General features: G+C 56.2%; 41 protein-coding genes. 30 read left to right on the forward strand and 11 right to left on the reverse strand.

The window, feature by feature from the left end; all coding sequences use genetic code 11:
* The first annotated feature begins 2 nt into the window (after positions 1-2).
* From ACR0LN_RS11700 to ACR0LN_RS11720, 5 genes are all read left to right on the forward strand, one after another.
* Positions 3-929: an electron transfer flavoprotein subunit alpha/FixB family protein gene (locus ACR0LN_RS11700; RefSeq protein WP_480429891.1), complete on the forward strand. Its 927-nt coding sequence runs from the start codon at positions 3-5 to the stop codon at positions 927-929.
* 106 nt (positions 930-1,035) lie between these two features.
* Positions 1,036-2,607, forward strand: coding sequence for a Re/Si-specific NAD(P)(+) transhydrogenase subunit alpha (locus ACR0LN_RS11705; RefSeq protein ID WP_480429892.1), 1,572 nt, complete (start codon positions 1,036-1,038; stop codon positions 2,605-2,607).
* 13 nt (positions 2,608-2,620) lie between these two features.
* Positions 2,621-4,075, forward strand: a complete 1,455-nt coding sequence (locus tag ACR0LN_RS11710) for an NAD(P)(+) transhydrogenase (Re/Si-specific) subunit beta (RefSeq protein WP_480429893.1) — start codon at positions 2,621-2,623, stop codon at positions 4,073-4,075.
* Position 4,076: 1 nt separating this feature from the next.
* A complete protein-coding gene (locus ACR0LN_RS11715; RefSeq protein ID WP_480429894.1) occupies positions 4,077-5,723 on the forward strand; it encodes an electron transfer flavoprotein-ubiquinone oxidoreductase in 1,647 nt (548 codons plus the stop codon).
* Between the two features lie 21 nt (positions 5,724-5,744).
* Entirely contained in the window at positions 5,745-6,200 is a 456-nt protein-coding gene (locus ACR0LN_RS11720) for a MaoC family dehydratase (RefSeq protein ID WP_480429895.1), read from the forward strand.
* 898 nt (positions 6,201-7,098) lie between these two features.
* On the opposite strand, the gene ACR0LN_RS11725 is transcribed toward ACR0LN_RS11720, so the two are convergent.
* A complete protein-coding gene (locus tag ACR0LN_RS11725; RefSeq protein WP_480429896.1) occupies positions 7,099-8,322 on the reverse strand; it encodes a phosphopentomutase in 1,224 nt (407 codons plus the stop codon).
* A 469-nt stretch (positions 8,323-8,791) separates the two neighbouring features.
* Here ACR0LN_RS11725 and ACR0LN_RS11730 point away from each other — a divergent pair, with 469 nt between their 5' ends.
* Positions 8,792-8,971: a hypothetical protein gene (locus ACR0LN_RS11730; RefSeq protein WP_480429897.1), complete on the forward strand. Its 180-nt coding sequence runs from the start codon at positions 8,792-8,794 to the stop codon at positions 8,969-8,971.
* A 66-nt stretch (positions 8,972-9,037) separates the two neighbouring features.
* The gene (locus ACR0LN_RS11735; protein ID WP_480429898.1) at positions 9,038-10,618 is read left to right on the forward strand and encodes a bifunctional metallophosphatase/5'-nucleotidase; all 1,581 of its coding nucleotides are present in this window, start codon (positions 9,038-9,040) and stop codon (positions 10,616-10,618) included.
* Between the two features lie 126 nt (positions 10,619-10,744).
* Here ACR0LN_RS11735 and ACR0LN_RS11740 read toward each other — a convergent pair whose 3' ends face one another.
* On the reverse strand, positions 10,745-11,128 hold the full coding sequence (locus ACR0LN_RS11740) for a RidA family protein (protein WP_480429899.1): 384 nt from the start codon (positions 11,126-11,128) through the stop codon (positions 10,745-10,747).
* 181 nt (positions 11,129-11,309) lie between these two features.
* Here ACR0LN_RS11740 and ACR0LN_RS11745 point away from each other — a divergent pair, with 181 nt between their 5' ends.
* Positions 11,310-11,990 (forward strand): IS6 family transposase, encoded by a 681-nt coding sequence (locus tag ACR0LN_RS11745; protein WP_480429900.1) that lies wholly within the window; start codon positions 11,310-11,312, stop codon positions 11,988-11,990.
* A 263-nt stretch (positions 11,991-12,253) separates the two neighbouring features.
* On the opposite strand, the gene ACR0LN_RS11750 is transcribed toward ACR0LN_RS11745, so the two are convergent.
* Positions 12,254-13,486 (reverse strand): type II toxin-antitoxin system HipA family toxin, encoded by a 1,233-nt coding sequence (locus ACR0LN_RS11750; protein ID WP_480429901.1) that lies wholly within the window; start codon positions 13,484-13,486, stop codon positions 12,254-12,256.
* Positions 13,486-13,797, reverse strand: coding sequence for a helix-turn-helix domain-containing protein (locus ACR0LN_RS11755; RefSeq protein WP_480429902.1), 312 nt, complete (start codon positions 13,795-13,797; stop codon positions 13,486-13,488). The genes ACR0LN_RS11750 and ACR0LN_RS11755 overlap by 1 nt, the downstream gene beginning before the upstream one ends.
* A 379-nt stretch (positions 13,798-14,176) precedes the next feature.
* On the opposite strand from ACR0LN_RS11755, the gene repA reads away from it, so the two are divergent.
* From repA to ACR0LN_RS11785, 6 genes are all read left to right on the forward strand, one after another.
* Positions 14,177-15,352 carry a plasmid partitioning protein RepA gene (gene repA / locus ACR0LN_RS11760; RefSeq protein WP_480429903.1) on the forward strand — a complete coding sequence of 392 codons (1,176 nt, stop codon included), beginning with the start codon at positions 14,177-14,179 and terminating at the stop codon, positions 15,350-15,352.
* Positions 15,352-16,314 (forward strand): plasmid partitioning protein RepB, encoded by a 963-nt coding sequence (gene repB / locus ACR0LN_RS11765; protein WP_480429904.1) that lies wholly within the window; start codon positions 15,352-15,354, stop codon positions 16,312-16,314. Before repA ends, repB begins: the two co-directional genes overlap by 1 nt.
* Before the next feature lie 177 nt (positions 16,315-16,491).
* Positions 16,492-17,607: a plasmid replication protein RepC gene (gene repC / locus ACR0LN_RS11770; protein WP_480429905.1), complete on the forward strand. Its 1,116-nt coding sequence runs from the start codon at positions 16,492-16,494 to the stop codon at positions 17,605-17,607.
* A gap of 337 nt (positions 17,608-17,944) precedes the next feature.
* Positions 17,945-23,695 (forward strand): DUF3320 domain-containing protein, encoded by a 5,751-nt coding sequence (locus ACR0LN_RS11775; protein ID WP_480429906.1) that lies wholly within the window; start codon positions 17,945-17,947, stop codon positions 23,693-23,695.
* Positions 23,673-24,896, forward strand: coding sequence for a metallophosphoesterase family protein (locus ACR0LN_RS11780; RefSeq protein WP_480429907.1), 1,224 nt, complete (start codon positions 23,673-23,675; stop codon positions 24,894-24,896). The genes ACR0LN_RS11775 and ACR0LN_RS11780 overlap by 23 nt, the downstream gene beginning before the upstream one ends.
* On the forward strand, positions 24,896-28,330 hold the full coding sequence (locus ACR0LN_RS11785) for an AAA family ATPase (protein WP_480429908.1): 3,435 nt from the start codon (positions 24,896-24,898) through the stop codon (positions 28,328-28,330). Before ACR0LN_RS11780 ends, ACR0LN_RS11785 begins: the two co-directional genes overlap by 1 nt.
* Positions 28,331-28,378: 48 nt before the next feature.
* On the opposite strand, the gene ACR0LN_RS11790 is transcribed toward ACR0LN_RS11785, so the two are convergent.
* Positions 28,379-33,991, reverse strand: a complete 5,613-nt coding sequence (locus tag ACR0LN_RS11790) for a RecQ family ATP-dependent DNA helicase (protein ID WP_480429909.1) — start codon at positions 33,989-33,991, stop codon at positions 28,379-28,381.
* A 636-nt stretch (positions 33,992-34,627) separates the two neighbouring features.
* Between ACR0LN_RS11790 and ACR0LN_RS11795 the strand changes: the two genes are divergently transcribed.
* Positions 34,628-35,986, forward strand: a complete 1,359-nt coding sequence (locus ACR0LN_RS11795; protein ID WP_480429910.1) for a hypothetical protein — start codon at positions 34,628-34,630, stop codon at positions 35,984-35,986.
* Positions 35,987-36,108: 122 nt separating this feature from the next.
* Here ACR0LN_RS11795 and ACR0LN_RS11800 read toward each other — a convergent pair whose 3' ends face one another.
* Positions 36,109-37,383, reverse strand: a complete 1,275-nt coding sequence (locus ACR0LN_RS11800) for a hypothetical protein (protein ID WP_480429911.1) — start codon at positions 37,381-37,383, stop codon at positions 36,109-36,111.
* Positions 37,376-37,780, reverse strand: a complete 405-nt coding sequence (locus tag ACR0LN_RS11805) for a hypothetical protein (protein WP_171724958.1) — start codon at positions 37,778-37,780, stop codon at positions 37,376-37,378. Before ACR0LN_RS11805 ends, ACR0LN_RS11800 begins: the two co-directional genes overlap by 8 nt.
* Before the next feature lie 648 nt (positions 37,781-38,428).
* Between ACR0LN_RS11805 and ACR0LN_RS11810 the strand changes: the two genes are divergently transcribed.
* From ACR0LN_RS11810 to ACR0LN_RS11850, 9 genes are all read left to right on the forward strand, one after another.
* On the forward strand, positions 38,429-38,923 hold the full coding sequence (locus ACR0LN_RS11810; RefSeq protein ID WP_480429912.1) for a DUF3768 domain-containing protein: 495 nt from the start codon (positions 38,429-38,431) through the stop codon (positions 38,921-38,923).
* 251 nt (positions 38,924-39,174) lie between these two features.
* On the forward strand, positions 39,175-41,037 hold the full coding sequence (locus ACR0LN_RS11815; RefSeq protein ID WP_480429913.1) for a ParB/RepB/Spo0J family partition protein: 1,863 nt from the start codon (positions 39,175-39,177) through the stop codon (positions 41,035-41,037).
* Positions 41,038-41,211: 174 nt separating this feature from the next.
* Positions 41,212-41,469, forward strand: a complete 258-nt coding sequence (locus ACR0LN_RS11820) for an antitoxin (RefSeq protein WP_480429914.1) — start codon at positions 41,212-41,214, stop codon at positions 41,467-41,469.
* On the forward strand, positions 41,466-41,858 hold the full coding sequence (locus ACR0LN_RS11825) for a PIN domain-containing protein (RefSeq protein WP_480429915.1): 393 nt from the start codon (positions 41,466-41,468) through the stop codon (positions 41,856-41,858). The genes ACR0LN_RS11820 and ACR0LN_RS11825 overlap by 4 nt, the downstream gene beginning before the upstream one ends.
* Complete coding sequence (locus tag ACR0LN_RS11830; RefSeq protein WP_480429916.1) at positions 41,855-42,397, forward strand: hypothetical protein; 543 nt, start codon at positions 41,855-41,857, stop codon at positions 42,395-42,397. The genes ACR0LN_RS11825 and ACR0LN_RS11830 overlap by 4 nt, the downstream gene beginning before the upstream one ends.
* 506 nt (positions 42,398-42,903) lie before the next feature.
* Positions 42,904-43,266, forward strand: coding sequence for a hypothetical protein (locus tag ACR0LN_RS11835; protein ID WP_480429917.1), 363 nt, complete (start codon positions 42,904-42,906; stop codon positions 43,264-43,266).
* A gap of 867 nt (positions 43,267-44,133) precedes the next feature.
* Positions 44,134-45,000, forward strand: coding sequence for a DUF932 domain-containing protein (locus ACR0LN_RS11840; RefSeq protein ID WP_480429918.1), 867 nt, complete (start codon positions 44,134-44,136; stop codon positions 44,998-45,000).
* Positions 44,997-45,200, forward strand: a complete 204-nt coding sequence (locus ACR0LN_RS11845) for a hypothetical protein (RefSeq protein ID WP_480429919.1) — start codon at positions 44,997-44,999, stop codon at positions 45,198-45,200. Before ACR0LN_RS11840 ends, ACR0LN_RS11845 begins: the two co-directional genes overlap by 4 nt.
* Entirely contained in the window at positions 45,197-46,006 is an 810-nt protein-coding gene (locus ACR0LN_RS11850; RefSeq protein ID WP_480429920.1) for an N-6 DNA methylase, read from the forward strand. Before ACR0LN_RS11845 ends, ACR0LN_RS11850 begins: the two co-directional genes overlap by 4 nt.
* A 215-nt stretch (positions 46,007-46,221) precedes the next feature.
* Here the strand turns inward: ACR0LN_RS11850 and ACR0LN_RS11855 are convergent, their stop codons facing one another.
* Genes ACR0LN_RS11855 through ACR0LN_RS11865 form a run of 3 tightly spaced genes read right to left on the reverse strand, consistent with a single transcriptional unit; the run spans position 46,222 to position 47,733 of the window.
* Positions 46,222-46,467: a hypothetical protein gene (locus ACR0LN_RS11855; RefSeq protein WP_480429921.1), complete on the reverse strand. Its 246-nt coding sequence runs from the start codon at positions 46,465-46,467 to the stop codon at positions 46,222-46,224.
* Positions 46,464-46,916 (reverse strand): hypothetical protein, encoded by a 453-nt coding sequence (locus ACR0LN_RS11860; RefSeq protein ID WP_480429922.1) that lies wholly within the window; start codon positions 46,914-46,916, stop codon positions 46,464-46,466. The genes ACR0LN_RS11855 and ACR0LN_RS11860 overlap by 4 nt, the downstream gene beginning before the upstream one ends.
* Entirely contained in the window at positions 46,903-47,733 is an 831-nt protein-coding gene (locus ACR0LN_RS11865) for an AAA family ATPase (protein WP_480429923.1), read from the reverse strand. The genes ACR0LN_RS11860 and ACR0LN_RS11865 overlap by 14 nt, the downstream gene beginning before the upstream one ends.
* A gap of 458 nt (positions 47,734-48,191) precedes the next feature.
* Between ACR0LN_RS11865 and ACR0LN_RS11870 the strand changes: the two genes are divergently transcribed.
* The 5 genes from ACR0LN_RS11870 (at position 48,192) to ACR0LN_RS11890 (ending at position 56,328) form a co-directional block, all read left to right on the forward strand.
* On the forward strand, positions 48,192-48,638 hold the full coding sequence (locus ACR0LN_RS11870; protein ID WP_480429924.1) for a MobC family plasmid mobilization relaxosome protein: 447 nt from the start codon (positions 48,192-48,194) through the stop codon (positions 48,636-48,638).
* Entirely contained in the window at positions 48,635-51,415 is a 2,781-nt protein-coding gene (locus ACR0LN_RS11875; protein WP_480429925.1) for a relaxase/mobilization nuclease domain-containing protein, read from the forward strand. Before ACR0LN_RS11870 ends, ACR0LN_RS11875 begins: the two co-directional genes overlap by 4 nt.
* The gene (locus ACR0LN_RS11880) at positions 51,412-52,389 is read left to right on the forward strand and encodes an ATPase, T2SS/T4P/T4SS family (protein ID WP_480429926.1); all 978 of its coding nucleotides are present in this window, start codon (positions 51,412-51,414) and stop codon (positions 52,387-52,389) included. Before ACR0LN_RS11875 ends, ACR0LN_RS11880 begins: the two co-directional genes overlap by 4 nt.
* A gap of 251 nt (positions 52,390-52,640) precedes the next feature.
* Positions 52,641-54,380 (forward strand): sigma-54-dependent Fis family transcriptional regulator, encoded by a 1,740-nt coding sequence (locus tag ACR0LN_RS11885; protein WP_480429927.1) that lies wholly within the window; start codon positions 52,641-52,643, stop codon positions 54,378-54,380.
* Between the two features lie 148 nt (positions 54,381-54,528).
* Complete coding sequence (locus ACR0LN_RS11890; RefSeq protein WP_480429928.1) at positions 54,529-56,328, forward strand: NAD(P)-binding domain-containing protein; 1,800 nt, start codon at positions 54,529-54,531, stop codon at positions 56,326-56,328.
* Positions 56,329-56,567: 239 nt separating this feature from the next.
* Here ACR0LN_RS11890 and ACR0LN_RS11895 read toward each other — a convergent pair whose 3' ends face one another.
* Positions 56,568-57,278 (reverse strand): IS6 family transposase, encoded by a 711-nt coding sequence (locus ACR0LN_RS11895; protein WP_480429929.1) that lies wholly within the window; start codon positions 57,276-57,278, stop codon positions 56,568-56,570.
* A 42-nt stretch (positions 57,279-57,320) separates the two neighbouring features.
* Here ACR0LN_RS11895 and ACR0LN_RS11900 point away from each other — a divergent pair, with 42 nt between their 5' ends.
* Complete coding sequence (locus tag ACR0LN_RS11900; protein ID WP_480429930.1) at positions 57,321-57,479, forward strand: hypothetical protein; 159 nt, start codon at positions 57,321-57,323, stop codon at positions 57,477-57,479.
* The last annotated feature ends 192 nt before the right edge of the window (positions 57,480-57,671 follow it).

Raw genomic sequence — 57,671 nt, forward strand, 5'->3', positions numbered from 1 at the left:
TAATGGCTGTTCTTCTTCTCGCAGAGGTTAACAATGGTGAGCTGTCGGTTGACGCCACAGCCAAGACCGTTGCCGCCGTCAAATCGCTGGGTGACATCACCGTTCTGGCCGCAGGTGGTTCTGCCGCTGCTGCTGGTGAGGCCGCTGCCAAGATCGATGGCGTATCCAAGGTTCTGGTTGCCGAAGACGCCTCGCTGGGTCATCGCCTGGCGGAATCGACCGCAGCCCTGATCGTGGGTCTGGCCGATGGGTACGAGCATATCGTTGCCCCTGCCACCACCGACGCCAAGAACGTGATGCCGCGCGTTGCAGCCCTGCTGGACGTGATGGTGATCTCGGACGCGTCCGGCGTGGTCGATGCCACCACTTTCGAGCGTCCGATCTATGCGGGTAACGCGATCCAGACCGTGAAATCGAACGACGCCAAGAAAGTCGTGACCATCCGGACCGCCAGCTTCGATGCGGCGGGCGAAGGTGGTTCGGCGGCGGTCGAGACCATCTCGGTCGGCGAAAACCCCGGCCTGTCGTCGTGGGTCGAGGACAAGGTTGCTGAAAGCGACCGTCCTGAACTAACTTCGGCTGGTGTTGTTGTTTCGGGTGGCCGTGGTGTTGGCTCGGAAGACGACTTCAAACTGATCGAAGGCCTGGCCGATAAGCTGGGAGCCGCCGTTGGTGCCTCACGCGCCGCAGTTGACTCGGGCTACGCCCCGAACGACTGGCAGGTGGGTCAGACCGGCAAGGTTGTTGCCCCTGACCTTTACGTTGCAGTCGGCATCTCGGGTGCGATCCAGCACCTGGCGGGCATGAAGGACTCCAAGGTCATCGTTGCGATCAACAAGGACGAAGAAGCGCCGATCTTCCAGGTCGCAGACTTCGGCCTGGTCGCTGACCTGTTCGGCGCCGTCCCAGAACTGACCGAGAAAATCTGAAACCACGTACTGGTCTCCCCTCCAATTGCGTGACGTCTGACACATCTCTCCAGTGCTTTCAGGAGATTGGTCAGACGGGAAACCAGAAATTTGAGAGGGCGCGCGAATGAAATTAGGCACTCCGAAGGAAGTACTGGACGGTGAGAACCGGGTCGCGATGACTCCGGACTCGGCTTTGCAGTTGCAGAAACTGGGCTATGAGTGCCTGATCGAAAAGGGCGCAGGCGCTGCTGCGGGGTTTTCGGACGCCGCTTATGAAGCCGCAGGCGTTGAGGTCATGAAGACCGCCGCCTCGCTTTGGAAGGCGGCGGATATTATTGCCAAGGTGCGTCAGCCCGATGCCACCGAACTGAAGCGTCTGACCAAGGACAAGACCCTGATTTCCTTCTTTAACCCGGCTGGGAATGAAGATGGGATGGAGGCCGCCAAATCCAAGGGCGCGACCGTGATCGCGATGGAGATGGTCCCGCGTATCTCGCGGGCGCAGAAGATGGACGCGCTGTCTTCGATGGCCAATATCGCCGGGTACCGTGCTGTGATCGAGGCAGGCAACAACTTTGGCCGTTTCTTCACCGGTCAGGTGACGGCGGCCGGTAAGGTGCCGCCTGCTAAGGTGCTGATCGTGGGTGCCGGTGTTGCTGGTCTGGCGGCGATTGGTACGTCCACGTCGCTGGGTGCGATCACCTATGCGTTCGACGTACGCCCCGAAGTGGCCGAGCAGGTCGAATCCATGGGGGCCGAATTCGTCTATCTGGACTTTGAAGAAGACCAGCAGGACGGCGCGGCCACCGGTGGTTATGCCTCAGTTCAGTCGGATGAATTCCGCGAAGCGCAGTTGGCCAAGTTCCGTGAGTTGGCGCCCGAGATTGACATCGTGATCACCACCGCGCTGATCCCGAACCGCGAAGCGCCCGAGCTGTGGACCAAGGATATGGTCGAAGCGATGAAACCGGGCTCGGTCATCGTCGATTTGGCGGCGGAGAAGGGCGGCAACTGTAAGCTGACCGTCGCGGATGAGAAGATCGTGACCGACAATGGCGTGACCATCATCGGCTATACCGATTTCCCCAGCCGGATGGCGGCGCAGGCGTCGTCTCTCTACGCGACCAACATTCGTCATATGATGGCAGACCTGACGCCCGAGAAGGACGGTCAGATCAATCACGATATGGAAGATGACGTGATCCGCGGTGCAACCGTGACCCATGAGGGTGAGATCACCTTCCCGCCGCCACCGCCCAAGGTGCAGGCGATTGCGGCGCAGAAGAAACCCGAGGTCAAGGAACTGACCCCGGAAGAGAAAAAGGCGCAGGAAATTGCGGCCTTCAAGGCACAGACCAAGCAGCAGTTCACCCTGCTGGGTATCGGTGGCGCGCTGATGTTGCTGGTGGGGCTGATCGCTCCGGCAAGCTTCATGCAGCACTTTATCGTCTTTGTGTTGGCGATTTTTGTGGGCTTCCAGGTGATCTGGGGCGTTGCGCACAGCTTACACACACCGCTTATGGCGATCACCAACGCGATCTCGTCGATCATTATCGTCGGGGCTTTGATGCAGATCGGGTCCGGGTCGTTCCTGGTTATTCTGCTGGCGGCACTGTCCGTGTTCATGGCCGGGATCAATATCTTCGGCGGCTTCCTCGTAACCCGGCGCATGCTCGCCATGTTCCAGAAATCCTAAGGAGGTCGGGCATATGATTGGCTTCACTTCTGCCGCTTATGTTGTTGCGGCTGTCCTATTCATCCTGTCGCTCGGCGGCCTTTCGAACCAGGAAAGCGCCAAACGCGCTGTCTGGTACGGTATCGTCGGTATGGCGCTGGCGGTCTTTGCCACGCTGGTCGGCCCGGGTTCCGGCCTATGGCTGCTGTCGTTGCTGCTGATCATCGGCGGCGGTCTGATCGGTCAATACGTGGCGCAGCGCGTCCAGATGACTGAGATGCCTCAGCTAGTTGCCGCAATGCACTCGCTGGTTGGCCTGGCGGCTGTGTTCGTCGGCTTCAACGCGCATTTTGAGATCGGAAACGTGGCTCAGGTCATGGCAATCAAGGACAGCGCGGGTCAGGCGGATCTGTCCGACCTTGGTGCGTTCGCCAAGTTGATTGCCAAGAAGACCCCGGCGGAACTGGCGATCCTGCATGTTGAGCTGTTTCTGGGTATCTTCATCGGTGCGATCACTTTTACCGGATCGGTTGTGGCCTATGGCAAGCTGGCGGGCAAAGTGACCTCGGCGGCGACCAAGCTGCCTGGTGGTCATATGCTGAACGCGGCGGCGGCGGGTCTCTCGCTGATCTGTTTGATCTGGTACACCAGCTCGGGCGGTTTCTTCCCGCTGTTCCTGATGACGCTGGCAGCGCTGTTCATCGGTTATCACCTGATCATGGGCATCGGCGGGGCCGACATGCCGGTGGTTGTGTCGATGCTGAACAGCTATTCGGGTTGGGCGGCTGCGGCCATCGGCTTCTCGCTAGGCAACGACCTGCTGATCGTGGTTGGTGCATTGGTGGGCTCGTCTGGTGCAATCCTGTCCTACATCATGTGTAAGGCGATGAACCGTCACTTTGTCAGCGTAATTCTGGGCGGCTTTGGTGGCCCGCAGGGCGAACAGATGGCTGTTGAGGGTGAACAGATCGCCATCGAGGCAGATGGTGTCGCGGCGGCGCTGAATGACGCCGACAGCATTGTCATCATTCCGGGGTACGGCATGGCTGTGGCGCAAGCGCAGCAGTCTGTCTCCGAACTGGTTCGCAAGCTGCGCGCTAAAGGCAAAGAGGTGCGCTTTGCGATCCACCCCGTTGCCGGTCGTCTGCCGGGCCACATGAACGTGCTGCTGGCCGAGGCGAAGGTGCCGTATGACATTGTTCTGGAGATGGACGAGATCAACGACGACTTCCCGGATACGGATGTGGCCATCGTGATTGGCTCGAACGATATCGTGAACCCAGCGGCGCAGGAAGACCCGAACAGCCCCATCGCCGGGATGCCGGTTTTGGAATGCTGGAAGGCCAAGCAGGTGTTCGTGTCGAAGCGCGGTCAGGGCACCGGCTATTCGGGTATCGAGAACCCGCTGTTCTTCAAAGAAAACACCCGGATGTTCTATGGCGACGCAAAGCAGTCGCTCGACAAGCTCATACCAATGATCGAGGGATAAGATGGCCGAGATTGAACGCGAAGCGATGGAATATGACGTGGTGATCGTGGGTGCTGGCCCTGCGGGACTGTCGGCGGCCATCCGTCTGAAACAGCTGGATGCCGACCTGAACGTCGTGGTTCTAGAGAAGGGTTCAGAAGTGGGTGCGCATATCCTGTCGGGTGCGGTGCTGGACCCTTGTGGTCTGGATGCTCTGATCCCCGATTGGAAGGAAAAGGGTGCCCCGCTGAACGTGCCAGTGCATGAAGACAATTTCTACATGCTGGGCGAGGCTGGCAAGATTCGCATCCCCAATTTCCCGATGCCGCCGCTGATGAACAACCACGGCAACTACATCGTCTCGATGGGCAATGTCTGCCGCTGGATGGCAGAGCAGGCCGAAGAGCTGGGCGTTGAAATCTTCCCCGGCATGGCCTGTTCCGAGCTGGTCTACGGTGAGAACGGTGAAGTCAAAGGCGTTGTAGCCGGTGTATTTGGTCTGGAGCCAGACGGATCCTACGGCCCCAACACCGAGCCGGGCATGGAACTGCAAGGCAAATATGTCTTCCTGTCGGAAGGCGTGCGCGGCTCACTGTCCAAGGAAGTCATCGCCAAATACGACCTGTCTGCCGGTAAAGAGCCGCAGAAATACGGCGTTGGCATGAAAGAGATCTGGGAGATTGATCCAGCCAAGCACAAAGAAGGCTCGGTCACGCACACCATGGGCTGGCCGCTGGGCAGCAATGCGGGTGGTGGGTCTTTCATATATCAACTTGAAAACAATCAGGTCTATGTCGGTTTTGTGGTCCACCTTAACTACAAGAACCCGCACCTGTACCCCTACATGGAATTCCAGCGCTTCAAGCACCACCCGATGGTGGCCGAGCTGCTGAAAGGCGGTAAGCGTGTGGCTTACGGCGCCCGTGCGATCACCGAGGGTGGCTACCAGTCGATGCCGAAACTGGTCGCACCGGGTGTTGCGCTGTTGGGTTGCTCGGCGGGCATGGTCAACGTGCCGCGCATCAAGGGCAACCACAACGCGATGCTGTCAGGCAAGGCCGCGGCCGAGGCCGCCTATGATGCCATCAAGGCCGAGCGTTCGGGTGATGAGCTGACCGCTTATGAGGCCGACGTTCGCGATGGTGCAATCGGCTCGGATCTGAAGAAGGTGCGCAACGTCAAACCGCTGTGGTCGAAATACGGCCTGACCGCCAGCCTGGTACTGGGCGGTATGGACATGTGGACCAATACGCTGGGCTTCTCGCTGCTGGGCACGCTGGGCCACGGCAAGAACGACGCGGAATCGACCGAAGATGCCAGCAAGCATCAACCCATCGACTATCCGAAACCCGATGGCACACTGTCCTTTGACCGCCTGACGAACGTATCGTTTGCGGCCACCAACCACGAGGAAAGCCAGCCTTGCCATCTGAAACTGACCGACCCGGACATCCCGGTTAAGGTCAACCTGCCCAAATTCGACGAGCCGGCACAGCGTTACTGCCCCGCAGGCGTCTATGAGATGGTTGAGGATGAAGACGGGCCGCGATTCGTGATCAACTTCCAGAACTGTGTTCACTGCAAGACCTGTGACATCAAGGATCCCAGCCAGAACATCACCTGGACTACACCGCAGGGCGGCGACGGTCCAAACTATCCAAATATGTGATCTCGAATTGAGGAAATCCAAATGAATGAACTGAACGGATATGATTTCGAAGATCTCGAAGTTGGAATGAGCGCTTCGTTTGCCAAAACGATCACAGAAGCAGACATCATCCTTTTTGCCGGCGCATCTGGCGACAATAATGCAATTCATATCAACGATGAATTTGCGCAAACCACCATGTTCAAGGGTCGTATCGCGCATGGTTTTTTAACCGCGAGCACGATATCAGCAGCGATCGCAAATCGACCACCTGGCCCAGGAACTATTTACATATCCCAACACATGAATTTTGTCGGCCCGGTACGACCCGGCGATACAGTGCATGCCGAAGTAACAATTACGAAATTAGTAGAAGACCGAAACAGAGCAGTACTAAGAACTATTTGCCGGGTCGGCGATCAAATAGTTGTTGATGGTGAAGCAACAGTGAAAACTACATCCCGGTCATTGCGAACAAAAAAGTGGCCAAAAAATTAAGTGTTAGGGTAATAATTTGTCTACCAAAGAATCGGCTTCAGTAGTTTGAGTATGCCATCGAATCTGTAGTAATGTTTTGACCGTTGGCATTTTTGGTTTCAACGATTGTAGCGCGAGCAGCACTATCCAGCTAAACGTTGGTCTATGGCTCTTTCAAATTCCTGCGTGCGGGATATGGATGATCTCAACTCAACGAAACATCGCTCTAGCGCTGAAAGCGATAGATACATTTGTGTATTCTCGGACCAAATTTAGCAAAATTAGCAATACGTTGACCAGTCGCTACATTGCTGGTCTTCTGAGAACGCACTACATTACGGCGATCACCAATCATGAAGTAACAATGGCATGCGAACTACCTCGGCAGCGCCCGTCCCTACCACCGGTGGAAGTCCCCTATCAAGGTGTTCACGGTTTGGAAGATTGAAGAACTAGACCGACAGCCGTCTTTGGCGTGGCTATTAAGGCCCGAACAACCATATTGCTCTGCTAATCTGAGACAACTGCCGTTGTTGCTCTGTGGCCGACTAGTTCATAATAAAGTCGCGATCCTGCTGGCATGATCAATCTCAACAAACTCAATTCCCGCCGGGAAAAAAGTGTAACTGTTAAGCCATTCAAGCAGTTGCTTACTCTAGGACTCGTTGTTCAAAGCCTGTGAAAAAATGCAGTTGAGTGCCTATGCGGCTTGCTCTCTTCAGATGCGGCCGATGGTCGACAAACTGGCAGCTATCGAACGCCAGATCGTGAATGACATCAAAGCAACCCACGGCGTTTTCTTGCCATGTTGTTCGAGAATTGTGCCTTCTTCTCAATAGTAATTTGCGGACTTGCCTTCGACCGACGCTGGTGCAGAGTCGATAGTAAGCGTACTGCCTCGTAGTAGTTTCTGCACCATTTACTTAGCTTCTTTCTCTTTGATCGGCTGGCCGACAGCACCATACGGAACGTTCAGAAAGTCGGCAACGGTTGCTCCGACATCCGAAAAAGCATGAACCCCCTGATAGCCTCTGAGACCACCACCCCGGATCAGGATCGGCACCTGTTCGCGCGTGTGATCCGACCCGCGCCAGGTTGGGTCATTGCCGTGGTCTGCCGTCAGGATCAGAAGGTCGTCCTTGTTCAGCTTCGAGAATACCTCGGGCATACGGGCGTCGAACGCTTCAAGCGCGGCAGCATAGCCGGGCACATCGCGCTGATGGCCGAATTCACTGTCAAAATCGACAAAATTTGCGAACAGAAAGCCGCCGTCTGCCAGATCATCCATGGCCTCAAGCGTTTTGTCCATCAATGGCATATTGCCCGATGCTTTGCGCACTTCGTCCAGTCCGCGATGGCTGTAGATATCACCGATTTTGCCCATACCGATCGTGTTCCGCCCCGCTTTGCTCACATAGTCGAGTAAAGTTTCGCTAGAGGGTTCAACAGTAAAATCTCTGCGGTTCCCCGTGCGTTTGAACCCAGTATTTATGTTGCCGATAAAGGGCCGGGCAATCACCCGCCCCACACGCATTGGCGCGGTCAGTTCGTAGACCTGCGCGCACATATCATGGAGGCGTTGCAGGCCGAAATGCTCTTCATGCGCAGCAATCTGGAATACTGAGTCCGCGGAAGTGTAACAAATCGGTTTCCCTGTTTGGATATGCTCCTCAGCAAACTCGTCGATGACCGGAATCCCCGAAGCATGCTTATTGCCCAGCAGTCCCGGAACACCCGTTACACGGACGATCTCTTGCACAAGATCATCGGGAAAACTTGGGTGTGTATCAGGAAAATGGGTCCACGGACGGGTTACTGGAACGCCGGTTATCTCCCAATGCCCAGAAGGAGTATCCTTTCCGGCCGAAGTTTCCCGCCCTACGGCCCAGGCACCACCAGACATCCCGCCCAGGTCATCGACAGCACCAGGGACCGAGGCATTGGCTGCCTCTGCAAGTCCCAAAGCGGCCAGATTCGGAAGGACCAGTGGTCCTGACCGCAAACTTTCCCGATCCCCAAGTCCCCGAGAACAGGCTTGTGCAATATGCCCAAGCGTGTTGGAACCTTTGTCTCCGAAGAAGGCCGCGTCCGGCGCGCCACCTATGCCGACAGAGTCGAGTACAAATACAAACGCGCGCGGCATGGTATTATCCTTGATCGTTTATAAGATAACGGGTCATAAACTTTGACAGCTTTGCTACCCCAATCGGTGCAATAATCTTGGTTTTCTATGGTTCAGGGATTCATCGCTCATCCCAGCCTCCATGATTGTGATGGTTGAAGCCGCTGTAACGTGCAATCCCAAGAAGCGCGCTAAGTGGGACTATTTCGTACCCTTAATTCTCGGACATTCACAAGCTAGTGGCGGCATTCCTAGAGGGTGCGATCCGCACATCCTGCTAGTAGATGGCTGGTTCTTCGTCGTCGACAAACTTTAGATTCATGTGGGAGCTTCTCCATTTTCAATCGTGGCGCTTTCGTTCACGAGATGGCCTGGCACATGCTGAGTACTAGAAGAATGTCAGGGCATTCAGTATTTCCCTTTTTTACAAACGATCTTGCGTTTATTCGAATTATTGTTAGCTTACTAATGATAACCTACCGAGGATGTCATGGGTGAGCAACCAGAAAAACTCGCAGTTCGGAATATCGACCATTTTCAGACCGGAAAAATTGAAACCCCAGTTGCTGATGGCGGTTGTGTTGGCATGACAATCATCGACGGGGTTGTGCGCAGCATGCGCAGCCGCAATACGCCACCTGCAAAAGGATTGCCGGTAGTTGTCTCGTAATTGCACGCCAACTTATCTGTGACGAAATTGGCTGCACGCGTTTAGCCCAAATCAAAAGGAGTTTTCATGTATCTGCGATTTCTAGCCAGCGCGGCTGTGCTGGCAGTAACTGCTGGAATGGTATCTGCTGAATATACGCTGACCATTCTGCACACCAACGACATTCACAGTCGGATTGAATCGATCAACGAGTGGGATTCGACCTGCGACGCCGAAGGAGAAGCCGAAGGCAAGTGCTTTGGCGGTGTCGCACGGATCAAATCTGCGGTGGACGCAAAGCGAGCAGAGCTTGCGGATAGCAACTTTGTTGTGCTGGACGCGGGTGACCCGTTTCAGGGTTCGCTGTTCTATTCTACCTATAAAGGCGCAGCCGAGGCCGAGTTCATGGAAGCCATCGGCTATGACGTCATGGCCGTGGGCAACCACGAGTTTGACGACGGCCCGGAAGGTCTTGCAGCCTTTGTAGATGCAGTGTCCTTCCCGGTAATCTCTGGCAACCTTGATTTGACGGGCGAAGCATCACTGAAAGGAAAAATCCGCAATCATGTGGTATTGAATGTCGGCGGACAGAAGATTGGCATTATCTCGGCGCTGGCGACCGACACCGTTGATACCTCCTCTCCAGGCGACGATGTGGTGTTTCAGGATGAGATCGAAAGCCTAAAAGCTGATGTCGCCGCTCTGGAAGCTGAAGAGGTGAATAAGATCATCGCACTGACCCATGTGGGTCTGGTAAAAGACCTTGATATTGCGGCGAATGTGCCGGGGATTGATGTTGTAGTTGGCGGTCATTCGCACACGTTTCTGTCCAACACCAGCGACCGCGCGCAGGGTACCTATCCGACCATGGTTGGCAAAGTGCCTGTGGTACAGGCTTATGCCTATTCCAAGTATTTGGGCGAGCTTGTCGTAACCTTTGACGACGCAGGCGAGGTGATTTCCGCGATCGGCGAGCCGATTTTGCTTGACGCGTCTTTAACACCTGACGCCGAAATGGTCGCGCGTGTTGCGGAAATGGGCGCACCGATCGAAGATCTAAAACAGCGCGTTGTCGCAGAGACCACCGAAGTCGTCGAAGGTGCGCGAGAATTCTGCCGCGCTGTTGAATGTGCGATGGGCAACCTTGTTGCTGACGCGATGCTGGACCGCGTGAAAGATCAGGGGATCTCGATTGCGATCGTCAACGGTGGCAATCTTCGGGCTTCCATTGATGCGGGCCAAGTCACAATGGGCGAAATCCTGACAGTTCTGCCGTTCCAGAGCACACTATCGACCTTCTTTGTGTCCGGTCAAACCGTGATTGATGCGTTGGAAAATGGTGTGAGTCAGGTCGAAGAAGTAAAAGGTCGTTTCCCACAGGTTGCAGGTCTTCAGTACACTTGGGACGCGTCTGTTGTTGCTGGCGCAGGCCGCATTCAGGAGGTCCTGGTTATGGAAGGCGGCGACTGGGTTCCGATTGATCCGACCAAGACCTATGGCCTCGTGTCCAACAACTATGTGCGCGGCGGTGGCGATGGCTACAAAATGTTCCGGGATGCGGAAAATGCCTATGACTTCGGCCCAACAATTTCGGATGTGACTGCGGAGTATCTGGCGAAAATCGGTCCTTACACCCCATACACCGATGGGCGCATCAAACAAAAGTAAGCATTTCTATATCTGAGACTTATAGAACCCGGCAAAGAAATTTGCCGGGTTTTCATATGCTTGGGAAGAAAATGTTATCCCTGCATGGCAGACGCCACCGAAAGAGGAGAATACTGGAGTTCTGGCCTAGTTGATGTGAGCGTATGCCACAATCTCCACTTTGGCTTCCGGAGCGAGAAGGGCTGAAACCACAACCGTGGCACGGTTCGGAAGCACACCTTCAAAAAACTCTGCATAGGTTGCGCTCATTCCGGGGCCGTCATTCACGTCAACCAAATACAACATGCACTGCGTGATATCACCCATGGACCCACCGGCTGCTTCGACCGAGAATTTCACATTATTCATCATCTGACGCGTCTGCGCTTCGATTGTGTCGCCCACGATCTTTCCAGTTTCGTCAAACGCCAGATGAGACGTGTAGAACAGTTTTCCTGTCGCTGGGGCTGTCACGGCCCAGTTCAATGGCATTGGTGAATCGGCAAGGTTGGATAGTACTTTGGTCAGCATGTGGCAGTCGCCTTCAAGAGTGTCGCAATGATCTTTGATAGGTACCCACCATTCAAACTGATCTGTCTTGCCTGATCAACCTTCGGATTGTTAGCAGGATCTGTTGCAAACATTTTGCCATTGACGCTCAAGAACGCAGAGAGTGAATAGCGGCCGGTGTAATTCAGGCGAAAGTCAGTTCATGATTTCTTTCAACGGTGCGCAATATCCGAAGGATGTGATCCTATTCGCGGTGTTCTTTTATGTACGATATGGTGTTTCATACCGTGACCTGGAGGAAATCATCGGTGAGCGCGGTGTTTCGGTGGACCACACCACACTGAACCGCTGGGTGACAAGATACTCTAGCGCGATCGCCGAAGCCGCGCGTCGCCGCAAAAAATCTTGCGACCGTTCTTGGAGAACGGACGAGACCTACATCAAGGTGAAAGGGGCGTGGGCATATCTCTACCGAGCTGTCGACAAGCACGGTAAGACGCTTGATTTCATGCTTTCTCAGCGTCGAAACAAACCCGCCGCCACCAAGTTCTTTGCCCGGACACTGGAGGTCAACGGCCTTCCGAGAAAGATTGTCATCGACAAAAGCGGAGCTAACACGGCTGGCATCAAGGCCATAAACAAGATGTTGAAAGGCTTTGGTTGCCCAGTCCCAATCGAGATGGTCAGGCGGAGATACTTGAACAATGTCGTGGAACAGGACCACCGTTTCATCAAAAGACGAACCCGTCCGATGCTGGGGTTCAAAGCCTTCGCAGCAGCAGCGGCAACGCTGGACGGAATAGAAGTTGCTAACATGATCCGCAAAGGTCAAATCATGCCCGGAATCTGTCCGTTTCGCCAGTTCGCGGAACTTTCCTCATAAACCTGCTGCTACAGCGCGCGCTCTTCTTCCAACTGAAACTTCGCAACAGAACCTGCTGTACAGCGCCAAAACGCTTAAGAACCCCAAGAATTTAAAAGCCCCTTACCCGTTTGTGCGCATTATTTTAAGTTTTTGATCTTTACTTTAGCCACACAATAGAATCCCCATTATATTCGATAAGTATCCCTTATCATGTTTAATTGATTTTGCGAGGAAATGCGCGCAGAGCTGCAATCACACCAAAGAAGTCGGGGCCGCCTTGATCAACTTTTGCCGACCGAATTCAGTCTTTTTACTATCTCTCTACTTCGTTCTTCAGGAACTCCACTTACATCTGCAAAGACTGGCCACTGTTTCGCCGCATGGCGCACTTGCTCGATGATTTCAAGCACGCGTCGTTTTCGAATGCCGCACCCCTCTCCTGCTGCAACCAAATCTTCATGAGTCGGGTTCCTGCCGTTTCCATTCACACTCAGATGATGTTCGCCGCCAGGGCCGTCGGAAAAGCTCAGGTCATATGCGGGCGACAGGCGCCATGTTCCGTGATGGTCCATCAGGAAGGCGTGGTTCTTGATGTGGTCATCGCGGTTGTGGGTTAGAACGTTGAAGACCATACGCCGAAACATCTCTTCAACGTCACCCTGATGGTTGGTCATGAAATAGGTCAGTTTCAACAAGGTTTCATAGTCCACAACCGGTGCGGTGAAATCGGCGTTCAGAATACCCGCGACCGTGTGCATATGCAGCCGCCGACCCTCGGGTCGATCAAAGCGAAGGGTTGCGAACAGGTCTTCACCCGAACCGGTCGAAAGCAATCGTGTGTCCGACATGTTGATTCCGGCCGCGCGCGCCATTTCCGCATAGGCTTGTTCCTCACGCGCGGCGCTGGACGGGTCGGACGAGGATCGGAATTTTATGAGGTAATGGCTGAACCCCTCCCCTGCCCCGTTGCGATGATCCCGCAACATGCCGGTTTCTGTGTTCACCAAGGCGACAAATTTTGGCCGCGCCCCGGCCGAGCCGCCACTGCCTGCGCGAAGCCGGGACAGGTCCTCGACAGACAAGTCCTGTTCGATATGCTGGGCAGTTTTAGCGAACCAATCCAGGTCGATATCTTCCTGTTTGGTCAGTTCCTCTTCGGGATGATAGCAAAGCGCCCCCATGCCGTACTGGCCGACTATGGCCAGACGGTTTACTGGCGTCAGCTCATGAACCGCCCTGCCCCGCCGTGCCATCTCACGGTCAATCAGCAAGCGGCCCCAGCCATCAGGCAGTGAATCCGCCAGGACACCCGGCAGCCCATCAAACGGAGTATGGTCGCCAAAATGCAACCCCTGCCAGGATCGGATCGCATATGGCGAAATCGGCAACGGGTTTGCGACGAACTCCGGCGCCCATTCAATGGCGGCACGTCGCTGGTCCTTGACCCACGCCACCTGTCCAACCACACGCCGATGATCTCCAAAGTCCAGTTCGATGTTCAGACGATCAGCCATCAGCCCTGCCTTTTTCCGGCCCGCTTGCGGTCAGCCCTTGCGGACCCCAATTCCTCCAGTGACGAAGCTGCTGGCTTTGGAAACAGATCTTCGAATGCGTCCAGCGCGCCCAACGCCCCGGCAATCGCCAAAAGTGCCGCCAGTGAAATCTCGCCACTTTGTTCAAACCGTTTCAGTGTCGACAGCGGCACGCCCGATTTTTCGGCCAAAGCCTGCTGTGTCATGTTATGAGCCAGGCGCAGACCGCGGGCAGAAAAACGAATCTTGTCCTGCACCGAGCCAGGTGTCGGGGTCTCAAAGCTAAAGGTCAATATATTGCCCTTTCGCGCTAATTTTATCATCTAAAGATAATATAATGTCTTTTGACACCAAAGGAAACCTGCGAATCCTGCCCGTGTTCGCCCTCTTCCCCGCCTTAGGATGATTCCCGAACGTCTGTTTCAAAGCTTGATCCGAGACTATCACTGATGTTTCACGAGATTTTCCATGAATTCCATGGGGATTCACAATTATTTATTCCTTTCAATGCTTTGCGTCGTGTATTGTTTTGAAAAGCCGCTCCTCTACTATATATTGCAGACCCTGCGATATCTCGACATTGAAGAAGTTGTTGCCAAACCACCCCCTTCTTGCGTAAAAAACGATAAAAACAGCGTTGGCGAAAAACAGCGTTACTGAAAGAGGGCAGACGTGGCTGAACCTATCCACATCAATCAGCGTGTTCGCGAGAACGCTGAGAATCTGACTGCGGCTTTGGAAAGCCACATGATGACAGTGTTTGCGCCCGACGCGCGCAAAGAGCTTCGACTGTTCAGCGCCGGAGAAGCCGCCGGTCTGCTGGGTATCTCACCCAGCTTTCTGCGCAAACTGCACTTCGACAGCCGAATCCCTGATGTACATACCACCCCAGGTGGTCGTCGCCACTATTCCGCTGAAGACCTGCTAACCATACGCGAAGAGCTGGAGTCGACCGCAAAGACAACTGGGACTTATCTGAAAGGCCGCCAGACGGGTGACAAGGTGCAGGTTCTGTCCTTTCTCAACTTCAAGGGCGGATCGGGCAAAACGACCAGTGCAATCCACACAGCACAGCGTTTGGCCTTGAAAGGATACCGGGTTCTTACCGTCGATATTGACCCTCAGGCGTCTTTGACCACTCTGTTTGGCTATCGCCCTGAATACGACTTTCTTCAATCAGGTACGATCTACGACGCCATCCGATACGAAGACCCCCTGCTCCTCTCCAGCATCATCCAGAAAACCTTTTTCACCGGTATTGATCTGGCCCCGGCCGGTTTGATCCTGCAGGAATTCGAGCACGAGACCCCGCAGGCATTGCTGAACAACGTGCAGCCTGCGTTCTTTTCCCGGATGGCGACCGCCCTTCAGGAAGTCGAGGACAATTACGACGTGATCATCTTCGATTGCCCGCCGCAACTGGGCTATCTGACCATGTCCGCGCTGTGTGCATCGACCGGGGTGCTGATTACAGTCGTGCCCAATATGCTGGACATCGCCTCGATGTCCCAGTTCCTGCAAATGAGCGCGGAGTTGTTGGACGTGGTCGCCGAAGCGGGTGCGCCGATGGATTTCGACTTTCTGCGGTTTCTAATCAATCGCTATGAACCCAGCGACGGACCCCAGCAACAGGTTGTCGCCTTCCTGCGGCAGTTGTTCGGAAATGAGGTCATGGTTGCGCCGATGCTGAAATCCACCGCGATTTCCGATGCTGGACTAACTCAGCAGACGGTATACGAGGTCGAACGCAGCCAATTTCACCGCAACACCTATGATCGTGCGGTAGACTCATTGAATCTTGTCAATGACGAGATCGAGTCGTTGCTTCAACATGCATGGGGGCGCTGATGGCACGTAAAGGCATTCTGACAACCAACCTGAACCAATCCGGCGGGGCTGCAAAACCCGAAAAGCCCCGGATGATGCCACGCGGCGCGGTTGGCGCCTTGCAGTCTTCCTTGTCGAAACTACAGGAAAACGCGGTGCAAGAGATCGACTGCGCCCTGATCGACGATGCTGGGCTGAAAGACCGGTTGGGGATGGACAGCGAGGCACAGCGACAACTGGTCGAAAGCCTGCGCACTTATGGGCAGCAGGTTCCGATCCTATTGCGACCGCACGCCAAAGAACCGGGCCGGTTCGAAATCGTCTATGGCCGCCGCCGCCTGATGGCGCTGAAAGAGCTTGGCCAGCCGGTCAAGGCGATGGTCCGGCAACTGGACGACCACGCGCTGGTTCTGGCGCAGGGACAGGAGAACACCTCGCGTCAGGATCTGTCCTTTATCGAAAAGGCCAGCTTTGCCGCGCAGTTGAAAGAGGCTGATTACGACCGCGAGACCATCGCGGCGGCCCTGTCGATCGACCAGCCGATGGTGACGCGCATGCTCAAGGTTGGGACGGCATTCTCCTTGCCCTTCCTGCGCCAGATCGGGTCTGCGCCCAAAATTGGCCGCGACCGTTGGATGACACTGGCCGAGGCCCTGAAAGACAAAGCCGCCACCAGCCGCGCCAGCACTTTCATGAACCGCCCCGAGTTTCTGACACTGGACTCGGATCAACGGTTTGAGGCGGTCCTGAAACACGTGCAGAAGAAACCAAACGCCAGCAAACCAGCAGCAGCAGCCAAACCGCGCACTTTGCGTGACGCCGCGGGCAAGGCTCTGGCCGATGTCCGGCTGACAAATCGCGGCGTGACCCTGAACATTCCGTCGCGCACGGCAGACGGCTTTGACGCCTGGTTCGAAACAAATGCCGAGACCCTGATCACCGAACTTCACGACCGCTGGAAAAACGAACGGTCGGAAGACTAAGACCACAGAGAAGCAACCACAGGAGGCACGAGCAGACCACAAAAAAAGCCCCCCAGGACAGATGATCCCGGAAGGCCCTTTTCAATCTTAGCACCTTTGAAATAGCCCCTCCGAATCGGTCCTGTCAACTCTGCGCGCTGCGCGGGGCAGGGATTTTTTGTGTTTCGTGAAAAAAATATGAAACATGCGTCCCAAAGTGACTTTGGGCGAGGGGCAAGTTTTGCCCTGTCGTCTGTCGACAAATGGGAAGTGCTGTCCGCGCTGACCACGGCCTCAGCGGATTTCGACATCTCTCATCGTACATTGACTGTGCTGAAAGCCTTGCTGACCTTTCTGCCAGACCGGGACATTCCGACCGAGCCGGGCAGGGCGGTTGTGTTTCCCGCGAACCGCACCCTGTCCGAACGCCTGAACGGGATGCCCGAAAGCACCCTGCGCCGCCATCTGGCGCGGCTGGTGCAGCTGGGTCTTGTCAACCGTCACGACAGCCCCAACCGCAAACGATATGCCCGACGGGTAGGGCAGGGGGTCGAACTGGCTTTCGGCTTTGACCTGTCCCCGCTAAACGGTCATGCCGATCAGATTTTCCTGACCGCTGAACGCGCCACCCGCCGCGCTGAACGCATTAGAACTCTGCGTGACCGGATCGCTCTGGCACGGCAACAGCTGATTGCTCTGAATGACAGCCGCTTTACCGCGCTGATCGAAAACGCACGCCTAATCCTGCGTCGCAAGTCCTCCGAACAATCGCTGCATAAATTGACCCAGGAAATGGAAGACACAGCCGACCAAAACACAGGCAATGCTATCCACCAGCCTGAATTGCGAACCATTCAATTGAGCGGCCCTGACAATCAAAATGAGCGGCACATACAGGATTCATCTGAATCTAAATTTGACTCTGAAGAACAGACCTCGGACTCGCAAATTCCGGCTGACAAAAAAAACGATGACGCCAATCTTGATATCGTTCTCGATATATGCACCGAGTTTCAGGACTACTATCCCAAGCCGATCACGGGATGGGCAGAGTTGGTAACAGTTGCTGAGAAACTGTCGCCCATGATTGGGATTGATCCTCCGGTCTTCAACGAAGCGCGAGTCCGTATGGGAGCTGCAACCGCGGCAACAACTGTCCTTTGCATTCTTGAACGTCTGCAAGACATCCGAAGCCCTGGCGCCTACTTGCGCAAGCTGACGCAAAAAGCGCAGAAGGGCACATTTTCATGCATACCAATGCTGAAGGCCTTGGAAAACAAAGGGAAATCGGAGAATTGTCAGCTGACAACTTGAAAAATGCCGTAAAAACAATGGTGTAAGCTATTATTGAGGCAGGGAAACTGACGAAGCTCGGTTTTCAAGCGCTTTTGTGGCCACTATGAATTGGATTTCAAGAGCTTACCACTTGCACAACGGCATTCCCCACGTATCCTGCGCAAAGTTACAGAGTGATACATGTATTACAGGTTATTTACCATCATTCCAGATCGGCAAGCGCGTTTCTCGATCGCATCAGAAAATTTAAACATAAAGACTTATGACCACAGATCATTCTCAATCCTCGACAGCTGACAACACTTCGGCCGAAACAATCGAGACGATAGCCCCTTCTACCAGCCTGCAATTTGACATGGCTAAAAAGGTAAACTTCGCCTCTGCACAGAATGACATCCCCGTTCTCAAGACGCTGTCGATCACCAATATGACCGATGGCCCGCTGGATAACATCCAGATAACCCTCACCGCACAACCCGCCGTGATAAAATCGAGGACCTGGATCATCGACCGGTTGTCCCCGATGGGGAGTCTTGAACTGGGCGATCTGGCGACGCCTCTGGACGTACAGAAACTGGCCGGTCTCAATGAAACGGAAATCGGATCTCTGACCCTGACGGCTTCGACGGGCGATGGTCCGTTGTCGTCAGAAACTCTGCCTCTGGAGCTGCTGGCCCGCGATCAATGGGGCGGGCTGGGTGACATGGACCGGCTGCTGGCAGCCTTTGTATCTCCGAACGATCCCGTGGTGGCGGCGATCCTCAAGGAGGCGTCGCTGTTGCTGGAACGCAGTGGGCACGATGGCTCGCTTGAGGGATATCAATCCGGTGACCCGCAGCGCGCATGGATGATCGCTGGCGCAATCTGGTCGGCCGTGACCGGTATGGGGCTGACTTATGCCAACCCGCCTGCATCGTTCGAGGTTGAGGGGCAGAAAATCCGTGCGCCCGAACGAATTCGCAGCGAGGGGCTGGCCACGTGTCTGGACAGTTCGCTGCTATTGGCCGCTGCGTGGGAACAGGCCGGGTTGCATCCTGTTGTCCTGTTTAGTCGCGGTCACGCCTGGGCCGGGGTCTGGATCACCAATCGGGATTTTGGGCACGTGACCGAGCCGGACGTGATCACCGTGCGCAAGGCGACTCACGCGAAAGAGTTCATTCCGGTTGAAACCACCCTGTTGACCCAACGCCCGACTGCCGGATTTGAACAGGCGGTCGAAGCCGGGCGGTCCCGTGTGTCCCAGGATCGTGAGCAGGAATTCCTGATGGCTGTTGACATCACCCGCGCGCGCTCGGCCCGGATCCGTCCGCTGGCCAGCCACGTGGCGGCTGATGCCGGTGTGGCCGAGCATATTGAGGCTGCCCCCGCGAAACTACCGGACCCTATCGACTTTGGCCTGTTGCCGTCCGAAGTGATCGAACAAGTTCCCGACACGCCCAAAGGACGGATCGAACGTTGGCAGGCGAAGCTGTTGGACCTGTCGCTGCGCAACCGGCTGCTGAACTTCAAGCCAAGTAAACAGACTGTGCCTTGCCTGGTGCCTGATGTTGGCGCTTTGGAGGATGCATTGGCCGCGGACAAGGCGTTCCGCGCCTATCCGCTGATGGAGGATGATCCCATTGGCGAGCGTCAGCTGTCGCGGCAGGACAGGGACGAGATCATCGCCAGCGCAACGAAAGATGCGTTCGAACGCGGCCAGATCACGATGCCGCTGGATCGCAAGGACGCTGACAACCGCCTGCTGACCCTGTTTCGAAAAGCCAAGAGCGATCTTCAGGAGGGTGGGACAAATACTCTGTTTCTGGCGGCAGGGTTCCTGCGCTGGCAGCGAGAGGGCGAAAAGCGCAGCTATCGTGCTCCGCTGCTGCTGATCCCGATCAAGCTGGAACGCAAATCGGCGCGGTCAGACTTTAGAATCCTGCACCACGAAGACGAGGTTCGGTTCAACTCGACCTTGCTGGAATTTCTCAAGCGTGATTTCGACCTGACCCTGCCCGAGCTTGAGGGCGAATTGCCCCGCGACGACAGCGGCATCGACCTGCCGCGTATCTTTGAATGGATGCGCCAGCGGGTGCGCGAAGTGCCGGGGTTCGAGGTTGTGGAAGAGATCGCGATCTCGACCTTTTCATTCTCGAAATACCTGATGTGGAAGGATCTGGTCGAGCGCACCGATCAGTTGCGCAATAACCGGCTGGTGGCGCATCTGGTCGACAACCCTGACAAGACCTTTGAGGGAGAGGCAGGGGACGCGATCCCGGCCGAACAGATGGATCAACGACTGGCACCCAAGGATCTGGTTACACCTCTGCCCGCTGACAGCTCGCAATTGTCAGCCGTCGTTGCAGCAGCTGAGGGGCGGGATTTCGTATTGATCGGCCCGCCGGGCACCGGAAAAAGTCAGACCATCGCCAATATCATTTGCCAGTGCCTTGCCCATGGTAAAACGGTGCTGTTCGTCGCCGAAAAAGCTGCGGCTTTGGATGTTGTGCAGCGCAGGCTTGAGGCACACGGGTTGGGCGATGCGGTGCTGGAGCTGCATTCCAACAAGACCGACCGCAAGCGGGTTCTGACGCAGCTTGGCCGGGGATGGGACAGGGCCTCGGCCACCAGCGAGCAGGACTGGCTGGATGTCACCGAGAAGCTGCGGATCAAGCGCGACCAGCTCAATACCTATGTGCAGGCGGTTCACGCCAAGGGTGCGCAGGGGTTTTCGGTCTTTGACGCGATTTCATGGACGGCGGGGGCACCAAAGGGACTGAAACTGTCCTATGCGGATAAGGATGCCCATGATCAGCACAGTTTTGACCGGTTGCTTGAGATCACAGAGGAACTTGGCCGTACCTACACAGCTGTAGGCGGTGGCACACCGCTGCCATTGGTGGGAGAGGCCGAGTGGTCTCATGCCTGGGAAGACCAGATCATTGAACGGGCCAAAACCCTGAGGGCGTGTATCGACCGTGCCATGCGATCATCTTCGGATATTTCAGGCCGGCTGGCATTGACCCCGGACCGGATGCTGAAGCCGGAACGTCGCGCTCTGCTGACCGACCTGTCGCGCCGTATTGATCCCGACGCGGACGATCTGCGCATGGTGCCGCGCCTGTCAGAGCGTGACCTGCACGCCGAAGTGGATCAGTTCGAGACCGCGCTTGTTGCGTTCATGGACGCGCAGGACCAATGCAGCGCGTCCTACACCGAAGACAATGTGAAACGCCTGCCGTTGGATCAGCTGGATGCGGAATGGCGCGCGGGTGAGGCGGGGTTCTGGCCACTTTCCGCCCTGAAAAAGCGCAAGACCCGCAAGCTGCTGCAAACCTATGCCAGCTCGGGACAGGTTGAACCGGGCAGGGATTTGCCAGCGTTGGAAGAGTGCCGCAAACAGCTGGCAGTGCTGAAGGATAGCCCGGTAGCCGATACCGCCGGCGCAGACCGGTCGCTGCACAGATTGAAGGGGCGGGTGGCTCAGGCGATCTCGTTGCGAGCGACATTGGCCGGTGCGCAGTCTGAGATCAACGATACTGTTGCGTTCGGTGCCACTGTCGCTGCGTTGGAGGAAGGACCCACGGGCGAGTTGCGACAGGCAATGGAGGACTGGCAGGCGGCGGACAGCGCATTGAATGCGACAATCACCGAGTTCGCTGGGCTTGGCGGCTTGGTGGACACCGATCTGCCCTTACGCGATCTTCTGGAGGCCGTGGATCAGACACTGGCGCAACGCGGGCGGCTTGCGGACTGGACCCGCTGGGTTGCCATTCGGAACAAGGCCAAAGCCGCGGGGCTGACGCCTCTGGTCGATGCAATTGAGGCGGATCAGTTGAAAGGTGATCCCGTCGCCGAATGCCGCTGCGCATATGCCCGATGGTGGTTGCCTCTGGCTATGGATGCCTCGGACCCGCTGCGCCAGTTCGCGCATTGGGAGCATGAGGATATCGTTGCGGCCTTCCGTAAGCTGGATGACGAGGTCGCCGAACATGCTCCGCGCGAAGTCATGCGACGCATTCATCACCGCCTGCCCGCAAGGGACGGGGTGCCCAGAAAATCGGAACTGGGTGTTCTACGGCATCAGTTGGGGCTGAAACGCCCCTCGATGGCGATCCGGCCTCTGCTGGAGAATCTGGGCGACGTTCTGCCCAAACTTGCCCCTTGCGTGCTGATGTCGCCGTTGTCGATTGCGCAGTATCTTCCGGCAGGTCAGGCGACGTTCGACGTTGTGATTTTTGACGAAGCGTCGCAGATCACGACCTGGGATGCCATCGGAGCAATCGCGCGGGCGAAACAGTCGATCATTGTAGGCGATCCCAAGCAGTTGCCGCCGACCAACTTTTTTGGCCGCAGCGATGAGGCCGAGGAGGACGCCGAAGGGATGATTGGCGACATGCCTTCAATTCTGGATGAGGTGGCGACCGCAGGGATCCCGACGCGCAGGCTGGATTGGCACTATCGCAGCCGGGATGAGGCGCTGATCGCGTTCTCGAACCACTTCTACTACGATGGTGGCCTTGTCACCTTTCCTGCACCCAGCACGGGCAGCGACGCTGTGACGTTCCACAAGATTGACGGCACCTATGCGCGCGGGGCAGGGCGGACCAATGCGGATGAGGCCAAGGCGATTGTGGCGTTGATCCGCCAGCGTCTGACCGCTTGGCTGAACCACCCCGAGGAGGATCGGCGAACGCTGGGTGTGATCACCTTCAACGCGCAGCAGCAGGGGCTGATCCTGGACCTCCTGGACAAAGTGCGGCGGGATGCACCTGAACTTGAATGGTTCTTTGCAGAAGAGCGTGAAGAGCCGGTGATCGTGAAAAACCTTGAGAATATTCAAGGGGATGAGCGTGATGTGATGCTGTTTTCGATCACGTTCGCTCCGGACCTTGCAGGTAAATTGTCGATGAACTTCGGCGCGTTGAATGCGGATGGCGGCGAAAAGCGTTTGAACGTTGCCGTCACGCGGGCCCGGCGCGAATTGCATGTGTTCGCCTCGCTGACCCATGATCAGATTGATCTGTCGCGCACCCGGGCGACCGGGGTGCGTGATCTGAAAACCTTTCTGGACTATGCCGAGCGTGGCCCGGTTGCGCTGGCCGCGCGCGAGGAAGGATCGCTTGGACCGGTTGAAAACCCGTTTGAACAGGCCATTGCCGAGGCGTTCCGAGCCAAAGGGTGGGAGGTGCGGACCCAGATCGGTGTCTCGGGCTTCCGCATTGATCTTGGGATCGTAAACCCGGATCGGGCAGGGGCCTATCTGGCCGGGATCGAATGTGACGGGGCCACCTATCACAGCTCTGCCACGGCGCGGGATCGGGACAAGGTGCGGCAGGCGGTGCTGGAAGGATTGGGTTGGACGATCCTGCGCATCTGGTCGACCGACTGGTTCCGCGACCCGGCGGTGGTGGCCGACCGGTTGCATGAAAAGTTGGAAGCGCTGCTGAAAGAAGACCGCGCGGCCCGGCAGGAAGCAGAGCATGAGGCTGAGGAAGAAGACCCGCCAGAGGTGCGGGCCTTGCCTGCACCCGAGCCGCCTCAGACCGACAGCGCGCCGCCGGAGTTTGCGCCGAAAGAGGCTGATGAGCCTCAGCTCTTCGCCTCAGGGTCTCATGCGACCGAGTTGGCCAAGATTGACGGGCCGAAGGCCGACCCGGAACGTTTCTTTGATCTTGGGTACATGGGGGTTCTGCGGCAGATCGTTCACGAGGTTTTGGTCGATCAAGCCCCGATGCCCCTGCGCAATCTGGGCCGCGAGGTCGCTAACCGCCACGGGTGGCAGCGCACCGGGCGCCGGATCATGGACAGGGTGGAACACGCGCTTGGCGCGGCCGAACTGCATGATGAGTTCGGCACTCCGTTTGTCTGGCTGGCAGGCACCTATCAGGATCGAATTCCGTATCGCGGGCTGGGAAACCGCGCCATCCGCGATGTGTCCCGCACCGAGGTTGCGGCGGTTCTGGATGAAATTGGCGCGGACCTGAAGGCCTCAGAGGATCCGGTGGGGGATTTGGCCCGTCACCTTGGCCTGTCGCGGGTCAGCGGGTCGGCGCGTCAACAGATTGAGGAGATCATGCGGTGGTACGAGGACCAGACGGGCAATGAAGATTCTGCACACAGCTGACGTTCATCTGGATTCGCCGCTGAAATCTCTGGCCCTGCGCGACCCGGAATTGCGTGAACGCGTACAGACTGCCAGCCGGGCCGCTTTTGTCAGGATCGTTGACACGGCCATTGCTGAAGAAGTGACCGCCCTGTTGATTGCAGGAGACCTGTTTGACGGGGCCGAGCGCAGCGCCCGTACGGCGGCTTTTCTGGTGATACAGTTGGAGCGTCTGCGCGAATGCGGAATCCGGGTTTTCTACATCAAGGGTAACCACGATGCTGAAAACCCGGTCACGGGTGAGCTGAACCTGCCGGACAACGTTCATGTATTCGACGGGCGCGGCGGCAAGGTACAGGTGTCGCCCGAGGTTTGGATTCACGGTGTCAGTTTCGCCAGCCGCCATGCGCCTGACAGCTTGCTGCCCAAATTTCCCGGCCCTGTGGATGGGGCCGTCAACATTGCCATGTTGCACAGTTCGCTGGCCGGGGCCGAGGGGCACGATCCTTATGCCCCTTGCAGTGTCGGCGATCTGGTCTCTTCAGGATATGACTATTGGGCGCTGGGTCATGTCCATCGCCGCCAGATTCACTCTCAGACACCTTGGGTGGTGATGCCCGGAATGCCGCAGGGGCGGGATATGGGTGAAACCGGGCCAAAATCCGCGACGCTGATTAGCATCACGGACGAAATCACCATCGAGGAGGTGCCGACTTCGGTTGTTGAGTTTCTGGAAATGCCCGTCGACGTGAAGGACCTCGACACGGATGATGCCTTGCGTGATCTGCTGCGCCGCAAGTTGCGTGAAGCCGCCGACGGTTTGGCTTCAGACGATGCGGTCATCCGACTGAACCTCTCGGGGCGCACGCCGCGGCGCTGGCAGCTTTTACGCGATCAAGATGTCTGGATGGATACTGTGGCGCAATATGCCCGCGAAACCGGGGTGTTGTGGCTGGACAGGATCGTCTTTGATTTGTCTGCGAATGACGAGGCGGCAAACAGCGCGACGGATGAACTGGCCGTAATCATGAAGACCATCCGCGATCAAGCTGGGTTTGCGGAAAACTATCGCACTGAACTGGAAGATGTTCTGAAAGAAATCCCACCGCAGCGCCGGACAGAGCTGTTGCCAGATGAAGCCGAAACCAACCGTCTGGTACTGCATCTTGCCGAACGCGGTGCGCAGCGGCTGATCGCGAAGATGAAGGGGGCGTCTTCCTGATGCGTATCCAACGACTGGCTTTGGATGTTTTTGGCCATTTTTCAGGCAAGGTTCTGGACTTCGGGGCCGCTGGCCGCACATCGGATTTTCATTTGATCTACGGGCCAAACGAAGCGGGCAAAACGACGACGATGGAAGCCTATCTGCGGTTGCTTTACGGTTTCCCTAATCGTGACACCTATGGGTTCAAACATCAGCGCGCGAACCTGAAGGTGTCGGGGTTGCTGGAAATCGACGGAGACGCCCGCCTGTTCACCCGGTTGCCATCCCGCAATAGCAACTTGCGGGGTGACGCGGACGCGATACTGCCTGAGACCGCGATTGCCGCGCATTTGGGTGGGCTGTCGGCCGATGACTACCGCAGCCTGTTGTGTCTGGACGATGATACAATCGAGAAGGGTGGTGAAGAGATTGCAAATGCCCGTGGTGATATCGGCAAGCTGTTGTTCTCGGCCGCGGCAGGTGTTGCGGATCTGAATACGGTTCTGGATCAGGCGCGGGTTGAGGCAAATGCGTTGTACAAAAAACGATCCAGTTCGACACGCGTTGCCGAACTGAAACGAGAGTTGAGCGAAATCGACCGCGACATTCGGGACTTGGATGTCAGCGCCGCCGCTTGGCGCAAGCTGAAAGATGGGCTCGCGGCTGCTCAGGCCGCCGAGGAAAATGCGCGTCAGGTGCGCGATGACCTACGCGTCGAGCAATCCCAAACCGATGCTTTGCGTCGCGTGATCCCCAGATTGGCACAGCTGGACAGGCTTGTAGCCGAGATTGCGGATAAGGCGCATTATCCCGATAGGATCGACATAGATCCTGAAATGCTGGTCAAACTGCTGGCCGATCGGGGCCAAGCAGAAACGGATTTGGAGCGCCTGACAGGCAACCTGAACGAAGCCGAAAAGGAACTCGAGAATCTGCCTCCGGACGAAAGCCGTCTGAACCTGTCTCAAAAGCTGGACGACCTTGACGAGCTGCGCAGCCGTACGTTGACAGCCGCGATGGACATTCCCCGGCGCCAACGCAGGCTGGACGAGGTCGAGGCGGACATGAAACGGGTGGTGGCAGAACTTGGGGCGCCGGAGGATGCGGATGTCGGTGATTTTGTTGTGTCCGCAGCCGAAATTACGGCGCTTGAAGAACTGCGGGGCAACATGCGGGATGCAGTAACCACCCGCAATAGCAGTGCGCGCGAGTTGGAAGAGTGTGCGCTGCGCGTTGCGCAGGCAGAAAAGACTCTGCGCGAGGTACAAGAAGCCGCGCCACTTCAAAGCGGTGCGCATGAACTGCTTGTGCGTTTTGATGCCGATAGGCTGGCCCCTGCATTTGCAACGGCTTCTCAAGCCATGTTGTCCGCGGAAGCATCTGCCAGGGATGCCCTGAACGCACTTACGGTTGGCGATTGCACGTTTTCGGCGCTGCCTGCCTGCCCGGTAGATCGATCAACCGCAGAGGACCTCGCCGATCAACATGGATCGCTTACGGAAAAGATAGCGCGCCTTGATGAGAGGCTGGAAGAATACGAAGAATCTATCGCAATCAAAGCCGCCCAGATATCTGCTCTGGCTGAGGGTTCCGCTGTTGTTGGAGATGCTGAGGCGCAAGAGGCGCAGGCGCAAAGAGATGCCTTGTGGCAGGCCCATTGCACGGATTTGACAGCACAAAGTGCGGCGCTCTTTGAGCCTGCGATGACGCGGTTGGATGACATCAACGCAAGCCGTTTGGTCCATGCCGCCGAACTTGGTGCGCTTCGGAAGATGACTCAGGATCAGGCAGAAACCGAGGCGCGCAAGGAACGGGTCCTGTTGGCGCGCGAAGGATGGGCAGCGCAGGCAAAGGAATTTGAGGACCGAATAATCGATTACGCCGATAAAATCGGGTTACCCGAACTGTCACCACGTGCTATTGCGAATTGGGTTGATTTGCACGTAGCGGCGCTGGCAGCACACAGGCGGCGAAATGAGGTTGCCGAGCAACACAAGGATACGATTGAGCGCGCCGAGCGTCTACGTCAGCAACTTGCGCCGCTTCTTCCTTTGGAAGACCCGACATTTGATGCTGCGCTGGCTTCGGCCCGGGACATGGCGGATTCCGAGCGCGCGTACAAAGATGTTCTGCGCGAAACCTCGGAAAAACTGACAGAACTGCAGGGCGAGCTTGAGCGCCGCCAGAGCGGCCAGGACGATCTTGGCAGTGCCTTGGAGCGGGCAGGGGAGATTTGGCGATCCAAGGTTGGCGATTTGTTCGGCACACGGGTATCGCCTGACAGGCTTGCGGCGTCTCCGGGCGTGTTGGGCCACCTGCGCGAGTGGGATGCGACACGTCAAAGCGCTGCGCGGCAAGTGTTTGCGATGCAGGAGGATCAGCGACAGTTCGAGGCGGCGGTAGCCGAGCTGAGTACCCAATTTGCAATTGGTGAAAGCACTTCCTTGGACGCGTTTGCCCGGCTCAGGCAAATCGCTGAAAAAGCGCAAGACGATCAGAGACGATACACTGAGCTGATCGGGAAAAAAGCCGAACATACCGAACTCAGAGAAAACTGCCGTAACAAATTGGCGGACATTGACCGAACGGTGACGACACTTGGGGCCGTATTTCCAGATACGGTTGACGTCAGCACACTTGAGGCTCTTCGGAACGCTGTAGGCACGGCCAAAGACGTGATTAGGGTCCGAGCGCAGGTTGCTGAAATCGAGGAGCAAATCCTCAGCGATCTTTCAGAAGAGACACTGGATGAGGCAAGAATCGCAGCTGGGGAGCACACCTTACCTGTTCTTGAGGCCCGAGCGCAGTCTTTGGAGGGTGATCTCAAGCGGGTGGAAGACACCCTGTCAGAAACGACGGTGGCACGCGCGAATGCTGAAAAAGACCTTGGGGCGATTTCCGGCAGCGCGGAAATTGCCGAACTGGTTGAGCGTCGCGCGATACTGCACCTTCAGATCGAAGACGCCATTTTGAACTATGTCGAGCGGGATCTTGGTCTGCGCGTCGCCGAAGAGGCTATCCGCCGATACCGCGACCGCCATCGAAGTGAAATGATGGCCGCGACTGAACGCGCATTCGCTGAATTGACGAACGGGGCCTATCAAAAACTGTTGACCCAGCCGGAAGGAGCGTCGGAAATATTGTTGGCGGTTGATGGCAATGGCACGTCGAAGCAGGTTGGGGATATGTCGAAGGGAACACGGTTTCAGCTCTATCTGGCGCTCCGTGCGGCGGCATATGAGCAGATGGTCAGTCAGGGCGTTCAGTTGCCGTTTTTCTGCGATGATATATTCGAAACATTTGATGAAGACCGAACGCGTGCTGCGTGCCGTTTGATGGAGAGGATAGGGCAAAACGGTCAAGCGATCTATCTGACCCATCATCGCCACGTGGTCGAGATCGCCAAAGAAGTGTGCGAAAACCCACCAGTGATCCACAATCTGATGGATTGAGCAGCGCAGGGTGAGAGGCGTTGCGCGGATATTTCAGCCGCGCATTTGTCAATCTTCGATCAGCGAAAAATCTTCACCATCGCCCGGTTTTCTTTTGCGGTTCTTTGCTTTCTTGGTTCGTCTTGGGCCTTTGGGTACGTAGTTGTCGTTTAACGCTTTCTCGACCAACCATGTGGCAGGGTGATCAGGGAAACCTTCGCCATAGTGGCGGATAAGATCGATGTATTTGAACCCAAGCTCAGATATCTTTCCGATCTCCTCGCCGGTTGAGACGTTTTTGACCACAAGGCCGCCGCCCTTGGCCGCCAGTGCTATATCTTTATCTTTCAATGCTGCCGAAAGATCATCCCAGGAGCGTGTGTCGTCAATAGATTTGCGGATGAGTGCTTTGAGGTCGAGTTTTGGCGGACTATCAATCTCCTGTGGTTCTGGAACCGAGATATCCAATGCCTTTGCGGAAGGGTCGGCCGTTTGTCGATATGGATTTTCCCTGACACGGTCCGTCTGATCATCTTCTCGGGCTGTTGGTGTCGGCTGAGTATGCGAGGCTTCGGCATTCTCATGTCGGAAGATCAACTCTGGTAGTATGGTCTCCCAACTATCGCGCCTTTGGTAGTGAGCGTACTCTTCTCCACTATCGATCTTGCGCCAGTTGATGATGGCCCCGATCTGGCCGGACGCAAATACATGCCCGCGGGGTGGCTTCCACGATTTTGCCATACGTCCGACAACACGTTTTTGGGCGTCCAACAAAACCCAATGAGGTTGTTGAAACACAAGGGAAAGGGTGTCCCCTACATTCGCTGAGCGCACGGCGTTGTGCACTTCATGTGCATCCCTTTGGCGACCGGCGAATGACAAATCTACGATATCGAGCGCAGGCATCTGATATTTTGTTGCGGGAAACGAGGTTTCGTCGAGATCGGGTGTCATATGCCTGATCAGAACTGAATCTGAACCCGTTTTCAGAAAGGGGTGCGCTCCGGATGTCAGCACTGTGAGGCTTTGCTGTGCGCGGGTCATTGCCACATAGAATAGGCGACGAGGGGCTTCGTTATCCTCCTCTTTCGAGACCCGGGTCCAACCGCCGTTTAGAATGGCGACATGGTCAAATTCAAGGCCTTTGGCCCTGTGCGCCGTTAGCAATAGCAGTCCACGTTGTTCACCGCGTGTATCCCGGGACCAGTCTGCGATCCATTCAATGATGTCAGGTACCGGCATAGTCTTGGTGCCCAACTCCCGGGCCAGTTCCGCCACACCTTCTGCCAGCAAATCCACCCATTTGTTGCGAGGCTGAACATTCAGGACCGTGAGGATGTCCTGAATACCCAGAAGTGCGCCTTGTTTCTCGCGCAGCCCGGACACTAGGCGTTGGGTCTCCCTAAGTCGCCAAACATTTGGAAGGTCTTCGTTGGCCATATCAACGCGCAAACCCAGTGCTTCGGCATAGGTCCGAACTGCATCCAGTGATTTCCAGTCTCGGGAAATCACAGCAGCGCGGGACCAGTTCCAATTGGGGTCCAGGCGAGAAAGGCGTATCAGCTCGTCGATCGCTGCTGCAGCTTGCGGCATAGCGCCAGGTGGTACGTCCAGCAACTGCACTCGACCATGGGCAATGGAATCCTTCCCCTCCAGACGCCCGCCGCTGGGGTGAGAGAGCCGCGCCTGATTGATCTTTATCTCGTGATCCACTTTCATACGTTCAGGCGCTTTGGATATGACCTGATTGGCGGCTTCGATGATATGTGCTGTCGACCGGTAATTTTCGATCAGAAAAGATGGTCTGGCTTTATAGTCCTGTTCAAATCTGCGGATGAAATCGACAGAAGCTCCGTTGAAGGCATAGATATTCTGGTCATCGTCGCCCACTGCAAACAGGCTAAGTTTAAGCTCGATATCTTCCAGAGAACGACCTGCCACGGCGGAAATGAGCGCGTATTCCTCTGGGCCAATATCCTGGTATTCATCCACCAAAATCCAGCGAAACCCCTGAATCAGGCTCTCGCGCTGCGCCTCTGCTTCGGCTTTGGTCAGCCCTTCGGGGTTAAGCTGTCGAACCGCCTCCATAATGACATTGTCGAAGTCTTCAGTTGCGGCCTGAACACCCGCAAAACTGGCGCCAACCAGCTTCATCGCAAGCGAATGGCAAGTCGAGATCGTAACCCCCGCCGCATCATCGCCCACCAGCGCTCGCAGACGAACACGGATTTCGGCAGCGGCATGGCGATTATAGGCCAGTACCAAAATACCGCGCGGGTCTTCGCGCTTCATCCGCAATAGATAAGCGATCCTGTGCACCAAAACACGGGTCTTCCCAGATCCGGGACCGGCCAGAACCAAAACATTGGTCTGGTCCCGGTCGTCCGCGACGATGTCCTGCTGAACCTTGTTGCCCAGGTCTTCGACAATGGTGGTCCAGGACTTGCTGGTTGTCTGTCGCCTGACTTCGCGTGCCATGCCCGGCATCCAGCGCTTCATGAACTGCTCTTTGTTGAGCAGGAAGTAATCCTCCGATAGGCGTTCGGCGTCCGTGATCTTCTCCAGGCCGGTTTCCGCATAAGTCGCCATGACGTGGGTCTGAAGTGTCTGTTCGGCGTAGTGTTCTTCCAGAGGAAGGAAGTCCGATTGCGTGAACTGACCCCCTTCGGGATTGAGGAATACGGTCATGGCGGGACGGAATACGGTCAACCCTTTCCCCAGTGTCAACACGCCCTGTTCATGCATCCAAAGCAGGGAGCGTTCCAACAGTTTGGTCATATCGCGCAGACCGCTGGATTTAAGAACGGCATCCTGTGTGAGCTCCGCCAGAAGGTCCCCAACGGTAGTTTTGACCTGAAGGTCTTTGCCGCGCGCACCTTTGTCGAGTCGACCCATCAGAAACTTCAAAAGAATCCCGGCAGCTTGCCACCGAAACTCAGCGGTCTGGGCAATGACTTCCCACGATCTTATCCGCGTCACGTTAAGAGTGTTTCGGCTTATTTTGCGCAACCGGATATTGCCGGTGCCTCCATCCTGCCCCTTGCCATCCCGTGCTATGCCTCGGATCAGTTTGTCGATTACATCGGGGCGGGCATCGGCGTGGTCCTGATTGCGTAGATGCTGGCAGGTTTCCTGCAGGTTCAGCGGTATAGGAGTCTCTTTGTCCGCATCCGGTGCCAGCTCTCGCATCGACGCGATCAAATCTCGTTCCAGATTTGCGGCTTGTGTGAGGCGCCCGGAGGAAGACTGCGCCACACCGACATGGATGAAGAGCGTCACTGCAACGTCGTTGCGCGCGATGCCAAAGCTTTCGAGATTGGCCATCGCTTTGGTCAGTGCGCCGGGTGTCAAACCGCTGACGCCGCAGAGCTGATCGGTTGAGACCCCTTCATCCGCCGGGGCCAAAATCAGATGCTGCACGATGGCCAGCAATTGTTTGCGATGCGCTTGAGTGATCTCCGCATCCGCAAGCCGTTGTTTCGCCTCGTCCAGTGTGCGGATTGTTAGCGAAGAAGGGAAAATACGAACACGGTTCTCTTCTCGCGAAACAAGTGTCGCTTCTTCAAGCCAAGATACGGCTGTCTTGACTCTCGTGTCATCAGTCGCACTGTCCCGTTCGAATTCTTGATCCTTTTCGAACCGGACAATCTCACCCGCAGTGGCGACGATCTTGCCAGTTTTGCGTGTGCGCTCGTCGATCCGGCGCAGGGCTTTCAGAATGGCTCCGATTTCATGCCGTGCCAAACGCGAACCCGCGGTCAGCCTGAACTGACGTTCTACATCATCCCCCGCGTACAGAAGCACGCAATCGGCATCTTCGCGGTCGCGTCCGGCGCGCCCAGCCTCCTGAAGATAGTTTTCCAAGGACCCTGGGATGTCAGCATGCACTACCAGCCGGATGTCGGGTTTGTCGATGCCCATGCCAAAAGCGTTGGTGGCTGCAATCACCCGCAGGTCTCCGACCCGGAACCGTTCCTGGACGTCGTGTTTGTCATCGGACCCAAGTCCAGCGTGGAAATGTGCCGCGTCCATACCTTGTGATTTTAGAAACTCGGCGACGCGCTCGGTCTCTTTACGCGTTGCGCAATAGATCACGGCGCCGGATCGGCCCTCAGAAGGCAGCAGCTCTTCGATCACATTCAGGACATCGGTTAGTTTGCTGTTCTTAGTCGTAGGCCTGACATCAAATGTCAGGTTTTTCCGCGATGCTCCACCATCAAGGGACAGCAGCTCGACCCCGGCGCGAGACTGGAAATGCTCGACGATATCGGCGACGACCTCTGGTTTGGCTGTGGCCGTGAGGCAGAGGATTGGGGCAGGGTCTTGATCGCCCGAGAACTCTTTGATGAACCGTCCCAGATATCTGTAATCCGGCCTGAAATCATGACCCCATTTCGACACGCAGTGAGCCTCGTCAATAGCCCAAAGGCCAACTTCGCGCTGAGCCAGTACCGACCGGATTGATGTACTGCGCAATTGCTCGGGCGAGATGATCAAAATGCCCGCATCCCCCATGCGGACCTTGTCCAGGGCGTCTTGTCGCTCGGGCATGGACATCTGACCATTCACAGTCACGGAACAGGAAATGCCTACGCGCTCCATACCCTGAACCTGATCTGCCATCAGCGCGACCAACGGGGAAATGACCACGGTCAACGCCCCAATTTTGTCGAACCGTGACAAAGCGGGCACCTGATAACACACGGACTTCCCAGTGCCTGTTGGCAGGATGCCGAGCAGGCTTGTTCCGGACATGGCCTCATCGACAATGCGTTCCTGCAGAGGGCGACCATCTGGGTCCACAGGCTGTGGGCGGAAACTGTCGAACCCGAACCACCTGTTCAGCGCACGGACCGGGTCATTCTGTTCAGCACACCATTGACAGGCGGGATCTTTGCAGGAGGTATCCCTGAGATGTCGAACAATCAGAGATGCCTCGCGAAACTGCGCCCGAACCCATGGCGGCATAACCGAGTCCCCACCCGCTACGGTGATCCAGGATAGCGCATAAGCCATAGGCCATGCGTTTCGGGGATTGCTAAGCCGTCCCAGAGTCTGTTCGACCCGTTTACTACAAGCCCGGTCCTCCAGCATCCGACGGATGGCGGCAACGGCTTCATCCTGCGGCGGACAATTGGCTTTTCGCAGGTACTTGAAAACCGCGTCGAACCCTTCCGATTGTTCCGTTCGAGTGGTCAGGAAGTGATAGGCTACAAGCGCATCTGGTTCGCTTTCGGCAAGGTTTTGAAAGGCATCGAGCTGATTGGCCAACGCCTCAAAAACAAGCCGGGCGTCAAGTTCTGGATCATTGATATGCCCTGCAGCCAGCCGCCCGTCTTGATAGTGTTTGACCAGATGGTGGTATGGGTTGCGTGGGAAGGCCAGCGGGTTCAGCCACAGTGTATCAATTGGTGCCCGCATGATCTGGGTCAGACGTGGTCTGGCGGCAATTAGGTGTTCCATATCGTGGTGCAGGAAATTGTGACCAATCGGATGTGGGGCACCTGCGATAGCCTCTTCCAGGCGGTCGAGATCTTTCTCCAGCGCGCTGGATTCCGACTTCAAAGCAGGTTGCTCATCGTTTCGGACGGCGGCAAAGGCAAATACCTTCGCGGTTTTTGGATCCACCTCCAAATCGATGGACAGACAATTGGAAAGTAAATCGGTATGTCGACCGTTCATTTGTGATGCGCAACTATTCAAACACTGCAGTCAGAGAATACCTTTTTGAGACTATGCACAACCCGGGCGGGAAGAGTTAATCAAAGTACCTAAGCGGTGAAGATACGGTCTACGGCAATCATACCAATTCCGCATACGGTCCAGCAGGTACAAACTCCGGTCTTCGAAGGGAGAACACAGTGCACCCCGATAGTTCCTGAAAGACAGTGTCGCATGTATGGCGGGACCGCATCTGAGGTTCTGCCAACACAGCAGTACAACGTCATAGTTGCCAAAATGCAAACATATTGTGTCTGTGAGAATCTGTACTACTAAATATTGTTGATCTGCGATCTACTCCATTGGAAGCGTTTTAGAGCACGCAACAACCGAGGGTGTCAGAAAGTTATCGTGCTGAGACCTTCACGGAGGTGCAGCTCGCATGGGTCTATCGACAGGTGACAGGCTTCGAATTTTCCTACGAGAATGTACTGTTGAAATCATGTAAAAATGATAGGATTTTTGAGTATCAACCTTGTGGTGTGGCAATCCATGCTTCGTGTATTCTTACTACCTACTTCATTGAAAACTTGACGGAAAGCTGTGGCGACTGTCTATTTGAGACATGACATTCAATATCAAGTTGTAGGCGCTTAGATGACTGAAAAGTTGCCAGATTACCTGGCTCAAGGCGAAGCTGCCCGTTTGTTCCCCGTTCTCTCAACCACGTCAAAGGAAGGCCGCACAACGTCCATTGTGCTGGCCTGTATGGTTCAGATTGAAGAGCTGGGAGCTGCGCTGCTGCAATCAATAGGCCAGAAACGCGGAAAACGAGCCCAGGTTCATGCTTTCACCGAGGTTGTGTTCAAGAACCAATCCGAGGCAATCAAGGATCGGCCAGACGGATTGATTGTTCTGAAGGTTGGGTCCCGAGAGTGGAAGGCTCTTGTTGAAACCAAAGTTGGGAACAACACCCTCGATGCTGAGCAAATTGAAAGATACCGCGCTCTCGCAAAAGAGAACGGCATAGATTGTGTCATCACGATCTCCAATCAGTTTGCTACTACACCGACCGCTCACCCGGTCGAGGAAGTCAGGAAGAGTAGGTCTAAGGTTCCTGTGTATCACTGGTCATGGATGCATGTGGTCACGACCGCGGAGTTGCTGATCAGCAATGAGCAAGTCGAGGACAAGGACCAACTGCTGTTGTTGAATGAGCTTCGACGTTTCCTCAACCATGAGAGCGCTGGGGTGCAGGGCTTCCATAGGATGCCCAAGGAATGGGGCGATATTAACAAACTAGTGTCTTCAGGCGGCGTTATTCCGGCCCGGTCGCCTGAGGCGCAGATCGTAATTGACGCTTGGCATCAGGAAACACGTGATCTGTCGCTAATACTCAGCCGTTTGGTGGAAACATCTGTCAGTGAGAAACTGTCGCGAAAGCATATCAATGATCCGGCGCAGCGGAAAAAAGATGAACTGCTGTTGCTTCGCGAGCAACATCAATTGCAATGCACGTTGGATGTGCCGGACACGGCCGCTCCTATCGAGGTCACTGCAGATCTGAAGCGGCGGTGTGTCGACGTGGGGATGACCATCAGGGCTCCTGAAGATAAGAAATCGACAAAAGCTCGTCTGAATTGGCTTCTCCGCCAAATAAAGATCGATGACATGGAGGGGCTGTATATACGTCTGCTTTGGCCAGGCGCCAGCGAGCCGACACAGCACCTTGTTTCAGATCTACGGGAGAACATTGAAATCTGCCAAGAAGGTAAGGATCACCTTGTCACGCACGGCTTCCACGTTTTCCTTTCCAAACGTCTCGGTGGGCGGTTTACCCAGCAGGCCAACTTCATATCCGACCTAGAGGAAGTTGTTCCTCTGTTCTATGGCGAAGTCGGCGCAAACCTCTCTGTCTGGAAGAAGGCAGCGCCGCGGATCAAACAGGACAAACCGACCGCTGAGGATGTGTCCATTGACGCCATCGCAGAAGATGCAGAGGACTTTGAAGGCTGAGTGACCGAGCTATATCCAGACTTGCGAGACGGAGAATTGAAGGCAGATTGATTTTTCCTCTCCGAAGGACCTAAGGAGAATAAGTGCTTGGCAGACTAAAGGTGCAGCTATCGCCATCCGTTTCACCCAACCAATTCCGGGTCGGATGGAAACAGGGCGTCTGCAGCACTTTTGAGGAAACGTCCGGTGGAGGGGAGCAACAACAAAGCGATCCTCATACTTACGGTGAGTGAAATTGACTTCCCCTGGATCAACAGACGTTCCGCAATCATTGCAGGAGTTGGGGGAATCATGTCGCGTATGAGCGAATCCACCGCCTGATCCAAGTCATCGTAGTCAACATCTCCCGGAAGAATATTTGCCGAAATAGCGTTTAGAAGAGTTTCATTGAACCTACCGTTCAGCGCGTCTTCACCCATCTGTGTCAAGCTTAGCATTGAGTTCTGTTCTACAACGAGCCCGCTTTGGATCAAAAACTCGCAGTATTCTAATGCTCGTTCTGGTTTCAAATACCGATCGTCGCCATCTTCAATTCGCTGGACCAAGAACTCGTTCCTGGATTTGATCACAGTTGGAAATTCAAACTTGAGGACCGGTTGTTCTTGCAGAAGCCTCAAGCATATGAAAACTCGCCCATAAACGGATCGCTTTGGGACTAACGGATTGTAGTCGGTCGTTATCGTCACAGGCGCTTCAGCAATCAGCGTGTGTTCCAATCCTCCATCGTATTTCTGAGGTATTTGGTTAACACTGCTAGCTCGGGAAACAAATGGAGCCCTTGCGCCGTCAAATAGTCGTTCGTATGTGAAGCCCTTACGCACTCGGTCAATCCGTTGATCCCTTTTGGATGGCGCTCGCTCCAATGTGTTCAGCAAGCTTTCTGTGAAGTCACAATTAAACGCATACCCATTTCCAGTTCCAAGCATGACAAAAGAAGTGACTGGAAATTCGTTGCTAAGCCCGAGCGATCTTCCTGCATGACAACAATCCAGACCCAGAACCAGTTTTGTAAACCCGGCATCGCGGATTTGGTTCAGCAACGTACTCAGGTTCTTGTGAGACGGGCCGCTTTCTTTTGTTTTGTATCTAAGTCTTAGTCGTAGATCGTTTTCTTGCGCGCCAACGGCGTGTCCGACGTAGTACACAAACAATAGTGTTCCATCTGTTACGCCAATTGGCTCGTCGGCTAGCTTCGCGGTTACTTCGGCGTCACTAGGATTGTACAGAACATCCGGCTCACCCGTTTCTCCTGACATTGGACGAAAGGGGTAACGACCGTTTTGTCCTAGGGCCTTTTGAAGGCGACCAACTACCCCCTGGACTCGAGAATGATTGGGAGTGGTGCCATCAGGACCCCAGTGGCCGATAATTAGCAACCTACGATCGATATCAATCATCGCGTGTGACTTCTTCGATGAATTGCTTAATAACAGCAATTGAAGCGGGGAGAACGATCTCCTTACCAAGTACTTTCAGTTTGGCGACCTTTTTTTCCGCCGGATCATCTACAGCAGATTTTCCTTTCGCTGACGCAATCTCATTTAACGCATAAACCAGAGATGAAATCCCGGCCTTGATAGCCATCGGCTCTTTGGCGACTTCAATCAAAAATTGCAGAAGCTCCAACTCTCCTTGAGCGCCGTCGGGAGCAGGTTTTTTACTTTGGCCTATGGAAGAAGCCCCGACATGCTTAGCAAAACCATCAATCTCTGCTTCTAAATCAGCTAACATGTCTTCGGTGACAACACCCTTCTCCGCAGCAATCTGGCTATCAAATTCAACTATTAATTCCATGGTTTCAAATCCTTCTCTCAATTCACAATCAATACCACTTTTGCTTGCATGCGCAATACTACTAGGTGTCTCATGGCGTGTAGCTTTCCTGATCTGTCAATCAAAAAATGTCTTGTCGGCCGCAAGTCACAGACTCAAATCTTGGTCTTTCGGATGCGTGTTCTGAGACTTAGATGTGGCGTCTTCAGTAAACGTCGGTTGATCAAAGAACTTAATCCTTGAAGGAAGTCAGTTGAGACCCGCGCGCGGCGCGCGGCTCACATTGATCCATTGACAGGGCAGGGGATCGACGCGCCTCGCGCGCTCACCCCAACCCTGACATTCTCATGATTGGCTGAGCAGCCCGCTGATGGCGGTCTGCTGTGCTTGTTTTCCCGAGCGTCGCGGGGCCGAAAAGCTCTCGTGCCTGATCCGGTCCAGGGGGAAGGCGTGAGGAGAGACCCGCGCCAGCGGCGCGGCTCGCATGTCTCTTTTTTTGTACGCCTCAAGCAGAATTCGCGAAAATCCCGGTTCCTCCCACGCGACGCGCGCGGGTCCCTCCCAAATTTGCCCGATTTCAGCCTGACCCCCAGTCCGCCGATCAGATCCGGATCTTTTCCATCGGCCCCCCTCCTTCGCCGGGAAAAACGCGGGTGGGTGCGGGTGTCGATGTCACAGCCAATGGGCGTTCGGGTGAACCCTCACTCCTTGGCCCATTGGAACAAACCGAACCACTTGCGGACAGGTCGGGCGCACATCGGCCACCGCATCACCACGAAAGAGAGGCCACCAATTGCTGCAATCGCAAAACATTCCGAGGAAACCGGTCAGGTCGATTATGCCCTCATCGCTCAGCAGAATGACGCTTTCCGCAAACGTCTGCCCGAGGGTGGAGAAGGGATCATCGTTCAGACGACCGCTATCGACAACATGGGTCCCAGCTTTGTTGCAGCGTGCCTCAACCAAATCGTCACCTATGACGGTTTCAACGAGGACAACGATCCCCATGGCACCCATGAGATGGGCTTCATGGAAATCATGGGCCGCATGGTCTGGTTCAAAATCGATCTGTACGACGAGACCTATCAGTACGGGACACCCGCGCCGACCGATTTGAGCAAGACGCGCCGCGTCCTGACCATCCTTTTCCCAAGCGATTATTGAGTTCGGTCCCGGCCATTTGGTCGGGGCTGGATGCGCAACCTGCGCAGGAAAGGAGGTGAATAGATGAACCCATACACCCTTGAGCGACAACGTCAGTTGGCTTGGAAGAACGTCAAGAAGGGCGGCCTCTCCACCAAGATCGCCCGCGCCTTCTTGAAGAAACACGCCGCCGCCTAAGCGGCCTCGCTCTACCCCGAGAGGGGTAGGTCACCCATAGCACAAAAACTCACCATCAGAAAAGGGTTACCCCTATGACCAAGCAAACCAAGATCAGTGCAACCGAGGCCCGCTTTCCGCTGGCATCGCTGACACTGTCCCCGATCAACCCGCGCCAGACCGTACCGGAGGCCGAGGTTGTCGAACTGGCCGAGTCCATCTGGACCGTTGGCCTGATCCAGAGCATCGCCGGTCTGGCCGACGACAAGGGCGGCGCTGAAATTGTGGCCGGTGGACGTCGCCTGCGCGCGCTGCAATATCTGGCGAAGAAACACGACAACCTTGCCAGCATCCGCCCCGAACTGGCGAACCCGCTGGTGATGATTGCTCGGGATGTCGAAACCGCGCAGACATGGGCCAATGCGGAGAACATCACCCGCAAGAACCTGTCACCTGCCGAAGAAATCCGCGCCTATGGCAAGATGGACAAGGCCGGTGCGCACGCCGCTGGCATCGCGCGCGCCTTTGCGGTGACAGAGGGGCATGTTTACAAGCGCTTGAAACTGGCGGGCCTGCCGGAACAGGTGATCGACGCACTTGCTGCTACGGAAATCAACCTCGGCGAAGCTGCAGCCTTCACGATCTGCGACGATGCCGACCTGATCTTGCAAGTGCTGGAACAGGCCCGGAAAGGCCACCTGTCGGAATACCAGATCAAGAACATGCTGAAACCGGATGCGGTCAGCGCATCGGATCGACGGGCAAAATATGTTGGTCTGGATGCCTACAAGGAGGCCGGTGGCCGTGTGTCTGGCGACCTCTTTGCCGACAAGACCTTGCTGGATGATGAGGCAATCCTTGACCAATGCTTCGCCGACAAGCTGGCCGTGGCCGCGCGCACGATCAGGCAGGAACAAGGTTGGAAATGGGCTGAGGTTGTCGATGCGACTTACTTTGGCGGCTATGACATCGACCAGATGAAATGCGCCCGCATCTATGCCGAGCAAGGAGACCTGACTGAGAAACAGGCTGAGCGTTATGACGAACTGGCCGAGCTTACAGAGACCGACGTGCTGGATGCGGCTGGCGAGGTTGAATTGGAGGCGTTGCAAACCATTTTGGACGGTGCCTATTCTGACGTTCAAAGGGACTGCGCCGGGATCATCCTTTATGTCAGCAATTCTGGCGATTTGAGTGTTGTCGAAGGGCTGGTAAAGCCCGAGGACAAAGAGGCGGCGGTTGCTGCGGGTGTGTTGGCCGCATCGAAGCACAAGACGTCTGATGCCGCCGAGACGTCCAGTAAGCCGCGCATGTCTCAGGCGCTGGTTGATGATCTGGCCCGCGTGGTGACAGGTGCGCGCCAACACGCAGCGGTTAACGATCCTGATCTGATCCTTGCCCTGCTGGCCTTTCAGATTTCAGGTGGGGCGAAATACGGCAATCCCATCGGTCTGAACGCAAGTGATGTGCCGAACTGGCCGACCACCGAGGTCAGTGGCTACGCATTGGATGAGCGCCTGACGACACCAACTGACTGGGACGGTGATGCCTTTGACCGCGATCTGGCAAAGGCGTTCCGCAAGTTCCGCAAGAAGGGTGACGACTACGTTCAGGCTGAGTTGAACCGACATCTGGCAGGGCTTCTCAGCGGCGGCGACAAGACACTGAAAGCCCTGATCGACAAAGAGGTCAAGACAGACATCCGCGCAGTCTGGACGCCGACATTTGACAACTTCTTTAGCCGTATCGCAGGGCCTTACCTCAACGACATCTGGCGCACCGTTCTGGGTCTCAAAGAGGGCAACTATCAGCTGAACACCTTCGAAAGCCTCAAGGTGGGCGAAAAGCGCAAGAAGCTGGATGCGCTGTTCAACGATCCGGAGACCCGTGCGGCGATGAAGCTGAGCAAAGCGGTCGAGAAGCGGATCGCCACATGGGTGCCCGAGGGCATGGCCTGAGAACCGCAGGCGGGGCGCGCAAGCGCCCTGCCACACTGATAACGTTACTGCAGGCGGTAACTGGTTGAAAGCGAACGTGGAAAACAGGTGATAGTGGCGGGTTTCAGTCAGCTTTGGCTTGAATGGAGTGGCAACGTGATATATATTAATGATAGATATCAAATGGAGGCAACAATGCCAGATACAGCGGTTGCAAAAGTGTTCATGACCGGTCGGTCTCAGGCGGTTCGGTTGCCGAAAGAATTCCGGTTCAAAACCGATGAAGTGCGGATCAGGGCCGAAGGCTCAAAGGTCATTCTTGAACCCATCGAAAACGATTGGGAGTGGTTGGACGAGTTGCACAAGCTGGGTCCGCTTGATGAGGACGCCGCGCAGTCCGCCGAGGAAGATGTGGCACCGCAAGACCGCCCGGAACTGGATGTGTTCAGGTGAAATTCCTGCTCGACACCAACGCCGTCATCGGGATCATCGCGGCCAATAGCAGCCTGATTTCCCGCTTGTCAGAGCACGTACCAAGCGACTTCGCGGTGCCGTCTGTTGTCATGTATGAACTCTATTGGGGTGCATACAAAAGCGCGAAGGTCGCCGAGAATGTGGCGCGCGTCGATGCGCTTCGGTTTGAAGTGCTCGACCTGTCAGCCGCCGATGCGAAAGCCGCTGGCCTGATCCGCGCTGATCTGTACAGGAAAGGCACGCCGATAGGGGCCTATGATTTGTTGATCGCAGGGCAGGCGGTTTCGCGGTCCCTGACGCTCATCACCAATAACGTCAAAGAGTTTCGCCGGGTAGAAAATCTGATCTATGAGGACTGGCAAACATGACCAAAGTCACCACGCCAACCGCTACAGAGAGCGCAATCCGCCGTGTGTGGAAATCTGCGCAGATGTATATCGCGTTCCACAAGGATCAGAAGAAGCGCAAGCGCGAGGAACCAAAACTGTGGCCGCCCAAGAACGGCAGCGCGTCTCTGCATGATGATGTCGCCGAGCAGGAAGCCATTGTCGTCGTCAAAACCGCTGATCCTGAAAACACTCAGGATGTGCAAATCAAACTGCATCCCAGCCGGATCGTTGTGCGCCGTGATGCCGACAAATGGTGGCAGGGTGTTGCGATGGACGAACACTCGGTGACCGTCCGCATGGCCGACAACACGATCATTGAAATCCGCCATGATGGGTCAATCAAGCGCCGGTCCGCCGAGGATGAAACCCACGTTGAAGCGGATGGCAGTATTTTTAAATGGACACCGCACGCAGAGGCGATGATGACTGGCGACGGGATCGAAATGTCCCGACGTACCGACGACCGGATTGCGGCCATCACGCATGACGGCGTTGTCGATCGGGCCCGCAAGCGCTAATCTGGCTTTAATACCTCCAGATTTTCCTTCGGTTAGACTGGTGGCCCGCATCGTCGGGCCATTCTTTCGCCCTTGTGCCAGCGTCGATGTTCCTCTGGTGTCGCTTGGCACCTGGGGCTGTTGCCCCATGTGCCGGCCCGACTGGTCGCTTCGCTGTGACGTCCGCCATAGCGGCCGGAGCATCCCCGAACCGTGGCGCCAGGAACAACCACGACCCTCCGCCTCCGCCGATAGAAAAGGGCGACTTGCGTAACCACGCAATGTACCGATCTCCTGCAGGTCATTCCGTTTTGGGAAGGCCGCCAGCTCGCAGACCTGAGCAATGCGCGTGTGATGGATCGACTATGTTTCGCCACCATCAGATGTGGATCGGTGTTCAAGCCTTTCGCTCGCAGCCATCCCAGTCGTTCGTGCCGTTTCACTGGTCTGACAGTCTTCACTCTGTTGCCAATGAAGATCCTCGCTCCCCGTGTTTCTTCAAGATGAACATATGCGAGCAGTCGGGAATGGCGCTGCTGATCCGACAACAGATCAGCAGCTTCAACGGCTATTTTCCGCAACCGGGCAAGCCCGGCTTTGCATCGCGAAACAAAATAGCCGCTGACATCCCCTTCGTGCCCGCAAAAGCCATGTTCATCGAAACACTCAAAAGCGAGGATCTGACAATGGCAACTCAAACTCTGAAACTGAACGTCAAAACCGGCGAAAAAGATGGCACGAACTACTGGGACCGCTGCGGGGTTCTCTTTGTAAACACCGACGACGCAACCGGCGAAATCAAGTCAATCACCGTCAAACACAGCATGTTCCCCGGCGTTGAAATGGTGGCCTTCCCAAAACGGAATGACGAGAACGGCGTAACCGAATAACCGAAGGGCAGGGCGGCGCAAGTCGCCCGTTCCTGTGCTCCGGCTTCTGGCCGGCATCAAGATCATCTGAAGGTGATCTTGATGCTGCCACCGCAGAGCAGTGCTGGGACATGATTAGCGAAGAATCAATAGTAACGCCTGATTGCCAGATCGCATCGTGCAATCTTGAGCTGGTTTTTCCCAAGTAACTGAGTGGCCGAGAGTCAGCATAGCGATCAGGGCAAATCCCGCGCCTTCAGCGCGGGACCGCGTGCTAGGCTCCAGCCGGCCTTACCGGCTTACACCCCGAACCAGACATGCCCATTCTCTCTGCGACCCGAGTGCTGTGAAACCTGTCTCATCCGAGCCAGTGTTCACCGCGGCCGCAAGTCGCCTGGTCACGCCTGTTTCGGCCCTTCGGGTGACGCCCGTTCGCTTCGCCTTTTGCAAGGACCACGCTCGATAGACATCGAGCAAAGCGCAGACCGACAAGCGGTCTGCGGTGCTTGTTTTCCCGAGCGTCAGGGGGCCGAAAAGTTCTCGTATCTGATCGGGTCCAGGGGGAAGGCACAAAGAGAGATCCGCGCCATGGGCGCGGCTCACATTTCTCTTTCCCATGCGCCTCAAGCAGAAAAACGGCTTTCACGCGCAAAGCGCGCAAACCTTCCGTTTTTCAGCCTGACCCCCCGTCCTCCGATCAGATCCGGATCTTTTCCATCGGCCCCCCTCCTTCGCAGGGAAAAACGCGGAGGGGCGAGGGTGGCTGATGTCAGTCCAGCAGGCGTTCGGGTGAAGCCCTCACCCTTGGCCTGCTGTGTTCACAACAAACAGCAAGCGGAGAGGTCGGGCGCAGATCGACCACCGCATCACCACAGAGGAATACTCCTGATGACTTACAATCGTTACATGCGGGGCATGTCATGCGGCGGGCTGGTGACAGGGGAGGCGCTGACCAACGACCAGCTGCACCAAGCTGTCCCATCAATTTTCGCAACCGAAGGTCACGAAAGCCGCTCTGACCGCTTTGTGCCGGTTCCGACCGTGAACGTTCTGGACGGGCTGCGGAAAGAAGGGTTTGACCCGTTCTATGCCCAGCAGGCGAACACCCGTGTTCCGGGCAAGGCCGCGTTTACCAAGCACATGCTGCGGCTTCGTCACCGTTCGATCACCAATAGCGACGGCGAGTCCTTTGAAATAGTTCTGGTTAACGCCAATGACGGGACCAGCAGCTATCAGATGATCCCCGGTTATTTCCGGTTTGTCTGCGCCAATGGCCTGATGGTGGGCGATACCTTTAACGAGGTGAAGGTACGACATTCAGGAAATGCGGAATCCGAAGTCATCGAAGGCGCGTTTACCGTTCTGGACGATGCCGAAGAAATCACGGAGCAGGTGCAAGATTTTAAGGCCATCACCGTGAACGATGCGGAACGGAAGATTCTGGCCGAAGCTGCGCACCAGCTGCGTTTTCCTGAAGCGGCCAAAGAGGACGGGAAACCCGCGCCGATTGAGGCGACACGGTTGCTCAGCACGCGCCGTAACGCCGACCGCGCGTCCGATCTTTGGACCGCGTTCAACGTGGTTCAGGAAAATGTCATCCGAGGCGGGATTTACGGGCGTGTCCGCACAGCCGATGGTCGGACCCGCCGTCGGCGGACCCGCGCCGTTGCCGGGATCGACCAGAACAAAGCGCTCAATCGCGCGCTTTGGACGCTGACTGAGAAAATGGCCGAATTGAAAGGGGGTGGCGCATGAGCGCCCCCATTACCGTCCATTGCTCGAACTGCAGCGGGCAGAACGTCAAGCGGGACGCCCATGCAGAATGGAACGCAGAGCTACAGCAATGGGAGCTTGCCACTATCTATGACGCATGGGACTGCGACGATTGCGGCCATTCGGTTTCTGTCTATGAACAGACCGTTCATGACCCGTCCGTAATCAAGGCGTCGTCATGAATCCGGCGGTCAAAGATTTTGTCCGGATCATCAACGAGCTTGACCGATCCAAGCACCGGGACGAGGTTTTCCGCGATTTCTGCGAACTTTCCTATTGTGCTTTGGCAAAGCGCGCCTGCCCCGATGAAGCCCAAAGAAACGCCCTTGAGACGCAGTATATGGAGGTGGTTGGGCGCTTTCGTTACAAAGACGACATCCGCCGAATGCCGGAACTGCTGGCCATCATGGCCGGAACGATCGGCAATGGTGGGTGTGATTTTCTCGGAATGGTGGCGGGGGAACTTGGCGTGTTGGACGCCAAGCTGGGCCAGTTTTTCAAGCCTTATGAAGTGTCGCGCATGATGGCAGAAATGACCCTGATCGATGCCAAAGCGATCATCGAGGCGGAGGGGTTCATAACGATTGACGAACCCGCCGCCGGGGCGGGCGGCATGTTGCTGGCCGTGGCCGATACCATCGAGGGCATGGGGTTTGAATTGGAAACAAGTGTTTGGTTCCGTGCAACCGAGTTGTCACGCGCGACCTATCACATGGCCTATCTGCAACTCACCGCGCGCGGTCTGGCCGGGCAGGTCATTCATGGCAACAGTATCAGCTTGGAGACCTTCAAAGGTGCTTACACCGCCGCCGCGCCTGTTTTCGTCGGTGCCAATGGCGGTCCTTTCGCAAAGCAACGCGCAAAACGGGAAGCGCAGGCCAAAGCTGATGCAGAAAGAGCCGCACAAGACGAAGCGGCCCGAAAGGAGCGCATCAAAACGCTGGGTGATGGCCCCGCGATCCAAGGCGACCAGCTCAGCCTCTTCTGAGGCTGGGCTATTTCTCTTGGAATGTCGCCTCCGCTTGCGCGGTCGAGGGTTATCCAGTCTGGGCAATTTCAACCCCGGGCGAAATTGGCCTGACCGAAGCGGGCTGTAAGCAGTGACACCAAACATCTCCGCGTCAGCCTGTGGGTAACCCTCGGCCAGCGGTGCCCTGACCACCAGCGTGACATTGGAGGTTTGTCACGACAGATCAAACAGGATCAATGTACCTTTCTTTCCTGCATCGTTGTTCTAATCATGTTGGCAATTTCTTTGTCGTTCTCCAGCATCACTTGCCGGAACAACCTTCCGACGTTCACGCTCGCTCGCAATGCAGGCGGAACATCTTCCAGCAGGTCCAGAAATTCTTTTTCTACCTCACCGCCTTCAAGGGCTGAAATCTGGAACCGGATCGGAGTTCGCACGGCGTTCCTGACTTCACTGGTAGCTTTTTTGCGCTTGCTCATTGTGCATCCCCATTCAGGCTGTTTCGGATCATCGCGGCAACTTCCGCGTCGTTGTCCTGCAGGACCTCTTTGAAAAAGGCCCCGAGATTAAAGTTTTTCTGAAACGCGGCAGGTATGTTGCTGCGAACCTCTTCCAGTGCCGCCGCAATCTCACTGCCGTCTGAGGTGGATATCTGAACCCTGATCGGTTGCCCTGCCGCACTTGGCCCTTCGGATCTGGCAGGTACATCTTGCTTTGGCCTGCCCGCGGCCGGTTTGGTCCTTTTGGGTTTTGGGGTTGTTGCCTGATCTGTCACCGGCTCAATTTCCGTCTCTAAGGCAGGCTCAGATTCCGGCTTTGGAACAGGTGCAGGGTCGGTTTTTGCCTGCGTGCTCAGGTCCGTCACCGTTGGCGCGATTTCAGATTGGGGGCCGTTCAGCAGGCTATCGATGCTCTTAGGCCGGGACATACTGCACCTCGCTTTCTTCCAGCGCGTTCAGCACATAGTCGGAATTGCTCAGCGCCTTTTTGCAGCGATCCGCCATGCGCCGGGCATTCGACCTGGCCGTCTGGGTCTCCGCCTGTTCCGCGGCTTCCTCAGCAAAGCGCATCAAACGCCCGATTGTGGTTCCCGTTCGCAGCGCATCATCCATCGCGGCAGAATCGGCAATTCCGCCAATGCACGTGAACTGCTTTTCCAACGCCTGTTTGCCCTTCTGGATACCGGCTGACTGCGCGACGGATTGACGGGTGAACATAATCCGAAACTTTTCTTTCGGGTCGGCTTTGTCACCGATCTGCTGCAACGCAGCTTCGCATGATCTGTACGTGACCATGATTGGCTTGTACTCTGCCGATGAGCCATCGGACGGGCACAGCACCATGTCTGCAACAGCCATTGCCATCGCGGCGGTCATGCTGGGCTCTCCCTTGGTGTCGATCAACAGGTAGTCAAAGCCCCCCACCTTTTCTGCCTCAAGAATGTGGGCATAAGCCAGTTTCGCGTTCTCTGCGTTTTCTTTTGCAAATTGCCCCGCCTCGATCAGAAGTTCATCGGCGGGGATCGGTTCCAGACCGTTTTTCGGATTCAACCATTCCGAGAGTGTTCCTTGGGAATCCAGATCGAGGATACGGACACGTTTGCCCTGATGGTGCAAAGCGGAAGCGAAGGCGACGAGCATGGAAGATTTCCCAGCCCCGCCTTTGGAGTTTACAGCGGCATAGATTTTCAATTTGGTCTCCGGGTCTGTGCCTGAAAGCCACGCCGCGGAGCGGCGTGCCACCATCGGGCTCGCGATTGCAAGTTATCGCGCGACCCGTCACCCGCGCTGAAATCAAAGCTATTGCTTTTCTAAGCAATACTCAACCGTCTACAATCAGGAAGGCCAAAAGGGTATTGTCGAGAGACGTTTGCCATATGCCAGATGGTTGGCGATTATTACACACCTGGCGCTGGCCAATGGCATGTGCCATTTGGCAAAGACCGCCAGCCAGATGGCGACAGAATAATGGCATTTGCCACGGGCTCGGCGCCAAACGGCTATGGGTCAACGGCAGTTGTCAAACGGTCGTGCTTCGCACTGCAAACAGTCTACATCCTACGCTTTCTTTGCGGGATAATACAGATTGTGCTATCGACAATCTGTTAGACTTGCAGTCGGTCGCCAATTCAACTTACACTTGAAACACCCTACGCGCGGTCTGACGGGGCCACGCACGATTTCTGATCGTGGAGAAAGCCCCGATGCCACAAGGCGTACCCAAATCAGTCACGACAACCATGCGCTTTGATGAGGACGAACTGGCGTTCCTCAAACAACGCAGGAAAGCCATGCAGCTGCGTAGTGTGACGGGACTGGTGCGTGTCTGTATCCGCGTGGCCTTTGGTATTCCGACGAAAGAAGAATACCGAACACAGCAATTCAAAGAGCACCTGGTTCAACTGGTTGGCATGGCGAACAACCTAAACCAGATGACCCGTGCCGCCAATGCCGGAAAGTTCCGGCTCAACAAGCGCACCGAAGATCAGTTGGCCGCGATGAAGGACGAGGTTCGGGAGTTGCGCCGTCTGATCGAAGACTATTCCGACGCCGCCCATCAACGATCTTTTACCCGTGCATTGGAGATCGAGCGGCGTGCGGAAAAACAGCGTGCATCACGTGTATCCCCCAAGGTGAAGGCTAGAGCATGACCAGTCTGACCGCCGCATATGACCCGGCCTGGGAGGCGCTGTTTGGGGAGTTTCAGCTTATCCCGAACCTGAAACCGCGCCCTGGTCAAAACCCCGCGCAGTCGCGGCGTCGATCACCTCAGCGGCAGAACCCGTCCGGTGGCGCGGCTGACATGATTGCCAATGCACTTCTGACCAATCAGGCGGTGGTCAAGGTTGTCCGCGGTGGCGGTGTTACCGCATCCGGCCGTTTGGGTGGCCAGCTGTCCTACATCACGCGCAAGGGCACCGTCGAAATGGAGCGCGGCGATACCGACGAGCTGACGCATGGGATGGAGGGGTTGCGCGACGTCCAGGACGAATGGGCGAAGGACTGGGCCCGGATGGACGCGCGGGTCACGAACTACAGCTATCACGTTATTCTATCTTACCCCAAGGACACAGACCGGGAGGTCGCGAAGCAGGCCGCGCGCAGTTTCGGCGCGCGTCTGGCGAATGGCGAACACGGCGACCGCTACAAATATGTGATGGCCCATCACGACGACACCGGCCACCCACATACGCATCTGGTGATCAGCCGGGCAGGGGCGTCTGGCAAGACCCTTCAGATCAGCCGGTACGGGATCACAACGCAAGATCTGCGAGAGCTGCAGGTTGAGACCGCTCGGGACGTCGGCATTGTTCTGACCGCGACCAGCCGGTTCAGCCGCAACCTGCGCCCTGAACGCGAAAGCAGCGCGCGGGTTCATGCGCGGCACGATGGCCGGGATCTGCGCGAGCGTCCAGCTCCCGAGAAGCGCAGCGGTTTTCCGTTTTTTGGCATCGGTCGACAACAACCTGCCGCGCCGGACCAGCTGCAGGTCATGAGCGATCAGCGCAATGCAGACTATGCCGCTCTTGGTGAAACACTCCGGTCGCATCATGCCGGGGTCGAGCAGGGCATTTTCACAACCCAATACCCAGGGCGTGCCGAGACCCTGGGGGCCATAAGCCATGCTGTACTCGGCGCAGCATCAATCCTGGTGACGGACGGGGTTCTTAGATCAGAGGAAATCGACATGAATCAACAAGTCGCCAACCAGATGGACCCGACACATGCCCCGGCCATTGATGATGAGATGAAGGCCATTGGAACCGATGTCCGTGAGTTTATCACGAGAATGGAGGCCAAAGCCGAAGTCATGGAGGACGAGGACAAGCGCAGCCAGACAGAGGCCGCAATTTCGCGTGTCCTGCGGGATTATGAACCGCTTATGGATGAAGAGACTAAGACGTTCTTTGGCAAGCGCCTGGAGCGGGACGATGAAATTGAAGTCGGCCGCGAGGACGTTGATCCGACACGCCAGCGCCGGGCTGCAGAACAAGACGCATCAGATCCCACGCGCACCCAACCCATCGGACAGGCGCAGGAAGACTCAGATCGTCGGGAGCGCGTCGATGCAAACGCTCCGCGCGCTGCTGCCACCAAGGCAATGCTGAAGGATGCCGACAGGCAAGTGGCCGAACGGTTCGAGGCCATGGGCATTAATGGCGATCTGGTGTTGTCGCGTATCCGCAATGGCGCTGACGTGGACAAGCAGACCCGAGAGAACTGGTTTGAGCGCGATGTAAAGACCTTGGCCAACGCGCATTCGCTCAGCGAGAACCAGGCGCGGATCGACATGAAGGCCGCGTATAAAGATGCTTCTGAGATCTACCGCGATGCCCGGGACGAGATCCGTGACATCAACTGCGCCTTTGCAGAGGGCAGGGGTGACGACTTCCTGCAGGAGAAAATCAAGACTGGTGTTCAGGATGAAATCCAGACCATGAAGAGGCAGGGCTTTGACCGGGCCGCGATTGGTGGGCGGTTGCTTGAGATTGAAGACCGGGTGCAGGAGCGGGTGACAGGTCGCGCACCGGATCTTGTCGAAAGAGACGCGCGCCCCGGCCCGGAACAGCAAGGGCAGGCACCAAATAAAAAAGCTGTCAGTTCAGCCCCGCAACGTCCTGACCTGGACGCAGGTGTGCGGGGGCAAATTATCGGGACCGGCGACGCGCTGTTCAAAGAAGACGAGAAAGACAGCCTGTCGCCTTATGTTGATCTGAATGTGGACGGCCGGGACAGAGCTTTCCGCGTCTGGGGCGTCGATCTGCCCGACATGATGCAGCGCGAAAATCTCAACGTCGGTGACACGGCCACGCTTGCCCATGACGGCTACAAGAGGGTGACGGTCAGCAAGATCGACCCCGTGACCGGCGAAAAGAAAAGCATCGAGGCAAACCGCCGGGCCTGGAAAGCAACCGACATCGAGCGCGCACCACGCGACAACGATCGGCCACGGGAACAGCCCATGCTGTCCGATGCCACGAATGCAAAGGCAGGCGCGAAGACCCAGCAGGCCCGCGCCGTTCGGCAGGAGGTCTCGATAGAAACCGGTGTCACGGGTGTCATCGTCGATGCCAAAGAGGCTTTGGTGCGCCCTGATGATCCAAACAGCAAATCGTTCTATGTCGATATGAAGGTCGAAGGCAAAGATGAGCCGGAACGGATCTGGGGCACCGCTCTGCAAGACCAGATGGCACGGAACAACGTCTCAATCGGTGACACCGCCACGTTCGTAAAAGCGGGCAAAGAGGAAGTCACCCGCTCACGCCGGAACCCCGAGACCGACGAGCCAGAGCGCGTCAACGTCACCCGAACGGCCTGGGATGTGAAAAACCTTGATCGGCAGATTGACCGTGATCCTGCGGTGCAAGAGCAGCGACGTAGGAAACGGGAAGAACGCGCCAAGGGCGACCGGAGCGTGAGCCGATGAGCCGCCATCTGGAAAGCACGTTGCATCGGGTGTTCGGAGGGCAATTGCTCTCCGATCCTCTCCTGTCTGAAATCGTGCTGAATCCAGACGGCAGACTCTGGATCGAGCGCAGTGGCGAGCCCGCCATGCGTCAGCTGGACGAGCCCATGGGAGAAGACGACGCTTTGGCGCTCGCGCAGGACCTGGCCGGTGAAAATCCCATTTCCAGCAAAACGCCACTGGCCGGTTCGCAGTTCGAAATCGGCGGGTCACTGTGGCGGGCGCAGGTTGCAGTCAAACCCGCCGTGGAAGATGGTGTTGCCTTTGCCTTGCGTCGAGCCGTGGCAAAGCAACTCTCGCTCGATGATCTGATGCAGGGCTTGCCGGACCTGGACGCCAATATGGACGATCTGAAATCCGGCGTTGATCCCGCCGATGAGGCTGTTTTCGCCGCCTACGAGAACAAGGGTTTTGGCGATTTCCTGCGCGCAGCCGTCAAGGCTAAGTGGAACATCCTTTTGTCGGGCGGGACATCATCCGGCAAAACGACATGGTTGCGCGCCTGTCTGGGCGAAGTTGACCCTTCAGAGCGGATCATGACCATTGAGGATGTGTTGGAAATCCGGCCCAGCCAGCCCAATGCGGTGTCTCTGGTGGTCAACAAGAACGCATCGAGCAGCGATCTATTGAAAGCCTGTCTGCGATTTCGGCCGGAGCGGATCATCATGGGGGAACTGCGCGGTGCCGAAGCCTATGATTTTCTGTCCGCAATCAACTCAGGCCACCCGGGCGGCATTTCGACCTTGCATGCGGCCTCGCCGGAATCTGCGCTTTCTCGTTTGGCGCTGATGGTCATGCAGGCAGATACCGGACTGACCTATTCCGAAATCCTTGAATACTGCCGCTCGATGATCGACGTGATTGTGCAGTTTCGAAAAACCGGGGATCAACGGCGACCGGTTGCCGTCAGGGTGCTCAGGCGGAAAGCGGCATAGGTTTTTGAACGTCCGATGGAGAAGTGGCTGAAGTCAGTTATTACGGTCGCTCAGATCTCCCGTAAGGCCAAGCCGACATTCAAGCAACCTGCGGTGAAGTTCTGCAAGGAGCCCAAAGGATCAAATGCTGCGCGTTCAACGAAGGTCAACTTGACGAAAAAAGCGCCCTACGTTTGCCAGACGAAATTTGAACATAGGCGCGAAGCCATCCTCATGCTAATTTTAGAGAGGATTTGTAGGGCGGGAAGCTGTTGGATCGCCAGCACACAAAAGAGATTGACCGTGTCTTAAGCGGGTTCGATACAGGGAGAGACCGGCTTGTCGCGGACAGCTGGCAGCGCTGTGTTGAAACCTATGGTATGGATCCCTCACGGCGGGAACCCGCGCATATCCTGCCTGACACCAAATTTCGTGAACATCTGGAGCAATCGGAACGTCTGATCGCAACAGCGCGCTCGGGGCTGCAATCGTTGTTTGCGCAGGTTGCAGGGCAGAACTACGTCCTGCTGCTTGCTGATGCGGATGGCGTCTGCGTCGATTTCTTTGGCGACCGGAACTTTGAGGACGAACTCAGAACTGCCGGGCTTCATCTGGGATTCAAGTGGACGGAAGAGTTGGCAGGAACGAACGGGGTAGGGTCGTGCATCGTTACAGGTCAGCCGGTGACGATCCATCAGGGGGATCATTTTTCGATCACGCATACGCCGCTGTCTTGTACGGCAGCGCCTATTTTCGATACCAAAGGTGGTCTTGCGGCTGTTCTGGATGTTTCGTTGTTGCGTGGCCCTTCGCCTAAGGCGTCGCAGAATCTGGCCATGACATTGGTGACGAATTCTGCCCGTCGCGTCGAGATGGCAAACCTGATGGCATCGACCAGGCGCGATTGGGTCCTGCGCTTTTCAGCAAGCCCCGAATTTCTTGAGGTCGATCCTGAAGCGGCGGTTGCAGTGGACGGAAGCGGCAAGATCATTGGTATGACCTCGGGGGCCCGACGCGCACTGGACCCGGACGGTTCGGGCCAGTTGATCGGGTCGCAATTGCAGGACTGGCTTGAAATCAGTGTTGATGACATGCCGGAGTTCATGCGCGGCAGACCGTCCGAAGACCGCGTTCTACACCTCAAGGACGGGCGCGCGCTCTATGGTCATGCCGTTGCGCCACAAACGTCGCAGATGACGGCGGCCCTGCGCAAGCGAGAACAGGTTCTGCCCGGAGCCCTTGGCAGTTTTGCGGGGCCGGATGCGGACCTTCAGCAGCTTTTGAACAATGCTGCGCGTCTTGCACCGACCAGCCTGCCGCTTTTGCTGACTGGTGAAAGCGGCACCGGTAAGACCAAACTGGCGCGTGCGATCCACATGGCCGATCCTGCGAGACAGGATTTCCACACAGTGATCTGCTGCGATACCGAGACATTCGATTTCTGCCAAACCATCGACCCCGGCACGCTGTTCCTGCGCGGTGTCGATGACCTGAGCGAGCCTGCACAGGCCTCTCTTTTAGCAGTGCTTGAGCGGCGGGCTGATCTGAGGATCATTGCCTCATGTCGGCAGCCCCCGGCGGGATTGCAGGGAGGTCTGCGTGAAGATCTGCTGCACCGGATTGCGGGGGCCACATTTTCTCTGCCGCCTTTGCGCCACCGAGCGGATTTGGATTGGCTAATTGATCGCCTGCTTCGACGGTTTGCAAGCCATGATATTCACCTGTCGACAGTCGCGCGCGCCGATCTGAAATCACGACTATGGAGCGGCAATATTCGTGAATTGGAACATCTGATGCACAGCGCGGTCGCCCTGTGTCAGGACAACATCATCGACTTGACGGATTTGCCCGCCCCGGCGCTCGCCCCTGCACAAAAACTGGACTCAGATGATCTGGAAGCACTGCTGCGTGCTTGCGATTGGAACATGTCTCAAGTGGCGCGACGCCTTGGCGTGAACCGGTCGACAATCCTGCGCCGTGTGCGAAAGGCCGGGCTTAGACCGCCCGCTTGAACGCATATGTAACCGTGTTGCGCCCTTGTTGCGCGCGCAACAAGCCCTTGCATTTTTGGACTGAACTAAGTGTTGAGGCGCCAAATCCGCTTGCCCGAAGGGTCGCGGATTTGCCAGCCTTCTGCTCCGTGGAGATAGGGAGGATGACATGCTCGACACAACACTCTCGGATCAGGTTCAGGGGTTTCTCGATGACTTCGGTGCGGCGTTGTCCCAAGGTGATATCGATGCCGCCTGCGATATGTTCCAGGACGATTGCTATTGGCGCGATCTGGTCAGCTTTACCTGGAATATTAAAACGGTCGAAGGCAAGGCGCAGGTGGCAGATATGCTTTCGCATCAGTTGGCCACAACCAAGCCGAGTGGTTGGAAAATAGCCGAAGGTGAAGTTCCAACTGAAGACGGCGGAATAACCACCGCTTGGATCGAGTTCGAAACCGAAGTGGCACGCGGCTACGGGTTGATCCGCCTCAAGGATGGCAAGATATGGACATTGCTGACCACGATGGTCGAGCTGAAAGGTCATGAAGAGCCCAAAGGGTTCAACCGCCCACTTGGGGCCAAGCATGGTGCGGGGAAACACAGGACCACATGGGCCGAAGAACGAACGCAGGAAGAGGCTGAACTGGGATACGAAACACAGCCCTACTGCGTCATCATCGGCGGTGGTCAGGGCGGGATCGCTATGGGCGCGCGGCTGCGTCAGCTGGGTGTGCCGACGATCATCGTTGAACGGAATGACCGGCCGGGCGACAGTTGGCGCAATCGCTACAAATCCCTCTGCCTGCATGATCCGGTCTGGTATGACCATCTGCCTTATATCAAGTTTCCGGAAAACTGGCCCGTGTTCTCGCCCAAGGACAAGATCGGCGACTGGCTTGAGATGTACACCAAAGTGATGGAGCTGAATTATTGGACGCGCACGACGGCCAAATCCGCCACCTTCGATGAAGACAAGGGCAAATGGACCATCACGGTGGACCGGGATGGCGAAGAGGTGGTGTTGCGGCCCAAGCAGTTGATCATGGCGACGGGTATGTCCGGCAAGAAACGCATGCCTGATTTTCCGGGTATGGATGTTTTCAAGGGTGAGCAGGCACATTCCTCGGAACATGAAGGTCCCGACAAATGGGCCGGTAAAAAAGTCGTTGTGGTGGGGTCCAACAACTCGGCCCATGACATCTGTGCGGCGCTTTGGGAAAACGATGCCGATGTGACAATGGTTCAACGGTCCTCAACCCATATCGTCCGTTCGGACACCCTCATGGAAATCGGATTGGGCGATCTGTATTCGGAACGTGCAGTGCGGTCTGGCATGACGACCGAAAAGGCCGATCTGATCTTTGCGTCTTTGCCCTATCGCATTCTGCATGAATTCCAGATTCCGGCATATGCCGCGATGAAAGAGCAGGACAAAGAGTTCTATGACGGGTTGGAAAAGGCCGGGTTCTGGCTGGACTGGGGCGATGACGACAGTGGACTGTTCATGAAATACCTGCGTCGCGGATCGGGCTACTACATCGATATCGGGGCCAGCCAGTTGATCATTGACGGCGAGATCAAGCTGAAACGCGGTCAGGTCACCGCGCTTGATGAAACCGGAGTCATCCTTGATGACGACACGCATCTGGATGCCGATCTGGTGGTCTATGCGACCGGGTATAATTCGATGAACGGCTGGGTCGCGGACCTGATGGGTCAGGATATGGCAGATCGGCTTGGGAAATGCTGGGGTCTGGGCTCTGACACAACCAAGGACCCGGGGCCCTGGGAAGGCGAGCAACGCAATATGTGGAAGCCGACACAGGTTCAGAACCTTTGGATGCATGGTGGAAACCTGCATCAGTCCCGGCATTATTCACAGTTCCTGTCGCTACAGATAAAGGCCCGGATGGAGGGTATCCCGACGCCCGTTTACGGCCTTCAAAAAGTGCATCATCTCGGTTAAAGCATGCGCTACAACCAGAAGCGGACTTTCAAGTCATTCAATTGAAAGTCCGCACTTCGCGAGTTCAAGCGGCCTTTGATTTTGCGCTCGCAGCGAACGGCATGTGTGGATTAGATCCGACCGGGGGGTTTTGCGAGCCGCAGCGCTTCAACCGAATTGCAGCTCAGAGCGCGCGGAGATTTAGACAGGGCATTGCCAAGTTGTTTGCCAGCGGTTGCAAAGAGCCTTAGCTGGCGAGTTCAGGTGGTCAACTCAAGTGCAAAGCCATTCCAAAGGTCGTGCGCGTCCGATCGGGCATGACGGTATGAGATGGTAGAGAGTTGATAGCGGCGGGGTCGGAATACTGTGTTGATCTGGCCGTGAGCGGCAAGGAACCCTTGTGCGTGCCGTGGAGATTTGAAACGACCCATCAGCTTTTCACGCTTTCGAGTGGGTCTGTGTGATCCTTCGATCCGATTGTTCAACCCTTTGTGTGCTCGATGATCCGCACCCGGCGCGAGATCACGGATCGGTTTGAAATAGCTTCTCAACTTATCCGTAATCACAACACGAGGTTCGCTGAATTGCAAAATCAATCGCTTCAGAAAGCGTCGGGCAGCCTTAGCGCTACGCCGTGGTTGGACGAGGATATCAAGCGTATCTCCGTTCGCATCCACCGCCCGCCAAAGCCAGCATTTCCTACCGTTGATCAGAATGACAACTTCGTCCAAATGCCATTTGTTGGCAGCGGCTGGCCGGTCTCGCCTGATGCAATCTGCGAAATGCCGACCAAAACGGTTGACCCATTGCCGGATCGCTTCCCGACTGACCATTACACCGCGCTCCGCGAGCAGATCTTCAACATCGGCAGCGCTGAGAGCAAACCGGTGATAGACCCAGACCGCATAGGCGATGATCTCACGCGGAAAACGAAAGCCCTTCAGGCGCGGCATCTTGGACGGCAACTTCATGCGTGAGACCTAATCAGATCACAACACGCAAACAAGTTGGCAATGCCGTTCTACGACCTGCTGCGGCCCAAAGCGATTGCCGAGGCCCAAACCGATGTGCCTGTCACCTATCGCGAACATCCCGGCTATAACCACAGCTATTACTTCGTCGCCAGTTTTGCCGAGGATCACGTCAACTGGCACGCCGACCGGCTGGGGTGACGAAATCTCCGTCGCGCCAACCGGAAAAACCTGGCGCGTCGGATCACTGACAACAGTGGAGAAGCGTGATGCAGAACATAGATTCTGCGACCTGGGATAAGTGGTATACGCATGGCTCGCCCAAAGATATTGCCCGCAGAGGAAAGTTACGCACTTTCCTTCTTGGCCAAAACCCGTGGGTCAACTGCGGGC

The organism is Ruegeria sp. AA6, assembly GCF_056542865.1.

Coding starts and splice junctions, on each gene's coding strand:
- ACR0LN_RS11710 (WP_480429893.1), top strand. CDS start 2,621: ATGATTGGCTTCACTTCTGCCGCTTATGTTGTTGCGGCTGTCCTATTC.
- ACR0LN_RS11855 (WP_480429921.1), bottom strand. CDS start 46,467: ATGAGCAAGCGCAAAAAAGCTACCAGTGAAGTCAGGAACGCCGTGCGA.
- ACR0LN_RS11785 (WP_480429908.1), top strand. CDS start 24,896: ATGCGTATCCAACGACTGGCTTTGGATGTTTTTGGCCATTTTTCAGGC.
- ACR0LN_RS11810 (WP_480429912.1), top strand. CDS start 38,429: ATGTCACAGCCAATGGGCGTTCGGGTGAACCCTCACTCCTTGGCCCAT.
- ACR0LN_RS11840 (WP_480429918.1), top strand. CDS start 44,134: ATGACTTACAATCGTTACATGCGGGGCATGTCATGCGGCGGGCTGGTG.
- ACR0LN_RS11780 (WP_480429907.1), top strand. CDS start 23,673: ATGAAGATTCTGCACACAGCTGACGTTCATCTGGATTCGCCGCTGAAA.
- ACR0LN_RS11725 (WP_480429896.1), bottom strand. CDS start 8,322: ATGCCGCGCGCGTTTGTATTTGTACTCGACTCTGTCGGCATAGGTGGC.
- ACR0LN_RS11705 (WP_480429892.1), top strand. CDS start 1,036: ATGAAATTAGGCACTCCGAAGGAAGTACTGGACGGTGAGAACCGGGTC.
- ACR0LN_RS11800 (WP_480429911.1), bottom strand. CDS start 37,383: ATGATTGATATCGATCGTAGGTTGCTAATTATCGGCCACTGGGGTCCT.
- ACR0LN_RS11805 (WP_171724958.1), bottom strand. CDS start 37,780: ATGGAATTAATAGTTGAATTTGATAGCCAGATTGCTGCGGAGAAGGGT.
- ACR0LN_RS11815 (WP_480429913.1), top strand. CDS start 39,175: ATGACCAAGCAAACCAAGATCAGTGCAACCGAGGCCCGCTTTCCGCTG.
- ACR0LN_RS11865 (WP_480429923.1), bottom strand. CDS start 47,733: ATGGTGGCACGCCGCTCCGCGGCGTGGCTTTCAGGCACAGACCCGGAG.
- ACR0LN_RS11890 (WP_480429928.1), top strand. CDS start 54,529: ATGCTCGACACAACACTCTCGGATCAGGTTCAGGGGTTTCTCGATGAC.
- ACR0LN_RS11820 (WP_480429914.1), top strand. CDS start 41,212: ATGCCAGATACAGCGGTTGCAAAAGTGTTCATGACCGGTCGGTCTCAG.
- ACR0LN_RS11720 (WP_480429895.1), top strand. CDS start 5,745: ATGAATGAACTGAACGGATATGATTTCGAAGATCTCGAAGTTGGAATG.
- ACR0LN_RS11860 (WP_480429922.1), bottom strand. CDS start 46,916: ATGTCCCGGCCTAAGAGCATCGATAGCCTGCTGAACGGCCCCCAATCT.
- ACR0LN_RS11835 (WP_480429917.1), top strand. CDS start 42,904: ATGGCGCTGCTGATCCGACAACAGATCAGCAGCTTCAACGGCTATTTT.
- ACR0LN_RS11740 (WP_480429899.1), bottom strand. CDS start 11,128: ATGCTGACCAAAGTACTATCCAACCTTGCCGATTCACCAATGCCATTG.
- ACR0LN_RS11750 (WP_480429901.1), bottom strand. CDS start 13,486: ATGGCTGATCGTCTGAACATCGAACTGGACTTTGGAGATCATCGGCGT.
- ACR0LN_RS11715 (WP_480429894.1), top strand. CDS start 4,077: ATGGCCGAGATTGAACGCGAAGCGATGGAATATGACGTGGTGATCGTG.
- ACR0LN_RS11845 (WP_480429919.1), top strand. CDS start 44,997: ATGAGCGCCCCCATTACCGTCCATTGCTCGAACTGCAGCGGGCAGAAC.
- ACR0LN_RS11895 (WP_480429929.1), bottom strand. CDS start 57,278: ATGAAGTTGCCGTCCAAGATGCCGCGCCTGAAGGGCTTTCGTTTTCCG.
- ACR0LN_RS11900 (WP_480429930.1), top strand. CDS start 57,321: ATGCCGTTCTACGACCTGCTGCGGCCCAAAGCGATTGCCGAGGCCCAA.
- ACR0LN_RS11880 (WP_480429926.1), top strand. CDS start 51,412: ATGAGCCGCCATCTGGAAAGCACGTTGCATCGGGTGTTCGGAGGGCAA.
- ACR0LN_RS11875 (WP_480429925.1), top strand. CDS start 48,635: ATGACCAGTCTGACCGCCGCATATGACCCGGCCTGGGAGGCGCTGTTT.
- repC (WP_480429905.1), top strand. CDS start 16,492: ATGAAACATGCGTCCCAAAGTGACTTTGGGCGAGGGGCAAGTTTTGCC.
- ACR0LN_RS11850 (WP_480429920.1), top strand. CDS start 45,197: ATGAATCCGGCGGTCAAAGATTTTGTCCGGATCATCAACGAGCTTGAC.
- ACR0LN_RS11700 (WP_480429891.1), top strand. CDS start 3: ATGGCTGTTCTTCTTCTCGCAGAGGTTAACAATGGTGAGCTGTCGGTT.
- ACR0LN_RS11830 (WP_480429916.1), top strand. CDS start 41,855: ATGACCAAAGTCACCACGCCAACCGCTACAGAGAGCGCAATCCGCCGT.
- ACR0LN_RS11795 (WP_480429910.1), top strand. CDS start 34,628: ATGACTGAAAAGTTGCCAGATTACCTGGCTCAAGGCGAAGCTGCCCGT.
- repB (WP_480429904.1), top strand. CDS start 15,352: ATGGCACGTAAAGGCATTCTGACAACCAACCTGAACCAATCCGGCGGG.
- ACR0LN_RS11870 (WP_480429924.1), top strand. CDS start 48,192: ATGCCACAAGGCGTACCCAAATCAGTCACGACAACCATGCGCTTTGAT.
- ACR0LN_RS11745 (WP_480429900.1), top strand. CDS start 11,310: ATGATTTCTTTCAACGGTGCGCAATATCCGAAGGATGTGATCCTATTC.
- ACR0LN_RS11730 (WP_480429897.1), top strand. CDS start 8,792: ATGGGTGAGCAACCAGAAAAACTCGCAGTTCGGAATATCGACCATTTT.
- ACR0LN_RS11775 (WP_480429906.1), top strand. CDS start 17,945: ATGGCTAAAAAGGTAAACTTCGCCTCTGCACAGAATGACATCCCCGTT.
- ACR0LN_RS11790 (WP_480429909.1), bottom strand. CDS start 33,991: ATGAACGGTCGACATACCGATTTACTTTCCAATTGTCTGTCCATCGAT.
- ACR0LN_RS11735 (WP_480429898.1), top strand. CDS start 9,038: ATGTATCTGCGATTTCTAGCCAGCGCGGCTGTGCTGGCAGTAACTGCT.